57 protein-coding genes and 2 pseudogenes (2 of these 59 only partly in view) are annotated in these 57277 nt (G+C 54.9%); 15 read left to right on the top strand and 44 right to left on the bottom strand.

From position 1 onward, the window contains the following. Nucleotides 1-1208 carry the 3' portion of a methyltransferase regulatory domain-containing protein gene (locus HS105_04995; GenBank protein ID MBE7515957.1) on the top strand. 325 nt of this gene lie to the left of the window's left edge, so the window shows 1208 of its 1533 coding nt (coding positions 326-1533); the start codon falls outside the window, past its left edge; the stop codon is at nt 1206-1208. On the opposite strand, the gene HS105_04990 is transcribed toward HS105_04995, so the two are convergent. The 8 genes from HS105_04990 to kdsB are packed head-to-tail and all read right to left on the bottom strand — an operon-like array spanning nt 1205 to nt 9354. Then, nucleotides 1205-1711: an HAD hydrolase family protein gene (locus HS105_04990; protein MBE7515956.1), complete on the bottom strand. Its 507-nt coding sequence runs from the start codon at nt 1709-1711 to the stop codon at nt 1205-1207. The two genes, HS105_04995 and HS105_04990, sit on opposite strands and share 4 nt — an antisense overlap. Continuing rightward, the gene (locus HS105_04985; protein MBE7515955.1) at nt 1701-2195 is read right to left on the bottom strand and encodes a hypothetical protein; all 495 of its coding nucleotides are present in this window, start codon (nt 2193-2195) and stop codon (nt 1701-1703) included. Before HS105_04985 ends, HS105_04990 begins: the two co-directional genes overlap by 11 nt. A 19-nt stretch (nt 2196-2214) precedes the next feature. After that, on the bottom strand, nt 2215-4476 hold the full coding sequence (locus HS105_04980) for a tetratricopeptide repeat protein (protein ID MBE7515954.1): 2262 nt from the start codon (nt 4474-4476) through the stop codon (nt 2215-2217). Beyond that, on the bottom strand, nt 4466-5290 hold the full coding sequence (gene kdsA, locus HS105_04975) for a 3-deoxy-8-phosphooctulonate synthase (GenBank protein ID MBE7515953.1): 825 nt from the start codon (nt 5288-5290) through the stop codon (nt 4466-4468). Before kdsA ends, HS105_04980 begins: the two co-directional genes overlap by 11 nt. Then, nucleotides 5283-7022: a CTP synthase gene (locus tag HS105_04970; GenBank protein MBE7515952.1), complete on the bottom strand. Its 1740-nt coding sequence runs from the start codon at nt 7020-7022 to the stop codon at nt 5283-5285. Before HS105_04970 ends, kdsA begins: the two co-directional genes overlap by 8 nt. Further along, nucleotides 7019-7291 carry a hypothetical protein gene (locus tag HS105_04965; GenBank protein MBE7515951.1) on the bottom strand — a complete coding sequence of 91 codons (273 nt, stop codon included), beginning with the start codon at nt 7289-7291 and terminating at the stop codon, nt 7019-7021. The genes HS105_04970 and HS105_04965 overlap by 4 nt, the downstream gene beginning before the upstream one ends. A gap of 23 nt (nt 7292-7314) precedes the next feature. Further along, on the bottom strand, nt 7315-8583 hold the full coding sequence (locus HS105_04960) for a hypothetical protein (GenBank protein ID MBE7515950.1): 1269 nt from the start codon (nt 8581-8583) through the stop codon (nt 7315-7317). A gap of 30 nt (nt 8584-8613) precedes the next feature. Further along, nucleotides 8614-9354, bottom strand: coding sequence for a 3-deoxy-manno-octulosonate cytidylyltransferase (gene kdsB, locus HS105_04955; GenBank protein MBE7515949.1), 741 nt, complete (start codon nt 9352-9354; stop codon nt 8614-8616). 106 nt (nt 9355-9460) lie between these two features. Between kdsB and HS105_04950 the strand changes: the two genes are divergently transcribed. Next, a complete protein-coding gene (locus HS105_04950; protein ID MBE7515948.1) occupies nt 9461-10324 on the top strand; it encodes a CPBP family intramembrane metalloprotease in 864 nt (287 codons plus the stop codon). 58 nt (nt 10325-10382) lie between these two features. Here HS105_04950 and HS105_04945 read toward each other — a convergent pair whose 3' ends face one another. Continuing rightward, complete coding sequence (locus tag HS105_04945; GenBank protein MBE7515947.1) at nt 10383-11507, bottom strand: FecR domain-containing protein; 1125 nt, start codon at nt 11505-11507, stop codon at nt 10383-10385. A 196-nt stretch (nt 11508-11703) separates the two neighbouring features. On the opposite strand from HS105_04945, the gene HS105_04940 reads away from it, so the two are divergent. After that, nucleotides 11704-11961: a hypothetical protein gene (locus tag HS105_04940; protein MBE7515946.1), complete on the top strand. Its 258-nt coding sequence runs from the start codon at nt 11704-11706 to the stop codon at nt 11959-11961. Between the two features lie 69 nt (nt 11962-12030). Here HS105_04940 and HS105_04935 read toward each other — a convergent pair whose 3' ends face one another. The 12 genes and pseudogenes from HS105_04935 to HS105_04880 all read right to left on the bottom strand — a co-directional run bounded on the left by HS105_04935 (nt 12031) and on the right by HS105_04880 (nt 22215). Beyond that, complete coding sequence (locus HS105_04935; protein MBE7515945.1) at nt 12031-13338, bottom strand: SpoIIE family protein phosphatase; 1308 nt, start codon at nt 13336-13338, stop codon at nt 12031-12033. After that, nucleotides 13338-13961, bottom strand: a complete 624-nt coding sequence (locus tag HS105_04930) for an ImmA/IrrE family metallo-endopeptidase (protein MBE7515944.1) — start codon at nt 13959-13961, stop codon at nt 13338-13340. The genes HS105_04935 and HS105_04930 overlap by 1 nt, the downstream gene beginning before the upstream one ends. A 9-nt stretch (nt 13962-13970) precedes the next feature. Further along, complete coding sequence (locus tag HS105_04925) at nt 13971-14492, bottom strand: NADH-quinone oxidoreductase subunit I (GenBank protein ID MBE7515943.1); 522 nt, start codon at nt 14490-14492, stop codon at nt 13971-13973. A gap of 19 nt (nt 14493-14511) precedes the next feature. Further along, nucleotides 14512-15462, bottom strand: a complete 951-nt coding sequence (locus tag HS105_04920) for a DUF4190 domain-containing protein (protein ID MBE7515942.1) — start codon at nt 15460-15462, stop codon at nt 14512-14514. A gap of 128 nt (nt 15463-15590) precedes the next feature. Beyond that, the gene (gene ndk, locus HS105_04915; GenBank protein ID MBE7515941.1) at nt 15591-16007 is read right to left on the bottom strand and encodes a nucleoside-diphosphate kinase; all 417 of its coding nucleotides are present in this window, start codon (nt 16005-16007) and stop codon (nt 15591-15593) included. 22 nt (nt 16008-16029) lie between these two features. Beyond that, the gene (locus HS105_04910) at nt 16030-16302 is read right to left on the bottom strand and encodes a hypothetical protein (GenBank protein MBE7515940.1); all 273 of its coding nucleotides are present in this window, start codon (nt 16300-16302) and stop codon (nt 16030-16032) included. A gap of 349 nt (nt 16303-16651) precedes the next feature. After that, a pseudogene (locus tag HS105_04905) lies at nt 16652-17008 on the bottom strand (DUF5615 family PIN-like protein). Then, nucleotides 17005-17229, bottom strand: coding sequence for a DUF433 domain-containing protein (locus HS105_04900; GenBank protein MBE7515939.1), 225 nt, complete (start codon nt 17227-17229; stop codon nt 17005-17007). Before HS105_04900 ends, HS105_04905 begins: the two are co-directional and overlap by 4 nt. 13 nt (nt 17230-17242) lie before the next feature. Then, on the bottom strand, nt 17243-18127 hold the full coding sequence (gene sucD / locus HS105_04895) for a succinate--CoA ligase subunit alpha (GenBank protein ID MBE7515938.1): 885 nt from the start codon (nt 18125-18127) through the stop codon (nt 17243-17245). A gap of 147 nt (nt 18128-18274) precedes the next feature. Then, nucleotides 18275-19084 (bottom strand): PilZ domain-containing protein, encoded by an 810-nt coding sequence (locus tag HS105_04890; GenBank protein ID MBE7515937.1) that lies wholly within the window; start codon nt 19082-19084, stop codon nt 18275-18277. A gap of 436 nt (nt 19085-19520) precedes the next feature. Beyond that, entirely contained in the window at nt 19521-20924 is a 1404-nt protein-coding gene (locus tag HS105_04885) for an MBL fold metallo-hydrolase (protein MBE7515936.1), read from the bottom strand. A 40-nt stretch (nt 20925-20964) separates the two neighbouring features. Then, on the bottom strand, nt 20965-22215 hold the full coding sequence (locus HS105_04880; GenBank protein ID MBE7515935.1) for a GGDEF domain-containing protein: 1251 nt from the start codon (nt 22213-22215) through the stop codon (nt 20965-20967). 344 nt (nt 22216-22559) lie between these two features. Here HS105_04880 and HS105_04875 point away from each other — a divergent pair, with 344 nt between their 5' ends. Together HS105_04875 and HS105_04870 are read left to right on the top strand one after the other, a co-directional pair. Next, on the top strand, nt 22560-22850 hold the full coding sequence (locus HS105_04875) for a hypothetical protein (protein ID MBE7515934.1): 291 nt from the start codon (nt 22560-22562) through the stop codon (nt 22848-22850). Nucleotides 22851-23094: 244 nt separating this feature from the next. Continuing rightward, nucleotides 23095-23388 carry a hypothetical protein gene (locus HS105_04870; GenBank protein ID MBE7515933.1) on the top strand — a complete coding sequence of 98 codons (294 nt, stop codon included), beginning with the start codon at nt 23095-23097 and terminating at the stop codon, nt 23386-23388. A gap of 73 nt (nt 23389-23461) precedes the next feature. Here the strand turns inward: HS105_04870 and HS105_04865 are convergent, their stop codons facing one another. Beyond that, complete coding sequence (locus tag HS105_04865) at nt 23462-25471, bottom strand: thioredoxin domain-containing protein (protein ID MBE7515932.1); 2010 nt, start codon at nt 25469-25471, stop codon at nt 23462-23464. A gap of 235 nt (nt 25472-25706) precedes the next feature. Here HS105_04865 and HS105_04860 point away from each other — a divergent pair, with 235 nt between their 5' ends. Next, nucleotides 25707-27065, top strand: coding sequence for an aminotransferase class III-fold pyridoxal phosphate-dependent enzyme (locus HS105_04860; protein ID MBE7515931.1), 1359 nt, complete (start codon nt 25707-25709; stop codon nt 27063-27065). 81 nt (nt 27066-27146) lie between these two features. On the opposite strand, the gene HS105_04855 is transcribed toward HS105_04860, so the two are convergent. Beyond that, a complete protein-coding gene (locus tag HS105_04855; protein MBE7515930.1) occupies nt 27147-28118 on the bottom strand; it encodes an electron transfer flavoprotein subunit alpha/FixB family protein in 972 nt (323 codons plus the stop codon). A 248-nt stretch (nt 28119-28366) separates the two neighbouring features. On the opposite strand from HS105_04855, the gene HS105_04850 reads away from it, so the two are divergent. Next, entirely contained in the window at nt 28367-29848 is a 1482-nt protein-coding gene (locus HS105_04850; protein MBE7515929.1) for a hypothetical protein, read from the top strand. A gap of 197 nt (nt 29849-30045) precedes the next feature. Here the strand turns inward: HS105_04850 and HS105_04845 are convergent, their stop codons facing one another. The 8 genes from HS105_04845 to HS105_04810 form a co-directional block, all read right to left on the bottom strand. After that, nucleotides 30046-30822, bottom strand: coding sequence for an electron transfer flavoprotein subunit beta/FixA family protein (locus HS105_04845; GenBank protein MBE7515928.1), 777 nt, complete (start codon nt 30820-30822; stop codon nt 30046-30048). Between the two features lie 26 nt (nt 30823-30848). Then, nucleotides 30849-32090, bottom strand: coding sequence for a beta-ketoacyl-ACP synthase II (fabF, locus tag HS105_04840; protein ID MBE7515927.1), 1242 nt, complete (start codon nt 32088-32090; stop codon nt 30849-30851). 65 nt (nt 32091-32155) lie between these two features. Continuing rightward, entirely contained in the window at nt 32156-32392 is a 237-nt protein-coding gene (locus HS105_04835; GenBank protein MBE7515926.1) for an acyl carrier protein, read from the bottom strand. A gap of 14 nt (nt 32393-32406) precedes the next feature. Then, nucleotides 32407-33339, bottom strand: coding sequence for an ACP S-malonyltransferase (gene fabD, locus HS105_04830; GenBank protein ID MBE7515925.1), 933 nt, complete (start codon nt 33337-33339; stop codon nt 32407-32409). Nucleotides 33340-33344: 5 nt separating this feature from the next. Beyond that, nucleotides 33345-34331 carry a ketoacyl-ACP synthase III gene (locus tag HS105_04825; GenBank protein ID MBE7515924.1) on the bottom strand — a complete coding sequence of 329 codons (987 nt, stop codon included), beginning with the start codon at nt 34329-34331 and terminating at the stop codon, nt 33345-33347. A gap of 10 nt (nt 34332-34341) precedes the next feature. Next, nucleotides 34342-34527: a 50S ribosomal protein L32 gene (gene rpmF, locus HS105_04820; protein ID MBE7515923.1), complete on the bottom strand. Its 186-nt coding sequence runs from the start codon at nt 34525-34527 to the stop codon at nt 34342-34344. Nucleotides 34528-34592: 65 nt separating this feature from the next. Next, a complete protein-coding gene (locus HS105_04815) occupies nt 34593-35102 on the bottom strand; it encodes a DUF177 domain-containing protein (protein MBE7515922.1) in 510 nt (169 codons plus the stop codon). A gap of 80 nt (nt 35103-35182) precedes the next feature. Further along, nucleotides 35183-36244 carry a quinone-dependent dihydroorotate dehydrogenase gene (locus tag HS105_04810; protein ID MBE7515921.1) on the bottom strand — a complete coding sequence of 354 codons (1062 nt, stop codon included), beginning with the start codon at nt 36242-36244 and terminating at the stop codon, nt 35183-35185. Between the two features lie 68 nt (nt 36245-36312). Between HS105_04810 and pyrR the strand changes: the two genes are divergently transcribed. From pyrR to HS105_04780, 6 genes are all read left to right on the top strand, one after another. Then, nucleotides 36313-36861, top strand: a complete 549-nt coding sequence (gene pyrR, locus HS105_04805) for a bifunctional pyr operon transcriptional regulator/uracil phosphoribosyltransferase PyrR (protein ID MBE7515920.1) — start codon at nt 36313-36315, stop codon at nt 36859-36861. 41 nt (nt 36862-36902) lie between these two features. After that, nucleotides 36903-37910 (top strand): aspartate carbamoyltransferase catalytic subunit, encoded by a 1008-nt coding sequence (locus HS105_04800; protein MBE7515919.1) that lies wholly within the window; start codon nt 36903-36905, stop codon nt 37908-37910. A gap of 25 nt (nt 37911-37935) precedes the next feature. Next, nucleotides 37936-39252, top strand: coding sequence for a dihydroorotase (locus HS105_04795; protein ID MBE7515918.1), 1317 nt, complete (start codon nt 37936-37938; stop codon nt 39250-39252). 364 nt (nt 39253-39616) lie between these two features. Continuing rightward, on the top strand, nt 39617-39757 hold the full coding sequence (locus HS105_04790; GenBank protein MBE7515917.1) for a hypothetical protein: 141 nt from the start codon (nt 39617-39619) through the stop codon (nt 39755-39757). Between the two features lie 264 nt (nt 39758-40021). After that, nucleotides 40022-40543 carry a hypothetical protein gene (locus tag HS105_04785; protein MBE7515916.1) on the top strand — a complete coding sequence of 174 codons (522 nt, stop codon included), beginning with the start codon at nt 40022-40024 and terminating at the stop codon, nt 40541-40543. A 5-nt stretch (nt 40544-40548) separates the two neighbouring features. Further along, a complete protein-coding gene (locus HS105_04780) occupies nt 40549-41304 on the top strand; it encodes a TerC family protein (GenBank protein ID MBE7515915.1) in 756 nt (251 codons plus the stop codon). 18 nt (nt 41305-41322) lie between these two features. Here the strand turns inward: HS105_04780 and HS105_04775 are convergent, their stop codons facing one another. After that, nucleotides 41323-42180: an RluA family pseudouridine synthase gene (locus HS105_04775; GenBank protein MBE7515914.1), complete on the bottom strand. Its 858-nt coding sequence runs from the start codon at nt 42178-42180 to the stop codon at nt 41323-41325. Between the two features lie 148 nt (nt 42181-42328). Here HS105_04775 and HS105_04770 point away from each other — a divergent pair, with 148 nt between their 5' ends. Continuing rightward, nucleotides 42329-45073 carry a hypothetical protein gene (locus HS105_04770; protein ID MBE7515913.1) on the top strand — a complete coding sequence of 915 codons (2745 nt, stop codon included), beginning with the start codon at nt 42329-42331 and terminating at the stop codon, nt 45071-45073. Here HS105_04770 and HS105_04765 read toward each other — a convergent pair. From HS105_04765 to HS105_04725, 9 genes and pseudogenes are all read right to left on the bottom strand, one after another. Next, nucleotides 45045-45995 (bottom strand): ABC transporter ATP-binding protein, encoded by a 951-nt coding sequence (locus HS105_04765; GenBank protein MBE7515912.1) that lies wholly within the window; start codon nt 45993-45995, stop codon nt 45045-45047. The genes HS105_04770 and HS105_04765 overlap by 29 nt on opposite strands. 19 nt (nt 45996-46014) lie before the next feature. After that, complete coding sequence (locus HS105_04760) at nt 46015-46962, bottom strand: hypothetical protein (GenBank protein ID MBE7515911.1); 948 nt, start codon at nt 46960-46962, stop codon at nt 46015-46017. After that, a complete protein-coding gene (locus tag HS105_04755; protein ID MBE7515910.1) occupies nt 46959-47753 on the bottom strand; it encodes an ABC transporter permease subunit in 795 nt (264 codons plus the stop codon). Before HS105_04755 ends, HS105_04760 begins: the two co-directional genes overlap by 4 nt. Before the next feature lie 50 nt (nt 47754-47803). Next, nucleotides 47804-49723: an O-antigen ligase family protein gene (locus HS105_04750; GenBank protein ID MBE7515909.1), complete on the bottom strand. Its 1920-nt coding sequence runs from the start codon at nt 49721-49723 to the stop codon at nt 47804-47806. Nucleotides 49724-49931: 208 nt separating this feature from the next. Next, nucleotides 49932-50450 (bottom strand): prepilin-type N-terminal cleavage/methylation domain-containing protein, encoded by a 519-nt coding sequence (locus HS105_04745; GenBank protein MBE7515908.1) that lies wholly within the window; start codon nt 50448-50450, stop codon nt 49932-49934. Between the two features lie 487 nt (nt 50451-50937). Then, nucleotides 50938-51021, bottom strand: a pseudogene (locus HS105_04740) (prepilin-type N-terminal cleavage/methylation domain-containing protein). A gap of 392 nt (nt 51022-51413) precedes the next feature. After that, nucleotides 51414-51809, bottom strand: coding sequence for a four helix bundle protein (locus HS105_04735; GenBank protein MBE7515907.1), 396 nt, complete (start codon nt 51807-51809; stop codon nt 51414-51416). A gap of 37 nt (nt 51810-51846) precedes the next feature. Beyond that, nucleotides 51847-53241, bottom strand: a complete 1395-nt coding sequence (locus HS105_04730) for a sigma-54-dependent Fis family transcriptional regulator (protein ID MBE7515906.1) — start codon at nt 53239-53241, stop codon at nt 51847-51849. Between the two features lie 112 nt (nt 53242-53353). Further along, a complete protein-coding gene (locus tag HS105_04725) occupies nt 53354-55039 on the bottom strand; it encodes a PAS domain S-box protein (protein ID MBE7515905.1) in 1686 nt (561 codons plus the stop codon). 59 nt (nt 55040-55098) lie between these two features. Here HS105_04725 and HS105_04720 point away from each other — a divergent pair, with 59 nt between their 5' ends. Then, on the top strand, nt 55099-55473 hold the full coding sequence (locus tag HS105_04720) for a phosphomannose isomerase type II C-terminal cupin domain (protein MBE7515904.1): 375 nt from the start codon (nt 55099-55101) through the stop codon (nt 55471-55473). Here HS105_04720 and HS105_04715 read toward each other — a convergent pair. The 3 genes in view from HS105_04715 to HS105_04705 are tightly spaced (at most 2 nt apart) and all read right to left on the bottom strand, a layout consistent with a single transcriptional unit that may run on beyond the window. Further along, nucleotides 55468-56007 carry an HAD family hydrolase gene (locus HS105_04715; GenBank protein ID MBE7515903.1) on the bottom strand — a complete coding sequence of 180 codons (540 nt, stop codon included), beginning with the start codon at nt 56005-56007 and terminating at the stop codon, nt 55468-55470. The two genes, HS105_04720 and HS105_04715, sit on opposite strands and share 6 nt — an antisense overlap. 2 nt (nt 56008-56009) lie before the next feature. Continuing rightward, complete coding sequence (gene waaF / locus HS105_04710) at nt 56010-57065, bottom strand: lipopolysaccharide heptosyltransferase II (GenBank protein ID MBE7515902.1); 1056 nt, start codon at nt 57063-57065, stop codon at nt 56010-56012. Beyond that, nucleotides 57065-57277, bottom strand: partial view of an NAD-dependent epimerase/dehydratase family protein gene (locus tag HS105_04705; protein ID MBE7515901.1) — the end only. The gene runs 645 nt beyond the window's last position; the window shows 213 of its 858 coding nt (coding positions 646-858); its start codon lies off the right edge, out of view; its stop codon occupies nt 57065-57067. The genes waaF and HS105_04705 overlap by 1 nt, the downstream gene beginning before the upstream one ends.

The raw sequence follows: 57277 nt of genomic DNA, 5'->3' as shown, positions 1-57277 counted from the left end.
GACGATTTGATTTCATCACTGCCCACGGACTCTATTCCTGGGTTCCGGACCACGTACGTCGAACCGTGCTCGACCTATATGCAAATTGCCTGGCGGAGAACGGCATCGGCTACATAAGCTACAACACATATCCGGGCTGCCATATCCGCCAAATGGTTGCCGGCATGATGAAATTCGCGGCTCGCGACGCCGCCGAACCGTTCGATGCCGTCGAGGACGCACTTGCAGCACTCGAATTTGTTGAACGAGCCTCCGAAAATGACAGCCTCTATCAGATGACGATCCGTCTCGAATTGCAGCAGACCGAAGAACGCTCGGCGGAGAACGTCTTTCACGATGATCTCGCTGAGATCAATCAGCCGTTCTATTTCTATGAGTTCGCAGCGGACATTGTCCGGCACGGGCTGCGTTACATTACCGACGCCGATCCGAGAATAAATGACCTTACGATGCTGCCTCAAGATGTTCGCAGCGAGCTGGACGCGGCATCATCAGACAGGATAGAACGTGAGCAATATATCGACTTTATCAAGGGCAGACGTTTTAGAAAATCGCTTGTAACTCATGCTGTATCGAAGGTTCTGGATGAGTCCGACGCAGAACGGATAAATTCGCTTTTCATCGCGTCGCAATTACGGCCAGATGATCCGTCGTCAGCACTGGACGATCAGACGCCGCTGAAATTCCACGCGCCGCAAGGCGGAATTGTCGAGCTTGATCATCCGCTGACAAAGTCACTGTTGGCGGGCCTGGCGGGCGAATGGGCAAGACCGAGGCTTGTCGAAAAAGAGCTTCGGCGGGCAGCGGAGCGTATTCACTCACAAGAGACGGGCACCGCTGATGCCCTGTCATTCATTTTGCGCCTTTATGAGTCGGGAACTGTTACGCTTTGCAGTTACGCAAATCAGATCGCCGTTACCGAGGTCAGCTCGGCTCCGAGGCTGAGCGCCTTTGCTCGGCATCAGATAGAAAATGATTCACGTGCTGTCATGACACTCTATAATTTGAATATCGACCCGGAACCGGAAACGATAAAGGTGTTGCTTTCGCTGCTTGACGGCAAGCGTACGGAAAATGAACTCTGTACCGCGATCAAAGAGATCTTTGAGGTCCCGGAAGATGAAAAAGACGCATTCGAGAGAGAGTTGCCGCAAATGATCCGTGCGAATCTTGAAAAGTTTGCCGCGCTGGGCCTTCTCGTCGGCTAGGCCTCGGCCTTGCAGCGAAAGATAAGGTCGATCACTTCCCGAACAGCTCCCTTCCCGCCTTTCTTTTGCGTTATGAAGTGAGCTCGTTCCTTCACAGGATCGACGGCATCATTAACGGCAACGGCAAAGCCGACCTTTTCGAAGACACAAAGGTCCGGCGTGTCATCGCCGATATATGCGGCATCTGCCGCATCGACAGCGGCGGCGGAAAGGATCCTAATAAGAGCTTCTGCTTTGTCGGATTGGCCTTGCTCGACAAAAGTGATGCCAAGCTGCTTTGCGCGAAGCTCAACGATCGGCGAGTTCCGGCCTGAAATAATACCCGAACGTGATCCGGTACGATGCCAATCGACGATCCCCTGTCCGTCGTGGACGTTAAATACCTTCAACGCCTCGCCGGCAGTATCAAAGTAAAGCCGGCCGTCGGTAAGGACGCCGTCGCAATCCATCAGCAGCAATTTGATACGTCGAGCACGCTGCTTGACCTTCTCATCAAGTGCCATTGATGATCGCCCTCATACGCCTAATTTTCGCATTCGGAAACTTGCCGGTCGCCTTAACTTGCTTGAGAAATGTGTTGGCGGCCGCTCGCGTCTTTCCCGCATATACACCGATGAAGGCAACGTGGTCGGGCATTCCGGCGTAATAATTCATGACCGGCTGAACGCAGCTCAGCGTAAAGACCTTGTTCTTCGGGAATAACGCCTGTGTCTCCAACCGTTCTGATGATCCGAAGATCGGATGCTCGCAATCGCCCCAATCGGCAGCCATCTTCTCCGTCTTTAGGATGATGCCGTAGAACCATGCAGATTCGAAAAATATGGGCCTCTTGCCTGTCTCGAACGGAAGCTCGAACGGCTCAAAATTCCCGCGCGACGCACATCGCGCCGTCGGATCGCCGCACACACGCTGAGCGAAAGCCTGAACGGACAGCATACCGAGGGCGGCAATTATTACAGTAACCGTTATGATCATTGATCTCTTCATATACGCGTCTCCGCCGTTACTATCTGGATTCGTACATATCGACCGACACGATCTTCCATGATGAGCCGATACGTTTTAGCCGATATACGATGAATTTACTTTCAGGGTCGCGAGTGAGCAGTTGAAGATCGACCAGAGTTTCGGCCAAAATCTCGCCATTCCCAAGCTCATCGACCTGCTTCAATTGGGTTGCCCATTTAACCGTTGAGCCGGCCATGCCGTTTGCGAATTTCACAGCATCGCCGGGAGCAAAAAGGGCGTCAAGATCGGCCTTCCGATTGCTGACGGCAACTCGGTCAAATTCGGTAAAGAATGCCTTGACCGCCGGATCGACAGGCGTATTAACACCAAGCTTATTGCGAAGATTTCTTGCCGCAAGCGATGCTCCATAATCCGCATCATCCATTATAGCGGCGGTCGCATAGGCTGCGGCTTGATCCTTCCTGCCTGCGGCAGCGGCAACCTCGCCCAGCCCGACGCTAGCCCAAGCAAGGCTTCTCGCCGTTGGAAGCTTTTCGTCCAAGATCATTTGAAATGTCTTCTCGGCATCAGCCATGCGGCCCATTGCGAGCTGCGCGCGACCGAGCAATGTACGCACGTCATCATTTTGGGGAAACTCGCGCAGGGCCGCAACGGCCGCGGCTTCCGCTCCGGGGTTATCTTTTTTATCGAACGCCCTCTTTACGGCAGCGATCGGATCACTGTCGCCGGATTCGCGCGGAGCGATATCATCAGAATAGTCGGTCTGCGGATAGATCTTTTCCGTATCGACCTCAACACGCTCTATCTTGCCCGCGGTCTTGAAGACGACCTGTCCGAAGTTTCCCGCCGGTATCGCAGCCTTTTCATCGAGCGTCTGTCCGTTCGCGAGCGTCGCCCGGACATTGACATTGACATCGAACGGCCCCGTATTACGCAATGCGCTCCGCACTTCGCCTCCCGATGCCTGCGGAAGTCCGATCAAAAGATTTGTTGTCGTAACGTCGTCGAGCAGAGCGTCCAATATTGCCTTATCGCTGCTGAACGCAAGCCTGAGATCGGCAAGGTCAAGCGTGCCGTTCTGCGAATTCGCCTTTAGCTGTCGTTCAAATTCCGCTTTTCCAATCTTGTTCGCGATCAAACGCCAGATAATCGCACCTTTATTCGCGACCGCCGAATAATAGAAATCGTCGAGCGGCGAGATACGCGTAAGAGGCCCGTCGCGTTTGGATATTGCCGCATAGGCGACACGCTGACGCAACCGCTCAACATCGGCCACATCCTTCCCGAACTTACTCTCCAAGAATTCATTCGCGAGATAGCGTGTCAAGCCTTCCTTTACAACACCGTAACCGTCGCCGCTCGTTGTCAGCGAGCCGCCGATCCATGTCCGCACTGCGGACTCGATGATGTTCATCGCCGTCAGCGCATCGACCTTCGGCCGCCGAAACACCGATTCATCTACCAAAACGACGCCGCCGCCTTGATAGCCGGCACCGCGTCTTACCGCAACGATCTTCAGCGGCACATCTGCGGGCTTGCCCAGATACCCGGAGGCGAATGTCAACGCCTCACGATAAAGCGCCGCAAGTTCGGCCGCTCGCTTTTGAGAATTAGGATAGCCTTTGGGGGCGTAAACCGTTACGCCGCTGCTTTCGGATACGTCCCAGCTTCCGACCGTGAAGAACGGCTGGCCGCTGATATTGAGCGAGTAAGCTCCGTTTGCGTATGCTCCTGCGGCAACCGCTGTGTAGCCGCCGATGCCGTTGACCTTGACCGTGACCGGAGCCGTATCCGGCCCGCGCCCAAGAAACCAACTGTTCGGCGTCGGATACCAATAACCCGTCGGCAGGAACTGCACGGTGCCGGGCGAGAGCGTTGATGAGGCAGTATTTTCCTTTACGGTGAGCTTATAGTTGACGGCCACCGTTACGATCCCGCCTGCGGGAACAGACGGCAGCCTTGTCAGATCGCGGTTCAGGCTGAAGCCCGGGCCGATCTTCTCTTCACTGCGTGTTGATTCGACCGTCGAACCGTTGATCGACATCGACGTGACCTCGACATTCGCACCGCTGCGGAGCGTGAGCTGCGAGGCCTGCCTGCCCGAAATATTCTTCAAAGTAAGCGTCGCTTTGACATTCATCGTCCTGTCGCGTTCGCCGGACGGCAGAGTCGGTTCGATCTCGTATTTTTGCACCTGCCACGTGATAAGAGTCCGCACTTCATTCTGTGCATAAATGGACAATGGCACCGTCAAAATCAGCGTAGCCGCGGCCGCGTAGAACAATGATCTAATCTGCATTTATTAACTCGTTGATCGCCTTTAATTTCGTAAGCAGCTTTTCGAGCCGTTCGAGCGGCAACTGGTTCGGTCCGTCGCTCGGCGCGCGTGCAGGGTCATCGTGTACTTCCATAAAGACCGCATCGACACCGCATGCTACGCCCGCACGTGCGAAGTATTCGATGTATTCTGATTGCCCGCCGGTTGCTTTGCCGAGACCGCCGGGAAGCTGCAGGCTGTGCGTTACATCAAAGCACACGGGTACGCTGAAGGAACGCATTACGGGAAATGAGCGCATATCGACGACGAGGTTATTATAGCCGAAGCTCGCACCGCGCTCGGTCATCATACTTCGCTGACAGCCCGCCGACCTGAGTTTTTCAACGATATTCCCCGCGTCCCAGGGCGACAAGAACTGTCCCTTCTTGACGTTGACCGCCTTTCCGGTATTTGCGGTGGCGACCAGGAGATCGGTCTGGCGGCACAGGAACGCCGGTATTTGAAGAATATCTGCAACCTCGGCGACCGTCTCTGCCTGCCAAGGCTCGTGTATATCAGTAACGATCGGCACGCCGAACTCATTCTTTACACTTTTTAGGACCGAAAGCCCCGCCTGCATACCGCCGCCGCGAAAACTCTCGATCGAACTGCGGTTTGCCTTATCGAACGACGATTTATAAACGAACTTAACGCCGGCATTATCGCACGCCTTTTTGATCCCGCGAGCCATAAGGAACGCGTGATCCTCCGATTCGACCACGCAGGGGCCGAGCAGGAAAACAAGTTCGCCGGTGCCGAACGGCACATTACCGACTTTGAATGAATTTTCAGCCATCAAAACGATCCTTAGGGCCTTCGAACTCTTCTTCGACCGCTGCCCTCTCGGGTAATTCTATCCGGTTATCAGCCGCAACATCGTGTTCGAGGTTCTCACTTCGAAGCTTGTTCCGCCAAGCTGCCTTTACGAACGCATCAAAGAGCCGATGCGGGGCAAGCGGCTTTGATCTGTATTCGGGATGAAATTGGCACGCAATAAAGAAAGGATGAGCGTCACGCGAAAGTTCGACGATCTCGACGAACCTTCCGTCGGGCGAAATGCCGCTGAAGATCATCCCTTCGCTTTCAAGCACACCGCGATATTCGGGGTTGAATTCGTACCGATGGCGGTGCCGTTCGTTGATCTCAGCCTCACCTCCATAGACCTCTCGAGCGAGTGAGCCTTCCTTCAAAGAGCAAGGCCAGCTTCCAAGCCGCATCGTGCCGCCAAGCTCATCGACGTCCACGAGATCTCGCAGCTTGAAGATGATGGGGAACGGCGTTTCTTCGTTGAACTCGGTCGAGTCAGCATCCTTCAAACCGCAGATGTTTCGTGCGAACTCGATACACGCGGTCTGCATTCCGAGGCAGATACCGAAATACGGTGTCCCCGAGCGCCGCGCATACTTGATGGCACGGAGCATTCCCGCAATGCCGCGTTTGCCAAAGCCGCCCGGCACAAGGATCGCATCAAAATCCTGAAGCTCGTTCTCATAGCCGTCCTTCATAAGCTCTTCAGATTCGATCCAACGCACATTCACCCGAAGATCGTTTGCTACGCCGGCATGCGTCAGGGCCTCGCGTAGCGATTTATAGCTATCCTCAAGTTCTACGTATTTTCCGACGATCGCGATGCGCACGCTGCCGCTGCTCGGGTCTTTTATGGTTGAAACAAGTTCACGCCATCGCGTGAGGTCAACATGCGGGAACCGCTCTTCCAAGTGCAGTGTGCTGACGATGAGGTCATCAAGGCCCTGCTCGTGAAATGCCAGCGGAACTTCATAGATCGTACCGACATCAAGTGCCGAGATCACCGCGTTCTCGTGAACATTGCAGAAAAGTGCGATCTTCTTCCGCAGATCGACCGAGAGCGGACGATCGCTTCGGCAAAGCAGAATGTCGGGTGCAATACCGATCTCACGCAGTTCACGTACACTGTGCTGTGTCGGCTTCGTCTTCAGTTCGCCCGCCGCCGCGATGTATGGTACGAGGGTTACATGCACGAATATCGCATTATTCCTGCCTTCCTCGTTGCCCATTTGCCTGATCGCTTCCATGAACGGCAGCGATTCGATATCGCCGACAGTTCCGCCGATCTCGACGATCAGGACATCGGGTTCGTGTTTGTCGGCAATGGTGCGAACCGCCGATTTGATCTCATCGGTAATATGCGGGATCACTTGGATGGTCTTGCCGAGATAATCGCCGCGGCGTTCCTTTTCGATCACCGAGAGGTAGATGCGGCCGCTTGTCCAGTTGTTGGCCTGCGAGAGCTTCGCATTGGTGAATCTTTCGTAGTGCCCGAGATCAAGATCGGTCTCCGCACCGTCGTCCGTAACATAAACTTCGCCGTGTTGGAACGGCGACATCGTCCCCGGATCGACGTTTATGTACGGGTCGAGTTTCATCATCTGCACGTGCAGTCCGCGCGACTCAAGCAGGCAGCCAATGGAACTTGCCGCCAGCCCTTTCCCCAAACTCGACACGACACCGCCGGTTACAAAGATGTATTTTGTCTTTTTTTCGATCATAACGGCTCCTTTGCTCCGTCGCCTTCGTCCTTCTTTTTCTGATAGCGGCCGTCCTTCATTTCCATGACCGCCTCCTTTGCTCTCGCGGCTGCCGGATCGACCGCATCTTGAAGCGCATTCACAAACACGCCTATCGTTCCCGGCCCGTCGGCTGCCCGACGCTCGAATTCATCAGCCGTGCTGACCCTCGGCTTTGACAAGACGCGCAAGCCGATAACAAGGCCGATAATTAGCAACCCGATAAAAACAGCACCAAACCACTCACCCATACTCGATCCCCGCGATCAGTCCATCAATTGACCGCATATCCGACAACGTAAGGCCTCGATGCGGCAAACAATATCCCGCGGTCGTCAAACGCCATACCGAACGCCTGCTGCGCGTCGAACGATCCCATCAATTCGCCATTCGTTTGATACGCCCATATCTTGCTCGTTTCGCTGAGGAATACTCTGCCTTTCGGGTCAACCGCGATCGAATTGACCGATGTCGGCTTGACCTTGAAACGATCAACGAACTTACCGTCGGCGGAAAATTTTGCCACATCGCCGCCGCTGCGCCCGACGGCGTATATCTCTTCGATACCGTTTACGGCAACAAAATCGAACCCGCTCTTTATGCCGGCTTTATCGGAAATACCTTTGAAAATCGCAAGGCGTTTAAGATCTTGGTCATAGATCGAGATGGTGTCGCTATCGACTGTTACGACCTTGCCATTCGGCATAACGGCGATATCCGAAACATTGCCCGAGCCGGCCTGCTTGAGTGCCTTGCCGGTCATTCCGTCAAATGATGCCAGGCCTCCGGCCAACGCGAGATAGACTCGGCCGTTCCTGCTCACGCCAAGCGCTCCGATGTAAGGGCTCTTATTGCCCGCCATCCATTGCGTAAGGAATTTTCCGGAACGGTCAAAGACCTGAACCCTGCCGCCTGAGTAGTCTGCCGAGTAAAGCTTGCCGTCGGCATCGACGCCGACTACACGATTATCATCAAAATATCCGGGCCCGACGCCTTGTCCGCCGATCCGCAAGATCTCATTCGCCATCGTCGTGCCGCCTGTGCTGAACGGCCCGCCGGTGACGCCCGAAAACTTTCCGACCGCCTTGTAAACCGTCCAAATAGCAGTGCCGACCCCGCCGATCGCCGCAAAGCTGCCGATAAGGAAAGGCAAAAGAGCGAGAATACCGACGAGACGTGCTCCCTTTCGAACGGCACGTTCATGATCACCGAGCTGCACAACGTGAATATCAGAAGTTTGAAACGCGACCGCTTGTCCGGCAGCCAACTTTTCAACGGCATCTTTCGCCGTACCAAGGTCTCCGCCAAGGGCTTCACGATAAAGCTTGATCGCATCCAGCTTCTGCCCGTTCCGTGCTAAACGAAGTATCTCCTTCAGCTTTTGAGCCTGCTCGACAAGGCCGTCAAAGCCGGCCATATCTTCGGTTACCATTCCCGGCGTATCAGAGGAGAGCTTGTTTCCGCAAAACTCGCACTCCTTGATGTGGCTCTCGTCAAACTTCAAGGGAGCTCCGCACGAAGGGCATTTAACTACATGGATCATGATACTTCGGTCTTTCGGATCTACCTCTGCTTATCCTAATATCTCACAAACGCGCTGAAGGTCCTGCTCGGTATCAACCGAAATGCTTGTTCCGGCAGCCTCGACAGCCTTGATGAACGCTCCGGTCTCAAGCGCCCTAAGTTGTTCGAGCATCTCGGCCTCTTCGAGCCGTGTCGGCGGCATCTTGGTGAATTCGAGTAAATATTCGCGGCGATAAACGTACAGCCCGCAGTGCTTATAAAGTCCGGCGATGCTACTGCCGCGGTTGCGCCTGAAAGGGATCGGCGAACGCGAAAAATACAAAGCACGGCCGCTCTGATCCATTACGAGCTTGACGACGTTCGGATCGACAAACTCGGCTTCGCTGCTTATAGGTTCAAACGCGGTGACGATATCCGGCCTGTCGTCGCCGAGCATTGCCGCAACTGCCCTATCAATGGTTTCGGGGGAGATCAGCGGTTCATCGCCCTGAATGTTAACCACAACAGCATTCGCCGGCAGCGATTCCGCAACCTCGGCGATCCGATCGCTGCCCGAACGATGCCGTTCGTCGGTCATGACCGCAGTACCGCCTGCCGCTTCAATAACGTCAAATATCTCTCTGCTGTCGGTAGCAACAATGGTTCGGGTAACGCTTTTCGCCTGCAGAGCCCTTTCAAGGGTGCGAATGATCAACGGCTTGCCAACGACATCGCGCAGCATTTTACCCGAAAGCCTCGTCGAAGCGAGCCGTGCCGGTATCACTGCATATACATTTTTTTGCGGATCGATGCCGTGTTGCTTCACGGGATTCTAGGTTATCGTTACTGACCCGAAAAGACAATTCGAGCAGGCGGAAAACTTGGCACGGGCGCCTCAATTAGCTACACTTTTTGGCGTGGATAATTCACTTCAGGCATCGCCCGATCTCGCGGAGCGGCAGTCGAATACACGTGCGGGGGCATCACCGCCGCACGGGCCGAACGATCCGCCGTGGGGCAGCGGTATCGCTCTGGCGGTTTGGATAGTGAGCGTATTGCTCATCGTCATCGTTCCAAGCATTTTTCTTGCGCCGTACGCGCTTATGCAGAATCCGCCGCTGCTCGACAATGCGCAGCTCGTAGAATTCGCAAAAAGCGACAAAACGGCCATTCTGCTGCAAGTGCTTGCCGTAATTCCGGCCCACGTCATTACACTTTTATTGGGCTGGATCGTAGTTACCCAATTTCGAAAGTATCCGTTTCGCGAGATGCTCGGCTGGAACTCCGGCGGGATGAAGTGGTGGCATCATATCGTCATCCTTGTTTTTTTCGGCGTAGTTGCCGCGGTCGTCAGTTCGTATTTCCCTGAGCAGGAAAACGACTTGACGCGAATGCTGAGAAGCTCGCAAGCGGTCGTCTTTGTCGTTGCATTTTTGGCGACATTTACCGCGCCGCTTGTTGAGGAACTTGTCTATCGCGGAATACTTTTCTCGGCTTTTCAGCGAACCATGGGTGTTTTTGCCGCGTTCATTGCGGTAACGTCGCTCTTCGCCATCATTCACGTACCTCAATATTATCCGAGTTGGTCAACCATCGGGCTGCTCTTTTTATTGAGCTTTATCCTTACGGGAATACGCATATACACCAAAAATCTTTGGCCGTGCATTGTGCTTCACACGCTTTTCAACGGCATCCAGTCGGTCGGGCTTGTCATCGCCGCGATCTACCCGAATGCTGAGAATACGGCCGCTCCGGCCTTTCTGCTGCACATTTTCAAATAAAAATAGAGGCGTACGGTAATGCACGCCTCCAGAATAATGCCTTGCTGATGCGATGCCGCTACGGCCGCTGTCGTGCTCCCGTATCATCGCTCTTGATAACAATGATCGGCGGCGGAATAAAGATCGGCGGGGCGCTTTGCCTTGTTCCGTTTCGGTCTTCGACAGGCAGATTGCGTATCGGATTATTCTGCCGTCCCGTCTCCTCAAGCCGAACGTACGGCGGTGCCGCATCATCCATGCCGCCTTGCCTTCCGGTTCGCGATCTTGTCCCGTAAGGATCGGGCGTGGTGCCGGGATTCGGATTCGGTATCGTTGGAGTTGTCGGCGTCGGCTGATAATAGATCGGCGGCAGGTTGTACCACCAAATGCTCGAGCCGTAGCCGTAACCATAAGGCGAATACCAATAGCGCCCGAACGGCAAGAAGCAGTTGCCGCCGAAGAACGGGTCAAATACCCAAACCCCGAACGAGTTCCACATTCCCCACCTGCCGCTGTCAAAAGCACTGATAAGCGAGGCGCGTACCGACTGATTCTTGAGCTTCGAGGTATTCTTCGCTATCAGTTTGCCCCGCTGTTTGCTCCACACCGCCAACTCATCCTTCTGATCGCGGTCAAACTTGGTAACTGATACCAGCGCACGGTCAATCGGGGTCATTCGGCCGCTTTTGACCTCAAGGCCGCTGACCATGGCGAGGCCGTCCCATACCTTCAACGATCCGGAGCCGTTCGCAGCCACATCAATGCGGTAGATGCCTGATTCAATGATCTTCGCTTGCCCCTTGGGCGTAAAGATCGTTACGGTAAAGTCTCTCGTTGCAAAGACCTCAAGCATCGCACTGCCGCGATCGACGTTGAGTTTAAGGTCATCGAGCGACGTGGTTCTGAAACTGAATCTTGAGTCAGCACCGAGCCGCAGATACGATCCGGGATTGAGCAAGACCTCTACACGGCCGTCGGCACCCGTTGCAACGCGGTCACCGACCTGAATACGGTCGCCTTTGAGCAGGCGGCCGCTCGTATGATCTTGCCGAACGATGGTTGCCGCACCCTCGGCAAAGTTCACTCCGCCGGCCTCGGCCGAGATCAAATAGTTATCACGGGTGCTGCTTTGTCCGAATGCGGCGATCGACAAGGTCGCAACCGCGACTGCCGCGAACAAACCACGAATTGTACTCTCAAACATATTGATCAGCCTCCTTTGCTGCGGTCGGGTTCTACACTCATGTTATGCACTTTACCGCAAAAACACAACCGATTTCCCGCTTTCTCTTTTGACGCAGGAAATGGCCGGACGGTTGGTAAATTTCTCGAACAACCCGAACCGCCCAACCGTACTCTAACAAGTGTCGCGGCAATTGCTGCGGCTGCCGGTGGGAATTATGGCGACGTTTCGCGATCCCGATAAATGTTTTGCCCCGCTCGAGGTGGTCGAGCGGCTGCTTGAGATACGCGTGGAGTCAGGCTATTGCGAATCGCTGTATCTTGACCGAACGGGTGAGTTGACCGATTTCTTTGACGCGTACGGCTTTGATATCTATGCGTTCTCGACGGGGAACAATAAATTTAAGTACGGCGACTACAGGACTCCGGTCGTTCCGGGCGGCGATACCGTCCATTGTTCACACACGGCGCATTAGTTCACTTTTCCTGACAACTGAAGACGCACGGAAGGTGTGGTGCCTAGTGCACTGCACCTTTCGGCTTTCTTAGACGGCTTTTACGACGAACAGCGTCGCATCATCGGGCAAAACCAACTGTTCCGAAAAATCTGCCACGCCTTTCCTCACATGATCGATAAGCCGGCGTGACGGCAGGTCGATGCCCTCCAGAATTCGGCTGACGAGCCGATCCCGACCGTATTCCTCACCGTTCGGGTTCATTGCTTCGGTAATGCCGTCGGTGTAAATGACCATTACCTGCCCGATCTCGAACCGTATGAAATGCTGGTGATATTTTGCATTCGGGAACATCCCGAGCGGCGTATCGCCGTACTCGACAAAGCGATATTCACCGTCAGGCTTTATCAGGAGCGGAGGATTGTGACCCGCGTTCGAGAATACGAAGGTGCGGTTGGTCGAGTCCAAAAGGCCGTAGATGGCTGTTATGAATTGATTGTCTTCGATCGAGTCCCAAAGAAGCTCGCTGACCTTAGATAACGCGATATGCGGAGCGTAACCGATCTGAACGCACGACCGGAGCGAAGCACGCAGGAACGCTATCAGCAAGGCGGCAGGTATCCCCTTGCCCACTGCATCCGCAACGATGATACCGAACTGATCGGTAAATACCTGTACCCAGTCGTAATAATCTCCTGAGACCTCATCGGTAGGAAAGATGTAAGCGCTCACATCAAAGCCCTTTACAACAGGGTCATTCGCGGGCAGCAGTTCAAGCTGAACCTGGCGTGCGACCTCGAGCTGGGCCTGCAAGCGTTTCTTTTCGACGACCTCGTCATGCAGCCTTACCTTTTCTATGATGATAGCTACCTGCGAACTTAGCATCTGCAAGACTTGAAGGTCGTCATCGTCATAGGCATTCAACCGATCGCTTTCGAGGTCGAACACACCGATTACCCTGTCATTTGAAATGATCGGTGCGAGCATTTCCGATCGCGTCAATTCCCTCGCGGCGAAATATCGCGTATCTTCGGCAACGTTCGGTGATATCAGCGGTTTGCCCGTTTGCGCAACCGTGCCGAGAAAGCCTTCGCCGAGCCTTAGCCGCGGTTCGATCAGGTCGAAACTGAGCTGATAGCCTCTAATAGCCTTTGATTTGAAGATGTAAGGGCTTGCCGGGTCGGTGCTGATATCGATCAGATAAATTCCCGCAGCATCGTACGGCAGGAGCGATCCGAGCGTATCCATCACGAGATTCAGCACCTCATCGAGGTCGAGCGAGCGGCTGATCGTCTTTGTGATATCAAGCAGCATCCGCAGCTTATCAATAGGCGAAAGCCGCTCATCGTCATAGAAATTGTTGTCAGATCCTTCCATCCGCGTAAGGGAAAGCGGCATTATACACCTTGCGGACTGTCGCCGCTGAATACGTTCTCAGAATATTCCTTCCAAAGGCGTGATATCTTAATGCGAAACTCGACGAGAGCGGAGCTTACGCCATAATGCCTTGCGATCTGACGTATCGTTTTGCCCTCAAATACCATGCGTCGAAGTCCGGTGTAGGGCACGAGCGCCGCAGCACCGGTGGAATACGCCTCTTCTTCGATCGCGTGATCATAGTCGCGGGTTTTTGCTGTCGAGCCGTCCGATGCTTTTACTGCGAGTTCATTCGGCTTATGGCCGAGGAACACATGGCTGATCTCTTCCATAAGCGTTGCCGCGTGGCGGTTGGAACCGTGCGTCGGGTTGAGTATTATCAGTTTGCGCCCGTCGGGCAGCACCTTTGACGCGGCTCCGCCCGACCAATCGTCCTTTCCGGCACCCAGAAGCTGCTCTCTCGCTGCTTCACTCAACCCTTTGATCTGATCCAGCGACACAATAAGCAGGTTCGCGTAGCGTGCCAATTCGAACGGATCGAGCCGCTCGGCATCGCTGCGGAGTCCCGCAAATTCACGAAGGCCGCGGGCACGTAATTCGTACCTGCGGCCTTTATCGGTTGGCGGATAGCTGTCGAAATTCACATCCCTCGGCTAAACGACCTTATACTCAGAATCGACCTCTTCATCGGAAAGAGCAACGCGATAACTGTCCTGCTGCTTCTGCTTGGTAATGAGCAGATCATCCTTGGTCTTCAAAAGGTCGGCGCGGCTGTAAACCGAGATCTCGAAATTATAGCCGTGCGTGATCGCATCCTTTGGGCAAGCCTCGACACAGTAGCCGCAAAAAATGCAGCGGCCGTAGTCGATGTTATAGACCTTAGCATAGCGCTCGTCGCGGCCGATCCGCTCCTCGTAAGGACGCGGATCCTCTTCGGCCTCGATGTAAATACAGTTGGAAGGACAGGCCGCCGCGCATAGATAACAGGCAACGCACTTTTCCTTGCCGTTCTCATCGACGTGAAGGAGATGCTGACCGCGATAACGCGGCTGGACAGTAACGGGTACATCCGGATACTGCACCGTCCATTTCTTTCGCGGGATCTCCTCAAGCGTACGTTTCATACCCTTGATGACCGCGATCGTCGAGCCGATAACATCCGAGACTAAAGCCATAACCAAACAACCACCTTCCCTAGAACTTGACGGCGAGAATGCCTGCTATGTACAGGATAACAACAATAATGTTGCCGATAAACCCGAGAACGCCCGTTATCATTCCGACAAGCGCAAGCCCGGCACCGCCATAGTTAACCGGATCATTCTTTGCTTTTCCGCGGGCCATAAAGCCCATTATCACACCGGCCGGCCCGGTCAGTATCGAAACGCAGCAAAGACAACTCAAGATACCGCAGATCATTGAGGCTAAAGCCAGGCCTTTGCTCTGAACCGCACCCGTATCTGACGTCGGCGTCATCATCTGACCGGCATCCGGAACCGGATCCTTTTGCGGATACGGGAAAGGCGGCGGCGCCGCTTCGACATGCGGCTGCGGCTGTTCATTCACGATCATCGGCGGAGCGACATCCTCCACAAAGGGCGGAGCAGGCGGCTCTACGGCCACTGACTGAACCGGCGAAGTACCAAGGCTTTCTGCCGTTTCAAAATTATCGCCGGGAGCCTGTATCGGTGTGCTGCTTTGCGGGGCAAAAGGCGACGGCGGCGGCGGCGGACTGGTCGGGACCGAACTTTCTATGAAAGGAGGCGGAGCCGGAACGGCATCAGGCACCTCCATTTGTACATCATCGTTCGCCGCAGCATCCATACTCTGACGGATCTCGGACTCGGAGATGTACATCGTCCTGAGCGGATCTGCCGCTTCAGGCATTTCAAGCATCTCCTCAGGCTCGGCAATCGGCTTCTCGACCTCAGGAAAAGGCGCGATCGCAGTTGCGGCCTCAAGCGGATCGATCGCCGGTGTCTCCGGCTCGACCGTATCTTTAGGCTCCACGGGAATGCCCGCAGGGGCGACGATAGTCGCGTACGGATCGAACACCGGAGCATCATCAACAAGCGAAGTGCCGTCAACTTGGCAGAACCGCATCGAGTCTTCGAAGGTCTTATCGCACGTAGGGCATCGTTTCATAGATTTACACGTTCACGGACAAAATTGGTTTGGAAAATCGAATGTATTCTACACCCATTTGCCCGCCGAAAAAAGGCCGCCGATCCGCCATCGATGCTGTTTCGGAACCGGAACCACGTTCATTCAGCCTAAACCAACTCAAGTTTACTGAAAAAATACGCGATCTCGATCGCCGCATTCTCATCGGAGTCGGAACCGTGCACGGCATTCTCGCCGATCGAGGTCGCAAAATCCTTGCGGATGGTGCCCTCAGCAGCCTCAGCCGGATTTGTCGCACCCATGAGTTCACGCCATGCCGGCACTGCATTATCCTTCTCAAGCGCCATCACAATGCAGGGCCCTGACGACATAAAGTCGCAAAGTTCATCAAAAAAACCTTTGCCCGCGTGCACGGCATAGAAACCCTCGGCCTGCTTTCGCGTCTGATGTATCAATTTCATTCCGCGGATACCAAAACCCGCACCGAGAATGCGTGAAATTATCTGCCCTTGTTTCCCGGCCCGAACGGCATCGGGCTTAATTATTCCAAATGTTAAGTTGTTCATTTAATCTTCTAGTCTTCCAAATTTATGTGATCGGATGCGGCGGGATCGCCGACCTTAATTTAACTTCGATACACTGTTGTGAAGCAAACGGCACCCGTTGATCTTTCAGTATCACCTTTTTGTAACTATCAGCCTTGATCCTTATCTTATAGACCCCGTTCACCATCTCGGTATCAACCCTGCCTTCGTCATTTGCAATAAGTTCGACCATACCTTGCGATGCAGACCTTGAAATAGGAATAAAGGCAACCTTAGACTTTGGGATCGAGGCTCCGTATTCGTCTAGTACAACCACACAGATCTGCGATCGTTCTTGAGCAGACGCCACCAGAGCGAATAAAAAAACATCGCAGCCAAAAGAATACCCTTTACGATGTTATGGACCCCGCCCAAATCAAATCCAGCTCCCTAAACAATTGTTCGCAAACTTGCACTCTCCAGCCCGTTACGTCCCGGCGGTGATACAAGTTTTTTATTTCCGTCGCCAGGTTTCCTCACCTCAACAGTTATGTCTGGTATTACAGCCCCATTAGAATCATAAATCGTCCCTGTCAATTTCGATGTATTGACCGACTATGCATTCACACAAAAAGCAAGGACAATCAAACAACCGATCGATACAATAATTTCATAGCTCACCTCGACTAAACAATCCGTCGAAATCTATGCCTTCCGGCTTCGATGACAACAAACGCGTTTCGCAGTTCGTCCTCGGTATAGCTATTTAGAACTCGGTCAAGTTCACTATGTACTTCATTACGGTTCGACGGAAGCATCCGTAGATAAACAACCCCAACACGAATTTTACGAATATATACCAAATTACCGTAATCTCTATCTCAGGTTACAAAAATACGCCCCAATTCTGCGGCTTTGCGAAGGTTTTCTTCATCTTCGGCGGTGGCCATTCCCAGTTCTGAGACCTTTAGAACATCATGACCAAACTCACTGAGGAAGCAAATAGTCACATCATAAACATCCTGGTCGAGAAGAAGTTTCATGCACTGATTCTGATGTCCTCCGCTGAAATAAGCGAGATCGCATAATCAACGCAAGCCCGTATATCGTCATCGGTCAGATCAGGATAAAAATCTCGCTTGATCTCATCGAACGAAAGCCCTTCGTTGATGAGTTCCAACACATTCTGGACTGTTATTCTTGTGCCAGCAACCGTTGGTTTTGCAAAATGTATTTTGGCATCAACGGTTATTCGCTCGTTCATAGATCAAACCTCACTATGCTGCTGCCCCCGAGCCTAAAACCTCGACAATCGCCCGGCCGATATCTGCAGGCGAATTCACTACACGAATGCCGGCGGCGGTCAATGCATTCATCTTTTCGGCTGCGGTTCCTTTGCCGCCCGAAATGATCGCACCGGCGTGGCCCATGCGGCGGCCGGGCGGGGCGGTTTGGCCTGCAATAAATGCAACGATCGGCTTTGTAACGTTGTCTTTTGCGTACGCCGCCGCATCTTCCTCAGCGGTTCCGCCGATCTCGCCGATCATAACGATAGCATCGGTCTCGTCATCTGCCTGAAACAGTTTCAGTGCGTCTGTATGCGTCGTGCCGATTATAGGATCACCGCCGATGCCGATCGCACTCGATTGTCCGAGGCCGAGGGCGGTCAATTGGCCGACAGCTTCGTAAGTGAGCGTACCGGAACGCGAAACGACGCCGATGTTGCCTTCCTTATGGATGTGCCCGGGCATAATGCCGATCTTGCATTTTCCCGGCGAGATGATTCCGGGGCAGTTCGGGCCGATAAGCCTCGTCGAACGCGAGCCGAGATATTCTTTAGCCTTGACCATATCCGCGACGGGAATGCCTTCCGTGATGCACACAACGAGCGGCAGCCCCGCGTCGGCGGCCTCCATGATCGCGTCGGCGGCAAATGCCGGCGGCACATAGATCACCGATGCGTTCGCTCCGGTTTCCTTTACAGCGTCGGCGACCGTATTGAATACCGGCACGCCTTCATGCGTCGTTCCGCCCTTTGCCGGCGTAACACCGCCGACGACGTTCGTTCCGTAATCCCGCATCTGAAGCATATGGAATGTGCCTTCCTTGCCGGTGATGCCCTGTACTATCAAGCGCGTATCTTTATTGACCAGAATTGCCAAGCTATCCTCTCCTAAAAACCGAGATCGTTAAAACAAGCAAGAGTATAACAGAGAGCTATTCGGTGTCGAAGACGCGCGCGAAATTTCTGGCCACGGCCGCATCATCAAAAGTGCGTCTCTATGAAATGCTGAATTGCGGTTCCGCAGCTAGAATTTAACGAATTCATCCACGGCGTGATCGCCCGACGAAGCGTCGGTTTGACCGTGTTCTTCGGGTTCTTTCGCTTCGATGATGGGGACAGGGGCCTTTATTTTGATCTCAGGACTATCTTCTTTAGGCATTGAGTTAGGCACATCGAACTTAGTAACCGGAAACTCATAACCGTCAAATTGCAAATGTATCAACGGCGGGTCGCCTTCCCTGCGTCCTTCACTGCGCCCCTTTACAACAGCCATTGAGTAGAAATCATGATCCTTACTGCTGATCTTCACGCGGTCTCCGACCGCTACGTCAAGCGGCCCCCAGACGGCCAGGCCTCCGCGGCTGATGTCACGCGTGAAAAGCTCCGCCTTATGGGATGTCCGTGTTGCCTCATCACGGACCGCAATCGTAACCGGGACACGCCGCCAAAATCTCGCGTGCTTCCTGGCGTGAAAGGCATTCTCCGATTCTTTGATCCGCCACAGGCCGGTCTCATCAAGACCCGTTATGTAATAACACTGCGTCGGGTCCGCCTTAAAACTCTCGGGCTGTATCTTGCCGATGAACGCGACACCGGTGTGGAAGACAGGAGTTCCGTCGAGATCGGACTCGATGCAGTTCTGCACGATCGCCATAACGGGATAGACATCCGCTCCGTGATCGTAAACACGGAGCTCGTCCGGCATCTGCATTACAAGCGAAAGAAGTCTTCCAATGGGCCATCGTCTTGACAGGATCAGTGAAGCTCCGTTCTTTGAGACAATGGAAACATCCGTCATTTCACGGGTTATTTCCGTATCGTTTTCGCGATACATCACTATGGTTGCCACCTGTTTGGAGGAACGCTCGTGCTGTCTCGCTTCAACACCGGATGGCGTCATACGAATCGGGGCCTTCGGCCCGTCGAAGTCCCGGTCAGTAGAAGTTGACGCATCAATCATATTTTCTTTGTTATCAACCGCATCTGAGCCGGCAGAACGTGGGGTATTCTTCCTATTTTTCATCAATTATAAGTTATGGTTTTATATATCGGCTCCGCCGGACGCAAAGCATGATACACAGCGAAACACCCGAACGATGATCACTGTCGGCTCCGGTGCGGAGAAATCTCTTTACTACAAGAAACGAGGCTGATTACGGGAAAGCCACCATTCAAATTAGATAATGATTGAGAGCGGAAACTCAAGCTTGTTTGGCGCCCGGTCCGGACCAGATCGGGCAGCGTTATCAAGACTTTGATCGAATCGCCGCTTACGCCAACTGTATCGTCTGATCATATTGAGGAACGACTACCGTCCAACCGAAGGTATCGCGTATATGCTGCGCCATTGCTTCCGCAGCTTCCGGCTCGCCATGCGTCGTAAAGATCGTTTTCGGTGCAGTTTTCAGTCCGCTTAGCCAACGCAGCACGCCCTTCCAGTCGGCATGAGCCGAAAAGCCGTCGATACGCTCGACGTGACAGTTCACCGGAACCCAATTCTTCATTATCTTGACCTCACGCTCGCCGTTAACGACACGACGCCCCGTTGTGCCGGCAGCTTGATAGCCGACAAAAATGATCGTCGCATTTTCATTCGGCAGGATCCGCATTGCATGGTGCAGAACGCGGCCGCCGGTAAGCATGCCCGAGGCTGAAATGATAATGCGCGCGCCCTTCATATCATTGAGATGCTTTGACTCCTCTCTGGTCGAGGCGGTTGACATCGCAGCGGTCCTAAGCGGATGCTTCTTCCGAGCGAGGATCGACGCGTATTCCAGATCGTGTTCCTCGTGCCAGCGGTTATAAACCTGCGTTGCTTGCGAGGCCATCGGCGAGTCCACGATCACCGGAAGGATCGGGATGGCACCCTTTTCTTCCAATTCGCGGATCATATAAAGCACCTCTTGTGTACGCCCAACGGCAAATGCCGGGATCAAGATCGGGGCTTGCCGCCTTGCGGCCTCGCGTATTATCTCCGCAAATCTTGTCTCGCTGTTCGTATCCTCGTGCAAGCGGTCCCCATAGGTTGACTCGCACATCATATAGTCGCAAACCGGCGGCGGCGCGGGGTCTTTAATGATCGGCTGATCGTAGTGGCCGAGATCGCCCGAGAAGAGAAATCGTATGGGTGACCCGTCGGGCCGTGCGTTCGCCATCTCGACGAGCACTTCGCTTGCACCCATTATGTGCCCGGCAACGCTGAAACTTGCCGTAAAGCCTTCGCAAAGGTCCCAGGCGATACCGTCATTCGGCACCGTATCAAGCAATTCCAACGCAGCCCGCGCATCTGCTTCATCGTATAGCGGCAGCGCCGGATCGTGCCGAGTCAATGCGTGACGGTTACGATAGTCTGCCTCTTCCTCTTGAAGCCGTGCAGAATCGGGAAGAAGTATCTTCAGGAGGTCGCCCGTCGCTCTTGAGGTCACAACGCGCCCTTTGTAGCCTAGTTTCACAAGCCGCGGCAGCCATCCCGTATGATCGATGTGAGCGTGCGTGAGTACGACGGCGTCGATCTCGCTCGCGGCGAACGGAGGATCATTCCAATTCCTTTCGCGCAGTTCTCTTTCGCCCTGAAAGAGTCCGCAGTCGATAAGAACCTTCTTACCGTTGCATTCAAGCAGATATTTTGACCCCGTAACCGAACCCGCTGCTCCGTAGAATGTAACACTCGCCATACATCACGAATGTACCACAGAGCCGGCCGCTTCGCTGCTGTCAACGAATAGAATCTCTCGGGAACCAAATGACCTTTGATGTCAGGTCCGCCTTTGAACCGTCCTTTCGACTCCGCGCGACCGCAAGGAGCTTCGAGGCATCTTCGCCGTCGATGCCAAAGGTCGCCTGTCCGAAATTCAACGGAACCGTGATGCTTTGCTCACTATCTATATCAAATCTAAGTCCGGCAAAGGCCGCTTTTAATCGTTCGACGACCTCGCTTACAACCGACTCGGTCGCCGTCGGCAGCGTAACCAAGAACTCATCATCGACCGACCTGGTCAGAAGATCCATCTGTCGCAATTGACGTTTCAATTCTCCGGCAACGAAGCTAAGCAAACGATCACCGGAAGTATGGCCGAAGCGTTCGTTCACATCGCTGAAATACTTTATGTCGATAGCGAGGATCGATACGGTTCGTTCATTTCGATTCCTGTGTGCCTCGGCGACCTGTGTCTCAAGCACTGTGTAGAATGCCCGCTCGTTTGGCAGATTCGTAAGGCGGTCAGTCAAAGCCGCCGCCGTATTGAGCTCAGCGGCTTTTGATCTTCCGGCGATGGGAGCGACGCGAGCAGCGATCGCTTCAAGCATTGGTACTGACCATTGGCCTAAATGGTTCGGATCCGTTGAGAAGAGCTGTACGACCGCGACGACCTCGCCTGCCTGCTTCAGCGGAAAGGCCGCGGTCGAGCAGAAGCGAGATCCTGAACCGCCAATCCCTGTCTCGGCATTTGACCCCGATGAACTCGACTGACGAACCGCACCGCTCGCGGCGCAAACCGCTGCCAGGCTTGCTCCGAACTCAACTTCGAAATTATCCGTTTGTGCGAGCGATTCGCCTTCCCAGCATACGCGGCTCAGGTTATCCGAGCCGGTATCTACGCTGAGTAGCAAAGCCGCATCGAACGATACAAGGTCTTTCATCCGAGCGGCAACGAGGCGAAATATCTCCGACACTTCCAGCGAACTGCCGAAATATGCGACAGCATCCTCGAGAACAGACAATCTTTCTTCTGTTTCATCGGGCGACAGATCGTCAGGCTGCAGCGACGGATGTACTCGCTGGTTTATCGTCAGGAAGACGATGTAGCCGGCGAGCACTGCAAAGAACAACAGCCCTTTGATCGTCGTATCGACAGTCGCGTTACCGAGGGCAAATACTCCAACGACAACTATCGCCGAAACGGCAATTGAAAGTCGGTGCTTACATTGATCTTGGGCCGCACTGCGCGGTATCGGGAAGTTGCTCATTTGAACGTGACTGCGGGCAGGAAGGAAGCGAAGGGGGGGGAAGCAACACCTTCAACTTCGATGATAGCTTTTTGCCGTGCAATGGGTCAACGATTTTCTCTTGTCTCGTGCACACATTAGGAGATATCGCAAGGGCTCAAAACCGGCCATTTTAGCCCCGAAAAATAGTTTGAAAATTTTGCATTTTTTGGTGCATTTTAGGTTGACAAATGGTTTCGTAATACCTATTCTCCAATTTGCCCTGAAAAAGAAAGAGTTCAGGGCAAAACGGCTGTGTTCGATCAGCCGGGCGGCCTGGAAACAGGTTACCGAAATTCTTTGAGAAAATAGGAGTCTTAAATAAAATGACAAAGGTTATTGTTCTTGCAACTGTTTTGGGCGTAAGCGCCCTTGGATTGGCCTGTGGCGAAGCACCCGCGAACAACGCAAATGCGAAGCCCGCGAATGCTAAACCGGCAACCCCCGCGACGACAACTCCGGCAACCCCGACGACGACGTCACCTGCCTCGCCTGCAACGGCTGCTCCTGCGAGCAACGCTACCGGCAGCAAGGCTGACGACGCGAAGAAGGAAGAGTCGAAGGCCGGTGAGACCAAGAAAGAGGAAGCGAATAAGACCGCTCCGGAAAAGAAATAGTCGATCTTTCGATATTTCGATAGGAAAGGCACCTTGTCGAAAGGCAAGGTGCCTTTTTTCCTGTATCTGAATCTGTCGGAAATATCAAATTTTTGCACCGTGCGGGGTTGACTTGTACCGTGAAGATAAATATATTGTCGAATGTTCCCAAAAATACTTAGGAACGCCGGAATGATGCTTGCATATTTCCGGTTGAGGAAGAGTCAGAAAGAATTCTTTGAGAAGAACAGGAGAACTAATTGTTATGAAAAAGATCATTGCTCTGTCAGCCTTGTTGGCTGTTGGGGCTCTCGGAATGGCCTGCGGCGAAGCACCTGCTAACAACGCAAATGCGAAGCCCGCGAATGCAGCACCGGCAACCCCGGCGGCAACTCACCCAGCAACCCCGACGACGACGTCACCTGCCTCGCCTGCAACGGCTGCTCCTGCGAGTAGCGTTACCGGCAGCAAGGCTGACGAAGCGAAGAAGGACGAGTCGAAGGCCGGTGAGACCAAGAAAGAAGAGAAGAAAGAAGAGAAGAAAGAAGAGAAGAAGTAGCCTCTCGTTCGTCCTTACCACATGACCAGCAGGCCCGGGCATTTCAAAATGTTCGGGCCTCTTTGCATTTCGGTTACCTTCCAAGCAGGCTCTTGAATTCATCAATATCCGTTACCGGCCTCTCGCAAACGAAATTCTCGCAAACATAGGCTGTCGCTTTACCGTCGATCATTTTGCGACCGCTCAGCAGCGGTATCTCATCAACAGAAGCTTCAGCAAAAATGCGTACGCTGTTCGGCAGGTAGAGGCTCATTGCGGCAGTTCGAAGTTCATTCGCCGGCGGGCCGATCACAACGACCTCCTTAGTGCCGGCCAAGCGGAACTCGATAGCGGAGAGAAAGCGGCCGAATGCCTGCGGATATTTTTGGATCTGCGGCGAGGCGATCCGCAGCGTTGTTACGGCATAACGATCGTAACGCTCATCACCGGTGAGTTTTGCGAGCCGCAGCATCACATCAGCGGCAGCAGAATTCCCGGAAGGCGTCGCGTTGTCATAAAGGTCTTTGTTCCGAACGATCAGCTCTTCATGATCGTCCGATGTGAAAAAGAAGCCGCCCGAGTCCCTGTCCCAAAATTCCGTCAGCATCACCTCTGCCAACTCCTTTGCCGCATTCACTTTGCTTAGGTCGCCCGTCGCTTCGGATAGTGCGAGCAAGCCGTCAGCAACATTCGCATAGTCCTCGATATAGCCGTTAAGCTTCGCCTTTCCGCCCTTCCATGTGCGGAGCAATCTGCCGTCACGTTTCAATCGGCCAAGTATGAATTCCGCATTGCGCTCTGCGACCTGAAGGTAATCACTTCTTCCCAACACACCGCCCGCATCCGCAAAGGCGGCCAATGCAAGGCCGTTCCACGCGGTCAGCACCTTTTCATCGCGGCCCGGCTTTACACGCTTTTCGCGCAGATCAAAAAGTCTGAGCCGCGCTGTACCGAGTTCCGACACCTCACGTTCACTGCTTTCTTCGCCGGGCAAGTTCAAAATATTCTTGCCTTCGAAGTTACCTTCCGCCGAAACGCCGTACACTCGGCAAAATCTTTCTGCTTCAGCGCCGAGTTCATATTCGATCTCTTCTTTAGTCCAGACAAAGAATTTCCCTTCTTCACCCTCGCTGTCCGCATCCTGCGATGAATAAAAGCCGCCGCTCTCATCCAGCATCTCACGGACCAGATAATCGAGCGTCTCGACCGCAACACGCTTGTAAAGGCCCTTGCCCGTAACCTGAAAAGCATGCAGATAGAGACGTGCAAGCAAGGCGTTATCGTAAAGCATCTTTTCAAAATGCGGCACCAGCCAAACCGTATCGACCGAATAGCGATGAAATCCGCCGCCGAGCTGATCATAAATGCCGCCGCGTGCCATCTTGTCGAGTGTTCGCGTAACCATCTCAAGCGCGTGCCTGTCGCCCGTGCGGTGATGATAACGCAGCAAGAACTCGAGCGACATCGCTTGCGGAAATTTCGGTACGCCGCCAAAACCGCCGTTCTTTTGATCAAAACTCTTCGAGAAAGATGCGAATGCCCGTTCGAGCAGTTCGTTCGACACGCTGCCGCTTGGCCCGGTAGCGGCAAGAGCTTGCAGCTCGCTTACGATCCGTTCGACCGACTCGTCAAGTTCGCCGCGTTTTTCGTGCCAGGCATCAGCAATGCTCAGCAGTATCTGCTTCCATGACGGCATTCCGTATTGCGGGCTTGGCGGAAAATAGGTGCCGCCAAAGAAAGGCTTCTTGTCGGGCCGCACAAATACATTCATAGGCCAGCCGCCTCGTCCCGTTGTCAGTTGGACGAAGTTCATATAGATCTGATCGATATCCGGCCGCTCTTCCATATCGACCTTGATGTTGACGAAATGCTCGTTCATTATTGCGGCGGTCGCCTTATCCTCGAACGACTCATGCTCCATCACATGACACCAATGGCACGCCGAGTAACCGATAGATACGAGCACCGGCTTATCTTCGGCGCGCGCCTTCTCGAACGCCTCCTCGCCCCACGGATACCAGTCAACCGGATTGTGCGCGTGTTGAAGCAGATAAGGCGACGTTTCGCCCGCCAGATGATTGCTGAAGGTCTGTTCATTTGACATAAAGCTATTGTTTCACGGCGGGCCGAATCTTTGAAACACTGCTGAGGTCTGCTAAACTTGGCATACCATTATGACACCGCGTTGCCTCTCAAAGTTGCGCCCCATCAAACAACGCGCGGATCTTTTCGCGGGTGATTAACTCCTCCGAGTCTGCGATCGGGACGCTGATCGCGGCATCCGAGCCTTTTTGACACGCGGCGCACGTCCGCCATTGACCATTTTAGGAGATATCACAATGACACCATCAACAGAACTTCGGCGTCCGGTCATAAAGACCGCACTGCCGGGCCCGAAAGCCCTTGAGATCGTAAATGCGGATGAACAATATGTTACACCGAGTTACCCTCGGCCTGATTATAAACTCGTTGCCGACCATGGCTCCGGCGTTTGGATAACGGACGCCGACGGCAATACGTTCCTCGACTGCAACGCCGGCGTGGCCGTCTGCTCGACAGGACACTGCCATCCGGAGATCGTCGCAGCAATAACAAAACAGGCGAATGAACTGCTGCATTTTTGCGGCACCGACTTTTATTACCGCCATATGCCCGCTCTCGGAAAAAAGCTTGATGAGATCGTACCGATCGACGGACCTACAAAAACCCATTTTGCGAACTCGGGTGCCGAGGCGATCGAGACGGCTCTAAAGCTTGCGATGTACCATACACGCAGGCAGAAGTTCATCGCGTTCCAACGTTCGTTCCACGGCAGAACGCTCGGAGCGCTCTCACTTACGTCTTCGAAGAAGGCGCAGAGGCTCGGCTTTATGCGTCAGGCCCTCGATGTGGTGCACATTCCGTATCCAAACAAGTTTCGCCACTTCGTCACCGATCGCCCCGCCGATGAAGCAGCCGTTACACGAGACGTCCTTAATTGGCTCAACAAGGTCTTCGAAACAACAACGCCGGCCGCCGAGGTCGCGGGCATCGTCCTCGAGGTGGTCCAGGGCGAAGGCGGATACGTGCCGGCACCTAAGGAATTCGTAAAGGAACTTCGCCGCATCTGCACCGAGAACGGCATCATGCTGATCGTTGACGAAGTACAGTCAGGAATGGGCCGCACAGGCAAGATGTTCGCTCTCGATCATCACGAAGGCGTCAAGGCCGACATAATCTGCATCGCGAAGGCACTAGGCTCGGGCCTGCCGGTTGCGGCGTGTACCGCTCGTGCGGATATTATGGACTGGCACAAAGGTGCTCACGCATCAACATTCGGAGGCAACCCTGTCGCAATAGCGTCCGCGTTAAAGACCATCGAACTGCTCGAAGACGGGCTTGTCGATAATGCCCGCGAGGTCGGGGCGTATCTCGAAGCAGGGCTCAATAAAATTAAGGAGAAATACAGCGTTGTCGGCGATGTTCGCGGCCTGGGTATGATGCTCGGTGTCGAGTTTGTCAGTGGTTCCGGTGATGATCCGCTGGCTGCGGATGCAGCGCTTCGCGACCGTGTCGAAATGGCATGTTTCGAGCGCGGGCTGATAATACTTGGCTGCGGAACCAACACGATCCGCTTCTCGCCTCCGCTTATCCTTACCAAGGAGAACGCCGACGTCGCGCTTGAGATCTTTGATGAGGCCATCGCCGCCTCGATCTGAAAGGGCCGCAGATGCAATAGAGGCATGGGAGACGCTCAGTTTCCCATGCCTTTTAATTTGTTCGGGGCCGAACAGCGATCCCTACGCTTTTGCCTTCTTGATCTCCTCGATCATTACCGGAACCGCCTCGAACAGGTCGCCGACGATGCCGTAATCAGCAATATCGAAGATCGGTGCCTCCGAGTCCTTATTGATCGCGACTATCGTGCCGGAATTCTTCATTCCGACGATATGCTGGATGGCACCGGAAATACCGAGAGCGATATAGACCTTCGGCGAGACGGTCTGTCCGCTCGATCCGATCTGGCGGTCGATCGGGAGCCAATCGCTGTCGCATATCGGGCGTGATGCCGCAAGGTCGGCACCGAGAACATCGGCGAGTTCCTGTGCCAGTGCGATGTTCTCTTGCGATTTGATACCGCGGCCTATCGCAACGATCGCCTCGCTCTTTGTAAGATCGACAGCGGCTTTAGCCTCTTGGAACGGCGCTTCAGGCGTCATCCGAACATCGCCAACGGCAACGTCCATTTCCTCGACAGCGGCATTTCCCTTTTCCGCAGCGTCACCGCGGAACGCTCCCGATTGGAAGGTAATGAAGTAAGGAGCGTCGCCGCCGATCGTAACATCTGCATCAAGTTTACCCAAAAATATCCGTCGGGTGAGAACGAGAGTACCGCCGTCGTTGCGATAGCGGATGCAATCGCCCACCAGTTCTCTGCCAAAGCGCGTTGCAACCATCGGAGCGAAATCACGCACTTGATATGTGTGCGCCATAACGACGAATTGCGGCGATTCGGCCTTGATCACGGCTTCCCACGCATCCGCGTAAGCATCAGGCGTGTAGGTCGCAAGCTTGTCGTTCTTTGCAACAAGGACCTTTTCCAGTGCGTACTGAGCGATTTCCTGCGTCGGTGCATCGCCGCCGCAGGGGATCACCGCCGCAACGCTAAGCCCGAGCTCGCGGCCGATCGCCTGAGCAGCAGTGATGGCCTCAAGCGATGTCTTGTTAAGAACTCCGTTGTTATGCTCGATAAAAACTAATATCCGGCTCATAAATGTAAGTAAGCATTATCGCAAAAAGGCCGGTTATTGCCAACTGCGAACGCCCAACCCAAGCAGCACCTCATGCCCACGGAATAAACGTGCAAATCCAGTTGTAAAAGCCCGCAAATAGGAGTATTTTCAGACTGATATTGCGCGTTTGAACAGGCTAATGTCAGAGGCTGTACGCCGGCTGAACAACGGAATTTTAACTACTATACCCATCAGGAGACGATCCTGAGTCATTTGGAGGAGAGATCATGAACTTTAGAGATCTTGCCAAACGAGCGACGGCTCTGCTTGGCTTTGTAACGATGCTTTTCGGCGGCAGCCAGTCGGCATTAGGTCAATATGTCTGCCAGCCGAACGGATCGCCGGTCGTTGTTACAGGTTCGATCACCGCAGGCGATGCTACGATGTCGGGCCGTATCAACCGCGACGGCGTGCCTTCCAGTTGTACCGGCGGAGCGCCGACGGCAGCTCCCATTTCAGGTACATTCAGTTATGACGCGTACAACTATACGAATCCGACCGGCCAGGATGTATGCGTGACGGTTGAGTACGATATGACCCAGTGCGGCGGTACAACGAACAACTCGACGCAGGTCGATGCATATTCGTCATTTAACCCAGCCAGCACAAACACTAACGTTATCGGTAAGCCGGGTTTCAGTACTGTCGGAACCGGCACCCTCAGCTTTAGGGTCGCGGCAGGAGCGTCGTTCGTGATCGTCGTTCACGGCGTCGCGTCCGCAGGTACGGGGGTATGCAGCTCGTACACATATAAGCTCACGTATCGAACGGGATGCCGTGAGGCAGGTTACGATCACACGAACGACGGAAAGGCCGACCCGACGTTCTTCCGCTCGTCCGATACGACATGGAACGTTTTGAATTCCGCAGGCGGCACGAATTCGCTGCTTTTCGGCCTCAGCAATGACATCATCACTGCGGGCGATTACACGGGCGACGGCCGCACCGATGTCAGTACGTATCGCCCGACAACAGGCCAATGGTTCTACTCGACAAGCCAGACCTCACCACAGACGAATGTTACTTATCAGCCGTGGGGAATGAACGGCGATATTGCGATCCCGGGCGACTACGATAAGGACGGCAAAAGCGATGTTGCTGTCTGGCGTCCGTCGGATGCAACGGTCTATATTCTGCTGAGTTCGACGAATACGATGCTCTACGGACAATGGGGTGCGAACGGCGACGTTCCCGTAACGGGCGATTTCGACGGCGACCTGTCATCAGACCTTGCTGTCGTCCGCAATGTCGGCGGAACGTATCGCTGGTTCATCCGTAACAGCAATTTCGGGTATGGCTTTGAATACGGCTGCGGAACTTCCACGCCGATCTGTGCGATGGGCGTTCCGTTCGGCAGTTCGACCGACAGGATCGTGTCAGGCGACTTTGACGGTGACGCAAGAAGCGACATCGCCGTTTATCGCCCGTCAACAGGCTTCTGGTATTACCTTGCAAGCTCACTGAATGTTCAAAATGCACCGGGAGCAACTGCCGTACGTTCATTCCAGTGGGGACTCAACGGCGATATTCCGCAGCCTGCTGATTATGACGGTGACAAGATGACTGATTTTGCGGTGTTCCGCCCGTCAACCGGTGTTTGGTATCTCAGCAACAGCGGCGGCGGAGCGTATTCGACGTACAGTTCGCCGACCTGGGGTACGGCGACAGATCAGCCCGCAACCGCTGCGTATCGGCAAACAAATCCGTAAACGCGGCAGCGGCAATGAAACAGGGGCCGTCTGAAAAGGCGGCCTCTTTTTTTGAACGGCATAATAGGGCGGATAACTCAGGCCGCGATCGGCTTACAGACCCTCGACTAAGTAGCTCACGCCGAAGATCACAAGAAAAAGGCTGCCGGAATGACACTTTCCGACAGCCTCTTCTCATTTTAGAGCAAGGTCCGTGCTCAGATGACGCGAGCTTCATTTCGAAGCTTTTCGATCAGCTCGACGGCGCCTGCTTTTGCGTCGCCGTTGCCGAGGATCTGCGTTTGCTTGGTTTTGAGCGGCATATAAACCCTATTTACCGCCGCAGCCGACGCGAACGCCTCGATCTGCGGTGTTACCTCGCGAACTTCTTTACTTTTTGCCGCCATGATGCCCTTTAGCGATGCATAACGGATCTGCGAGATGCCGGATTGAATGGTCAGAAGTGCGGGCAGCTTGTAGGTGAACCACTGATACCAGCCGCTTTCGAGTTCACGCTTCAGCCTGAGCGTGTCGCCGAGGCTTGTGCGGTCAAGCTCAATGACGATCGTCGCGTGCGGAATGCCGAGCAGTTCCGCAAGGATCACGCCCGTCTGGCCGTGACTCGCATCATCGGATTGAAGACCCGAAAAGATCAGATCGGCATTCTCATCACGGATCGCATCCGCGATGGCCTTTGCGATCTGATAGGACGACAGTTCACGGCTGTTCTCAGCAACGATATGTATCGCGCGGTTCGCACCGCGCGCAAGAGCGTCTTTGATAACTGTTTTTGCACTCTGCGGGCCGAGCGTGCATACGACGACCTCGCCTTCGCCCTTCGCCTCGATCGTTCGCAAGGCTTCTTCGAGTGCATAGCCGTCAGACTCATTTGTCTGCATGGCAATGTCCGTCTCGTTTATCCACTTTTCGTCGCCCGAGATGCGAAGGACCGCATCCTTATTGGCGACCTGCTTCATTAGAACGATGATCTTCATAGAACTTAATTGCTCAGCCGCTAACGCTACTCGTCAAACCGCTTGAATATCAAACAAGCATTGGTACCGCCGAACCCGAAATTATTCGAGAGCACATACTCGACCTCGGCTTCGCGGGCCGTATTCGGCACATAATCGAGATCGCAGTCAGGATCGGGGAATTCGTAATTGATCGTCGGCGGAAGTTTCTTTTCGATGATCGACTTGACGGAAAACACAGCTTCAAGGCCGCCGGCCGCTCCAAGTGCATGCCCCGTCATTGACTTTGTCGAACTAACCGGTATCTTGTATGCGTGTTCGCCGAAGACCTTCTTGATAGCAAGCGTCTCGAACTTATCATTGTACGGCGTTGATGTACCGTGTGCATTAATGTAGCCGATCTGCTGCGGCTCGATACCCGCATCGCTCAAGGCACGCTGCATCACGCGAACGGCTCCCGAGCCCGTCTCGTCAGGCATCGTAACGTGAAACGCATCGCCGCTCATACCATAACCGACGATCTCGGCAAGGATGTTCGCCCCACGCCGTTTTGCGAATTCCAGTTCCTCGAGCACCATCAAGCCGGCGCCTTCGCCGATGACGAAGCCGTCACGCTCGAGGTCAAACGGCCTTGATGCGTGCTGCGGATCCTCGTTCCGCGTCGAGAGAGCCCGCATTGACGCAAAGCCCGCAACCGACATCGGAGTGATCGCACTCTCCGTCCCGCCGCAGATCATCGCATCAGCATCACCGCGCTCAATGAGGCGAAAACTGTCGCCGATAGCGTGTGCTCCCGCAGAACACGCGGTTGCCGTCGCCGAATTCGGACCCTTTGCGCCATGCCTGATCGAAACATTTCCGGAAGCAAGATTTACGATCGCAGAAACAATAAAGAACGGCGAAACTCGATCAGGCCCCGAAGTAAGCAGCTTCTCGTGCTCACGCTCGATCGCCCAGAAATCGCCGATACCGGAACTGATATAGGTTCCGACCATCCCGGCATTCGTCTCGTCGATCTTTAAGCCGCTGCACTTTACTGCCTCATCTGAGGCGGCAAGTGCGAAATGCGTAAAGGCCCCCATCCGGCGCGCCTCTTTCTTGTCGAGAAAATCCAACGCGTCAAAGCCCTTCACTTCGCACGCAAAGCGCACGGGAAAGTTCGATGCGTCAAATTTAGTAATGTAATCGGCTCCGCTGGCACCGCGCATTAAGCCATCCCACGCCTGTCCGACGCTGTTGCCGATCGCGGTAACCAACCCGAGCCCTGTTACGACCACCCGACGTTTCATAGTAAATGCAGACCTTAGCGGAGACAATAATTGATGAATTAAGGCCCGCTGTGGTCAGAGGCGGATCACGCCTTATGCTGCTCGACGTACGCGTAAGCGTCCCGTACGCTCTGGATCTTCTCAGACTCTTCGTCCGGTATCTCGATATCGAACTCCTCTTCGAAACGCATCACAAGTTCCACAAGATCAAGCGAGTCTGCCCCAAGGTCTTCAATGAACCGAGCATTTTCGGTAACTTCGGCTTCATCTACACCCAATTCATCAACGATGATCTCTTTGATCTTATCTTGTATTTCCGACATAATTTCTCCTCTTTCTAATTATTATCCAACGCAGAATTCAACCCTTCGGTATTTTCGATATTTGCGTATCTTACTTCGCGGTCGATCTGTCGTACAAGCCCGGTAAGCACCTTTCCCGGCCCGATCTCGACAAAATTATCAACGCCGGAAGCTATCAACCCTTTGACCGACTCGAGCCATCTGACCGGCGACGACACCTGCCGAATCAGTTTATCGGCTGCCGCCGCCCCTCGCGAATTCGGCCCGGCATCGACATTGTGGACGACCGGATACGCTCCGTCCCTAAAATTCACTTTTGCGAGATCTGCCGCAAGCCTCTCTTGCGCAGGCATCATCAGCGCACAGTGGAACGGTGCGGAAACATTCAGCATAATGGCCCTTTTCGCACCTTTTTCCTTTAATATCACGCACGCGCGTTCTACGGCTTCGGCATTTCCCGCGATAACGATCTGCGACGGCGAATTGATATTTGCAGCACTGCAAACCATGCCTTCAGCCGCCTCGCTGCATCCGGCATCAACCTCCTCAATGCCGAGTCCGAGGATGGCGGCCATTGCGCCGACGCCGACAGGCACCGCTTCCTGCATATACGTGCCTCGGAGCCGTACAGTACGGACCGCATCCGAAAATTCCATCATACCGGCGGCAACAAGCGCCGAATATTCGCCGAGGCTGTGTCCTGCCGCAACCGCCGGTACGGCCAAACCTTCAGCGATCGCCGCACGATACGCGGCAACCGACACTGTCAATATCGCCGGCTGGGTATTCGCCGTTAGCTGAAGTTCCGACTCATCACCTGAAAAGCACAGGTCGGACAAGCTGAAGCCTAACGCATCATCAGCTTCCTCAAAAACACTTCGTGCTGCGGGGAATGTGTCGTAAAGGTCTTTCCCCATTCCGACCGACTGGCTGCCTTGGCCGGGAAAAATATACGCGGTCTTGGACATTCGGTCTAAAATCTGATCACGGTACCGCCCCAAGTGACACCGCCGCCAAAGGCTGTGAGAAGCACGATCGTGCCCTCTTTGATCCTTCCGGCCTCGATGCACTCATCCATCGCGATCGGTATGGATGCCGATGAAGTGTTGCCGTGCTCCGCAATATTCGAATATACCTTTTCATCAGGAACACCCAAACGCGAAGCAACCGCGTCGGTGATGCGCTGATTGGCCTGATGCGGTATCACAAGGTCGATATCATCAATGGTCAACCCGGCCTTTTCGATCATTTCGGCCGAAATATCTGCCATTGAACGAACCGCGACCTTGAACAGCTCATTTCCCTTCATTTTGAAGAAATGATCGCGATTATCGATCGTCTCATGGGTCGTCCCCAGCTTCGTTCCGCCGCCGGGCGAGTAAAGCTGCTCTTCGTAGCGGCCGTCCGACTTGATCTTTGTTGCCAGAATGCCCTTACCGCCCGTCACAGGCCCAAGGACAGCGGCACCCGCGCCATCGCCGAAGATGACGCACGTTGTGCGGTCGGTGTAATCGACGTACTTCGTCAAGACCTCAGCACCGATGACCAACGCATACTTGATCGCACCGGTACGGATCATCGATTCAACCATCGTTATACCGTACAAAAACCCGGAACACGCCGCAAAAACGTCCATGCCGGCCGCATTGACAGCCCCGATCTTTGCTTGAATGAGAGCTCCCGTCGAAGGCAATATCTGATCCGGCGTTGTCGTCGCACAAACTATAACGTCGATATCCTCGGGCTTAAGGCCTGAACGCTCGATCGCCTGAAGCGCCGCTTTGACGCCGAACTGCGACGTATATTCGTCCGGAGCAGCCTTATGGCGCTGCTTGATCCCGGTACGCGTAGTTATCCATTCATCGTTGGTATCGACAAGCTTTTCCAGATCGGCATTGGTAAGAATGCCGTCGGGATAAGAATGTCCCATGCCGATGATGCCCGCACGTAGGTCAGTCATGAACTAAATATTATTCGCTTTCTTTGACGTTGATGATCTTGCGGCCCTTATAGGTACCCGTCTTTGTGTCAATGCGATGCGGCACCTTTGCCTCACCCGAGTCCTTATCAATATAGAACTGGGGCGTGCTCAGAGCATCGTGCGCTCGGCGCGTACGGGTGCGTGCATGTGAATGTCGTCGTTTCGGATTTGGCATCTTTACCTCAAAAAAACTGCCGCGGGGCCTATTATCGCTCTGTTTAATGCACTGCTTTCATTCCGTCAGCGGATCTGCTTAAGAGCGGCCCAGCGAGGGTCCGTATCAGATGTAATACAATTACATTTTATCAAATTAAGGTCCGTTCCACACTTCGGACACAAACCTTTACAATCTTCGCCGCACAGCGGCCGGTCGGGCAAAGCGAGAATGATCTGCTCACGTACGGCCTCGGCAATGTCAATTCTGCCATCAAGCGCGTAGCTTTCATCAAGTTCTTCCGCTTCGAGCGAAACATCCGTTTCGCCTTCGGCATCCGGCTCGATAAAAACATCATCGAACTCCGCATCTATCTTAAACAATGTCGTCTGCAAGCAGCGCACACAGGCGAATTCAACATTCGCGGTCAATCGGCCCGAAATGTGAGCTTTCCCTTCGATGCGTTGAGCAACGCCGTGAAGATCGGTTCGGCCCACCGCCTTTGCATCCTCGAGGTCAAGGTCGATCTCGCCTTCGGTAAAGGCCCGCTCGATCACCTTCGGCCTTTCGGTAACGCTTGCAAGTTCAATGATCATCTTCTTGCGATCTCACGGGACCGCCCGCTAAAAGCAAAAGTTTAATTATAGCGGCTCAGCAATTCGTGTCAAACAAATGCTTAGCGTTTAACGGCGGCTCCGACCGCGTCAGTGAGACGTGCATATCCGTGCTCCTTCAGCAATTCCGCAAGCCCGCCCGCGACGTGCCGCGCAAAGCTCGGTCCGTTATAGACAAAGCCCGTGTACGCCTGAATCAGCGAAGCGCCGGACGTTATCTTCTCGAGCGCGTCTGCCGCATTAAAGATGCCGCCGACGCCGACGATCGGCAACTTCCCATCGGTGTACCGAAAAATCTCCGCGATCACAGCGTTCGACCGTTCACGCAGCGGCCGCCCCGAAAGCCCGCCCTCACCGAGCTGTGCAGGATCGCGTGTCCTCAGCCCTTCACGCGAAATGGTCGTGTTCGTTGCGATAATGGCGTCGATCTCGTGCTTGAGACAGGCGGCGGCGGCGGCTCGTATCTGGTCACCTGTCAGGTCAGGAGCGATCTTCACTAACAGAGGCTTGCGGCCAAGCTCCGCGTTCCTGCGCTGCAAAGCCGCAAGCAGTTCATCAAGGCTCTCTGCCTGCTGAAGTTCACGTAATTTCGGCGTATTCGGCGACGAGATATTCACGGCAATATAGTCGGCGGCAGGATGAACCATCTCAAAGGCGGCAAGATAGTTCTCGGCGGCCTCTTCGTTCGGCACATCGCGGTTTTTGCCGATATTTACGCCGATAACGCAATTGCGGGCCGATCTTTTGATATTTGCGGCAACCGCTTCGGCTCCCGCATTGTTAAAACCAAGGCGATTGATAAGTGCTTCGTCATCCGGCAAGCGAAACAGCCGCGGCTTGGCGTTGCCGTCCTGCGGGCGGAAGGTCACGGTTCCGGCCTCGACAAAGCCAAAGCCGAGAGCGGCGAGTGCATCGATCAGCACGCCGTTCTTATCGAAGCCCGCGGCGATGCCGAGCGGCGTTTTGAACGACAGCCCGAACGCGTCGGTCCGCAAGATCTCGTCCGGCTCGAACGCACCTGCGAGAGCGCCGGCGACACCGCTGCGCAATGCCAGCGCACCAAGCTCGTGTGCCCGTTCCGCATCGAGCGAGAACATCGCACGACGTATTATTTTCTCCCAGATCGATCCCACCGTTTGTCGATTCTAGTAGGCTTTGTTACGATTTGCATCGAATGGGAGACGAATTTACTCTGGTCGAAAAGACCCGCATCATGGATTCTACGGCGATCAAGCGAGCTCTTCGGCGTCTTGCGACAGAGATCGTCGAGAAAACTAACGGTGCTCCCGACCTTTATCTTGTCGGGATCCGCCGCCGCGGAGTGCCGCTCGCCGAGCGTTTACGCGACAACATCGAAGCTCTCGAAGGCCATCGCCCCGCATACGGCATACTCGACATAACATTGTACCGCGACGACCTTTCGACGGTCGGGGCCAATCCGGTCGTGAACCGGACCGAGCTTGCCGAGGATATCGAAGGCAAGAATATCATCCTCGTCGATGACGTACTTTATACGGGCCGGACGATCCGAGCCGCGCTCGATCAGCTTATGGATTTCGGCAGGCCGCGCAAAGTACAGCTTGCCGTGCTTGTTGATCGCGGCCGCGAACATCGCGAGCTGCCGATCCAAGCTGATTTTGTCGGCACGCATGTCTCGACAAAGCAAAGCGAGATCATAAAGGTGATGCTCAAGGAGTTCGACGAGGTCGAGGCAGTTGGTATCTTCGAAAGGCCGGCTTGAATACGAAGCAAGGTTAAATGCCTTGCTTTTTTTCTTGTGCGATGAGTGCTGATTTTCACACAAAGGACGAAAAACCATTCCGCAGACGCGATCTGCTTGGCATACGCAGCCTAACGCCCGAGGCGATCGTGGGCATTCTCGACACAGCGGAAACATTCAGCGAAATTTCCGAACGCGAGGTCAAGAAGGTGCCGGCGCTTCGCGGCAAGACGGTGATAAACCTTTTCTTTGAGAATTCCACGCGAACACGCACCTCGTTCGAGCTTGCGGCGAAGCGGCTCTCGGCGGATGCAGTGAACATCAGCGTCGCCTCATCCAGCGTAACGAAAGGCGAAACGCTGCTCGACACGGCGTTGAACCTCGACGCGATGGCGCCTGACTGCATCGTCGTACGTCATTCTTCGGCGGGCGTGCCGCATCAGCTTGCAAAGGTGAGCCGCGCGGCGATAGTCAACGCGGGCGACGGTGCCAACGAACATCCGACACAGGCTTTGCTCGATGCGATGACGATCCGCGAACGCAAAGGCGGTTTCGGCGGGCTTGAGGTCGCGATCATCGGCGACATTCTTCACAGCCGCGTCGCGCGATCCAACATCCATTTGCTTACAAAGCTCGGCTCGCGTGTGCGTGTCGCAGGCCCGGGCACGCTGGTCCCGAAGAACTTTGCTTCACTCACGGACAACCGGATGCATGACGCGGAAGGTCGAAGCGCGGAGCCGCCGCTCACGGTTTGCGGCAGTATCGAGCAGGCGATAGATGGGGCCGACGTCGTTATGATCCTTCGCATACAGCGCGAACGCCAGGACGCCGCGTTCTTCCCGAGCCTGAGCGAGTATTCGATCCATTACGGCTTGACGAATGAGCGTTTGAGCCTTGCAAAGCGTGACGCTATCGTCCTGCATCCCGGGCCGATGAACCGCGGCATCGAGATAGCATCGGAGGTTGCCGACAGTTCCCGTTCGCTGATCCTCGACCAAGTAAAATACGGCGTCGCGGTACGCATGGCGGTGCTTTACCTTGCGACAGGAGGCAGCCCGACCGCACCTTAGCCGCGTTCAACGGCAGCACGACACGATGAAACTACTGATAACGAACGGCCATGTCATTGATCCTTCCGCACAAGTGAACGGCGGCCGCAGCCTGCTGATCGAGGACGGACGCATCGCGGCGCTGCTCTCGCCCGGCGAAGCAGCGCCCGAGGGCTGCGAAGTTTTTGACGCAGGCGGCCTTGTCGTTGCTCCGGGTTTTATCGATATGCACGTACATTTGCGTGAGCCGGGCCACGAGCACAAGGAGACGATCGCGTCGGGCTGCGCCGCGGCCGTCGCCGGCGGATGGACAAGCGTTTGTCCGATGCCGAATACCGATCCCGTCAACGACAACGCGGCGATCACGCGATATATGATCGAGCAGGCCGAGCGTGCGGGCCTCGCCAACGTCTTCCCCATCGGCGCCGTTACAAAGGATTCCGCGGGCAGTGAACTTGCAGAAATGGGCGAGATGAAGGCGGCCGGAGCCGTTGCGGTTTCGGATGACGGCCGGCCTGTGGCGAGCGCGGGCATTATGCGGCGGGCTATGCAGTACGCGGCGGATTTCTCGCTGCCGGTGATAGATCATTGCGAGGACAAGTCCCTCTCCGCGGGCGGCGTTATGCACGAAGGCCGCATCTCGCTGCTGCTCGGACTAAAAGGAATGCCCGCCTTGGCGGAGGAAGTCGATGTCGTACGCGACCTTTTGCTTGCGAAGGAAACAGGTGCGCATATTCACATCGCACACGTTTCGACAAAGGGTGCGGTCGAAGCGGTCAGACGTGCGAAGCAGGAAGGCATTCGCGTTACGTGCGAGGTAACGCCGCATCACTTTACGCTGACTGACGAGGCTGTCGCGGGCCTGGGCGACGGGCATTCGCCTGATTCCGCGTACGATACGAACACAAAAATGGCACCGCCGCTTCGCAGCGAACAGCACCGTCAAGCCGTCGTCGAAGCGATAGCCGACGGCACCATCGACGCGATCGCGACCGACCACGCACCGCACCACGCCGACGAAAAGGCGCTCGAATACGATCGTGCGCCGTTCGGCATCACGGGGCTTGAGACCGCGGTCGGCCTCGCGTTCGAAAGGCTCGTCCACACCGGCGTCATCGGCATTGAAAGGCTTGTCGAACTCTGCTCAACGAATCCCGCACGCATCTTCGGCCTCGAAGGCCGCGGGTCGCTCGCTCCCGGTTCCATCGCCGACATCACGATCCTCGACCCCGATCACGCGTGGAAATTCAGCGTCGCCGACTCGCGTTCGAAGTCGAAGAACACGCCGTTTGACGGCCGTGCCTTCACCGGCAAAGCCGTCGCGACGATCATCTCCGGCCGGATCGCGTTCAGACTGCCTTGAACCGGCAGCAAGATAAACCAAAGACTCGCGCCCTGACTTGCCGGCAGCTTTTTGCTTTTTGAATTGCCGCTGGCTTTAGCTTTTGCTTTTAGAATTGCCACTAGCTTTAGCTAGTGGAGGACAAAGGCAGGAAAGGGCTTGGGCTTAAGCCCAACAGACTGTTTGGATCATTGGGCTAAAGCCCGAAAGTTTGAAGGCAGCCTATCCACTAGCTAAAGCTAGTGGAAATTCAAACCGCTTTATGCCGCGATCGCCCTCAATCGAGTGAAAGAGCTTACCACGGCCTAGAGGCCGTAGCTAAGCGACGGAATGCGCCATCGAACGGCCCTGGCCGAGCGAGTTAGCGAATTACCACACGCAACTTATGGAATGGATATTTGACCCGAATATTTGGATCGCGTTTGTGACGTTGCCGCCGTTCGAGCCGATGCTTTGGTTGGGCAACATCATCGTTATCACGACACTTTCGGGCTGTGCCGGCCGATGTGCGAAGCACATCAAATAACATTAGCTGCATATGCAGCGTAACGGAATGTGTAGAATGTAAACGACGAACAACCAAGCTTGTGAAACACGCGGCACGTCCGGGCTTAGCCACGCCATTTATGGCGTGGCCGAGATTCAACCGCTAAGTTTGATAATTCGGCACGAGCGGGCGGCAAATTCGCCGAGATTCGTGCAGATCGTGCGAATCATCGCAAGTACACCGCGGCCGATACAGCTTTTGCGGCAATTTTGCTAACATCTACCAAGCCACAGAGGCGATCGTATGAAACAAATAACCATTGCGGCATTCATATTCCTGCTTGCCGGGCTTGCCTCGGCACAGGTTCGGAGCATTTACACGAGCACATCTGAAAAGGCCTGCAAGGAGCGCGATGCGGGCGACAGCGACGGCGGTGAGTACATCGGAACGTGTCCCGGCGTCAGCGGCTACAAGCTCGAACTTATCGAAGGCGACCTGCGGCAGACATTGAACGTCATAACACCGGCAAAAAAGACGCTCCGCTTGAGGTTGAACGAGTTTTTCAGCGCATTTTCGGCGATCGGTGAAAAGATAGAATGGCGCGTCAGGCGCGGTGTTCCGTTCGCCTTGATCGCACGCTTTAACGTCGCGGGCGATGTCGATGATACGAAACGAATTTCTTACCTTATGGTCGCAAAGGTCGGGCCGAAAGAGTCGTGCATTACCGACATCGTAAAGCCTGCGGCAAAGCAGAACGAAACGGCACGAAAGCTTGCAGATGAAGCTCCGTCAAAACCCTGCAAAGCGGTCGGCACTGAAGATTGAACTGTATGGAGTGGATAACTGATCCCCAGATCTGGCTCGCGTTCATCACGCTTTCGGTGCTCGAACTCGTCCTCGGCATCGACAATATCATCTTTATCTCGATACTTTCGGGCAAACTGCCCGAAGCGGATCAGCCGCGAGCTCGCTTTATAGGCCTTGCGCTCGCACTCGTGATGCGCGTCCTGCTGCTGCTCTCGCTTACGTGGATGATGGGCCTTGTCGCGCCGCTTTTCACGGTCGCGGGTGTTGAATTCTCGGGCCGCAGCATAATACTTCTCGTCGGCGGCCTTTTCCTTATCTTTAAGAGTACGCACGAGATACACGGTTCGCTCGAAGCCTCGGAAGGCGAACAGCGGCGCTCGTTCTATTCGGGTTTTGCCGCGGTCATCATTCAAATAATGCTGCTCGACATCGTATTCTCGCTCGATTCGGTCATTACGGCCATCGGTATGTCGAACAACATTTGGGTAATGATCGCAGCGGTCGTTGTCGCGATCATCGCGATGATGCTCTTTGCAGGGCCGATCGGCGCCTTTGTTCTGCGCCATCCGTCCGTCAAGATGCTTGCCCTCGCCTTTCTGCTGATGATCGGCCTTACGCTAATCGCTGACGGCCTCGGCTTTCATATTCCAAAAGGCTACGTCTATTTCGCGATGGCTTTCTCGGTCTTTGTCGAGATGCTGAACCTTCGCATCAGAAAGACGACCGATGCCGTACAGCTCCATACGTCGTACACGCCGGATCGCGAACCCTCGGCATAGGATGTGCGGCCGCGGGCTTCAGAACTCGGCCGCGCGTTCGAATTCCATCATCTCGCCGGTTGCCGGATGCTTGAAGCAAAGACGAAAAGCATGCAGGAAAAGGCGTTCGGCACGCCGGCCGCCGCGTTCAATGTCGCCTACGATCGGATGGCCGATCAATTCGCAGTGGATACGCAGCTGATTGGTGCGGCCCGTAACGGGTTCAAGCTCAAGAAGCGTCGTGTCATAGCGGCGTTCACGCACAAGAAAGCGCGATTCCGAATGTTTGCCGTCGTCCTTTACGCTCCAATGTTTCAATTCCGCGTACCTGCCGATCGGAGCAAAGATCGTGTCCGAATCAGCCGTTACGATGCCTTCCACAACCGCGAGGTAACGCTTCTCGACCAGCTTGCGCATAAAGCCGGCCGACAGCCTGCGGTGGGCTTTCGGCGTTTTTGCGATCACAACAAGCCCTGAGGTCTGTTTATCAAGGCGATGCGGAAGTCCCGGACGAATGATCCGTTCACGGCCGTCATTAAGATGGTGGACGACGCCGTTGAGCAGCGTCCGTGTGTTCTCGCGGTGCGACGGATGCATCAGCATACCCGCAGGTTTGTTCACGACAAGTATGTGCGCGTCCTCGAACACGATGTCCAGCGCCATCACCTCGGGCCGCATCGCCGTACCGCGAGCCGCATCAACATCGATCTCGATCAGATCACCCGCCCGAAGCCGCCGGCCGATGTTCTCTTCGCGTCCGTTCACCTCGCAACGGCCGCCGCGTACAAGCTCGCGTATGTACATCTTGCTCACGCGCGGAAAAAGAGTGAGAAGCGCGTCCTCAAGCCGCATCTTTCGCAGTTCGTCGGGCACAACTATCAAATGACGCTCTTCCATCGCTCGCCATTATAGCAAGTGGCCGCACATACACCGCCGCATCGCGTGCGAACAGGTGAAAAAGCCGTACGATGAAACCGGATGCGGAAACAATTCTGGTCGGACAAAAGGCTTTTCGGTACAATATTTAACCGACACGCCGCAGCGTATGACGAATGAGCAGCATCTGATCGACGGCCTTCCCGACAAGGAAGCCGCGCAAAGCTTTATCAAACGCCTCGAAGAGCGTCATCCCTCCGCGCTCGCGAAGCTGCGGCGAAAGGAAGCGTTGCTCGCGGACGTGCTTACGATCGTTTCTTACAGCCCGCTTCTCGCAACAACGCTGCTCCGGCATCCCGAATACTTCTGGTGGCTCGAACGCCGCCGCCTCGACAGCGGCGTGCGCGGCAGGCAGGAAATGTCCGAGTCGCTCGCACGTTTCGCCCTCACGAATTCGCAGCTTGATACGCCGGCGATGTATGCGCGGTTCCGCCGCCGCGAACTCCTGCGCATTTATCTGCGCGACATCCGCTCGCTCGCTACGATCGCCGAGATCACCGAAGAGATATCTAACCTTGCCGATGCGATCCTAGGATCGGCACTTGAACAAGCCCGCCGCGAGGCCGATAACCGTTATGGAGCACCGCAGGAAACGAACGAAAAAGGCCGCGCCGCGCGCTCCGATATCTGCATCGTTGCCTTGGGCAAGCTCGGTTCGCGCGAGCTTAACTATTCTTCTGACATCGACCTGCTTTTCATTTACTCGAACGAGGGCAAGACGGCAGGCAACGGAACAAAGGGGCAGATCACCAATCGCGAATACTTCATAAAGCTCGCCGAGATCGTCATTAAACTCGTCGGACGCGACACGACCGAAGCAGCTTACCGGGTCGATATGCGGCTGCGGCCCTACGGCACGCTCGGTTCGCTTGCAATGTCGCTGACCGACACCATCGCGTATTACAAGAACGAAGCACGTCCGTGGGAGCGGCAAGTGCTTGTGCGTTCGCGTCCCGCCGCAGGTGATGCGAAGGTGTTTTCGCGGTTCTACGCGGCTGCCGAGCCGCTTATCTATCCGCTGGATGAAGATGTCGCCGCTGCACTCGATAATGTGCGGCGTTCAAAGGAAAAGATAGATATATCACGGCTTGATCGCCGCGGATTCGACGTAAAACTCGGCCGCGGAGGCATACGGGAGATCGAATTCATCGCACAGGCCCTCCAGCGTGCACACGGCGGACGCGACGCTTGGCTTCGTATGCCCCACACGCTCATTAGCCTCGATCGCCTTGCCGACCGCCGCTTGATCTCAAGCGAAGAGCTTACCGGCCTTGCTGCGGCGTACGCATTCCTGCGAAAGACCGAACACGTCCTTCAGATGGAGAACGGCCTGCAAACTCACGAACTCCCGACCGATAACGAAAAGCTTAACCTTCTTGCACGGCGTCTCGGCTTTGCCGCAAGCAGCGAGTTCGACGCTGCGTTGACGCGCCACTGCGGCCGTGTGTCGGCTGTATTCATACGGATCTTCGGCACAGAGGACGCGCCTGCCGTGCCGCTGATGCCGACACGCGGCGAAGGCCGCTTGGATCGCACACAAGACCGTCGAACACCGATCCGAGAGGCGATCGACGCCGCCCAACTCGACCTTGATGACGAACAGGCCGCTGTTATTGCAAAGATCGAGGCGTCTTCGCTGTTCCTCTCCGAAATGATCGCGGCCTTGCCCGCCCTGGCCGAAGCCATACCGAGCCGTACCGAGATGGCGGAAACACCTGACTTCGAGGCCGAATTGCTGGACGCGGTCGAGGAAGCCCGCGATTTCGGCACTCGGCTGACGGCTCTTCGCACACGTTGGCCGCAGCTGCTCATCGGCATCGCAGCCGCTGATCTTTTGGGCGAGATCGATATAAAGGAAGCCAAACGCCGACAGACCCTGCTTGCGGAAGCAAGCATCAAAGCCGCACTTTTTGCCGTCGAACGCGAACTTGCACACCGTTCGATGCCCGTGCCGATCGAGTTCGAACTCGCCGTACTCGCACTCGGCAAACTCGGCGGCGGCGGCCTCGATTACGGCTCCGACCTCGATCTGGTGCTCGTCTATTTCGACCCGAGCCGGCAGATCGGTGAGCTGTCGCCGCCCGAATTCTATTCACGCGCGGTCGAACTTTTTACGAACGCACTCTCGTCGATGACAAGAAACGGCAATCTTTATCGCGTCGATCTGCGGCTGCGGCCATTCGGCACGAATGGGCCGAGCGCCATCTCGATCGATGCGTTTCTCGATTATATGAGAGAAACTGCCGCTGTCTGGGAAATGCTTGCCTTCGTCAAGCTCCGAAGTGTCGGCGGCGACCCAAGCCTGAGCGACAACGTCGAACGCGAGATGCGCGGCATTCTGCACGAGCGCGCACGCAGTATCGACGCAGATGCGTTCCGCACCGAATCACGCCGTATGCGGATCGCTCTCGAAGAACGAAAGCAGTTCGGCCGCCGCTCCTCTGATATTGATATCAAATACGCAGCAGGCGGAATGCTGGACGTCTATTTCGCGATGCGATACCTTCAGCTTCGCGACAACGTTCCGGACGAGGCACTCGACCGCTCGACGATCGCTATGCTTGAGCGTCTGAGATCGGCAGGCTCGCTTTCAACTCAGCAGTATTCGGACCTGAGTTCGGGATACAGTTTCCTTTCCGAGCTTGACCACGCCTTGAGGCTGACGCTTGGACGTCGAACGGTTTTGCCGTCCGCCGATGCGGCGACACTCGGCTTGATATGTGCCGGAATGCGGATCGCTTCGCCGCCCGAGCTTCTCGAACAGCTTACGCTTCATCGATTGGCCATCAGAAGTGCTTTTGACGAGATACTTCCGGCCGAAGCGGTTACTTCACTTCCGAATGAGCCTGCGTAACGAACAGTTCTTCGAGCGACTGCTTTACAGGATGTATGGAGATCAGCCTGCCGCCTGCTTCTCGGGTAATGGCGAGCACGGCGTCGATATCCGATTCGTCGAGGATGGTGATCGTAACACCTTTCGGCTTCGAGACAAGCACGGCTCCGGCAACGAACTCTATACGCTCACGGATCGCATCAGCCGTAACTCCTTTAACAATGATCTCAAGCCCGCGCTCATCGCCCGCTCCGATCAGCAGCTCGTTTAGGTCGCCGAACGCCGCAAGCCTACCGCCGCGAAGGATCGCAACTTCGTCGCAAAGGGCCTCGATGTCTGTAAGAATGTGCGTTGACATAAAGACCGTCTTGCCCTTGTCACGCAGGCCTGCGATAAGTTCCCGGATCTCACGGCGTCCCACAGGGTCGAGGCCGCTCATCGGCTCATCCATAAAGATGACCTCAGGATCGTTGATCAACGCCTGCGCAAGCCCTACGCGCTGGAGCATTCCCTTCGAGAATTTTCGAAGCTGGCGGTGCCAATCCTTTTCCTGCAGGCCTACTGCGTAAAGCAGTTCCTCTGCTCTCGCCTGTCGCTGCTGTTTTGTAGATCCGAATAGTTCTGCAAAGTAATTCAGCAGCTCGAACGCGGTCAAATAGTCGTAAAAATACGGATTCTCGGGACAATAGCCGATGCGGCGATGCATAGCGACATCACCGATATCGCGGCCGAGTATCTTTGCAGAACCGGCCGTCGGGAACTGCAGCCGCATCAATGTCTTGATCGTTGTGGTCTTGCCTGCGCCGTTTCCGCCAAGAAATCCGAAGATCTGCCCGGCGCGGACGTTCAACGTGAGGCCATCGAGGGCAAGCACACGCTTTTTCCGCCAAAAGCCCGTCTCATACTGCTTCGAAAGTCCGTTTATCTCGACTGCGTATTCCATATCGTAGTAACTATTCCGATCACTGACCGCCATTTGAAGCTGTTCCCGAACGCCGATCATCGACTGCCGCCGCGCATTTTTCGCGGTCAAGCACAAATGGGGTGCCGGCGGGCGAGACGATCCGGTTCTGTGCATCAATTTTAAAGTCGCGGCGGCCGGGAAGCTGCACATTCATCAGGCTCGCATTTATTTCGCGAAGATCGGTGACACAATGGCCGGTCCGCTGTTTGTATTCGGCAAGGGCGTTGTTCATAGCGTCGGTGTCATCAAGCGCGTCCAACTGGTCGAGCCGCCTCTGTGCCGTGATGCGTGTCTGTTCATCAGCAGCATCGGCGAGCATTTGGGTGTATATCACGCGAGCTGTCGCACGGCTCGCGCCCTCGGTCTTCATCGATGCGGCCATCAGTTTCATGAACGGAGCGGCCCCTGCGACCTCAGAACCTTTTTCATAGGTCGCGGCGGCATCATCGTAACGTTTGAGTCGCCAATAGATGTAGCCCAGATGTTGATAGAGCCTCCACTGATCGGGATTGTTCGCAATGCCCTTCTCGGCTATCGCAATTGCCTTGTCGGGATCGATCGCCGGCAGAACGATCGCGCCGTAGGCGTACGGAGCGATGAAATGCGGATCGAGCGTTGTCGCGGCATCAAGATACGGATAAAGAAGCCTCGGGTTCAGCGACCGCAGATCACCGAGGTCGATATCCTCATCCTGTTTTTCGACGAGTTTGCCGCCAATATATTGAAGCGCCCGCATCCAATACCAATCAGCGATCAAGCCTTCAAAGCCTAATGCAAAACCCTTCAGATGCGAGACGTCGAACATCAGATCGGAATCCTCATAACCCGCAGGAAGCGTCGGACGCCTGAGATCAAGGAACGGCCGTGCCCATGCCACCGCCGCTACGCCCGCAATAGCAATGACGGCCGTGATCGCAGCCGAACGTATGCGACCCGCAGTGTTCATTTGAAATTCCGCCTTCTAAAAACCAACACGGTTATTACGAGAACGACCGCGTCGTAGCCGACCGCATAAACAGTCGCTCCGCCGAGGAATGCGGCCGTCGGCACTTGGCCGTTCGCCGCGTTCACGATGAAGCTGAAATTCGATAGATTCGGCAGGATGTAATAGAGCGCCGAAAAGAACCATACGGCTGCGTTCGAGCCGAGGCTTGTCGCAAGATCGAGCAGAGAGGCAGAGAAATGCCCAATAATGAATACAAAGAATGTCAGCAGAGCCGACAACGCCGGCGTCGAGAATGACGAGAACATTATCGCAACGGCCGTCAATATCGTAAGTTCCAGGAAAATAAGCACTACGGCTCCCCAAACCGAAGGTATGAGCGACGAGCCGCCTACATATAACAGGGCGAGCGATACGCCGACTCCCATGACGGCGATGTTGAGCAGGAGCGTCAGGCAAAGACCGAGATATTTTCCGACGATGAATTCAGCACGCGTTACGGGCTTTGCAAATACGGAATAGACCGTACGCTTTTCGATCTCTTTCCACACAAGTCCGACGCCGACAAATATCGCGATGAACGCCCCGAAAAGCAGCACCGCGCTCAGCCCGAGATCGACTATTACGCGCTCGTCCTGGCCCGCGGTCAGTTCGCCGAGGAATATCGCACTCGCCGTTATCAACAGCACAAAAACGATCAAATTGTATAAGATCCGATCGCGTATCGCCTCGCGAAAAGCATTTTTCGCGATGGCCATGATCCGGGGCAGGGATCGTGTTCCTTCGTTCTGCATTATCTGAGGTAAAGGTGCGTGCACGTCACGCAACGCGGTATTTTATCATATTAAGGGGTTGCTTCGGGCGTATCGCCGGGGCCGTTATCCGAATACTGTATGGTCGCATTCGTTGGCGGGAGTTCAGCCGGCGGCATGATGGACGGGTCAGCCTGCGAGAGTTGAAACGCCTTAAGCCCGCCGTCCTTTATCAAATGATACCAGCCCTTTGCCTGCCGCGGCTCGATCGATCTGGCGATGTCGAGATGTTCTGCGGCCGCATCCGTCTTCCCTATCGACTCCAAAAAGAGTGCGAACTCGGTCTGCATATAGACCGAACGCGGATAAACAAGCACGCCTTCGCGGTACGCATCTTCGGCTCCTGCGGCGTCGCCGGCGGCCATTCGCTGCTTTGCAAGCTCTGAATACGTCAGCGACATCGCGATGCCGTGCTCAATACCCTTTTGCGTCATCTTGGCGGCATCCGCAAAGTCTCCCATCGAACGGAAACGAGCGGCGTATGAGAGATACGCTCCCGAATATTCCGGGTCGATCGCAAGTGCCTTTTTGTAATCGGCGATCGCGCGTTCGTTATCAACGGTACTCTCGGCATCACGGACGAAATACTCCGCCGCGGCTTTTGACGCTCCGTAGCCGAGCATAAGGATGGTCGATAATATGCCGAACGCGAAAAGCGCCTTTTTGAGCCGCCCGTTGCCGGCGTCGTTCGGTGCCGGTCGAAGTACCGAAACAGCCGCCGCAAAAACAAAGAAAAATGCTGCACCGTTCTGCGCCGATCGGAACGAAAATGAGCTGACCATCGAACTCACCGCGAACGCCGCCATTCCGCCTATCGCCGCCCATAAGATCAGCTTGTCTGCGTCAGTTTCGGCACCACGCTTAAAAACAGCCCAACCGAAGATCACGAACGGCGCAAAGAATAACGCCAGCCCTATAACACCAAGTTCGCTTAACACCTGCAGCGGCTCCGAATGTGCCCTTTCGACCAAAATATCCTCGGCGACCTCCGGCTGTTGAAAAAACGTGTCATGCCGGCGGAACGCAATTCTTGTATTATTGAACTCACGTCCGAAATTGTCGGCGCCGACGCCTAATAGCCAGTGATCTTCAAACATTTGCGATCCAACGGCCCAGATAAATACTCGAAGCTTTGTTGAACTTCGCTCCGGATCGCTCGTGCCGGAGAGGTAATTTGATGTTGACGGAACATCTGATAAATAACTGAAATAACCTTGAAAGGCCAAAGTGAATGCCACGGCCAGTACGGCCGCCACTGCCAACTGACGCCAGAGCCTCCTGCCTGTCGATAGGACACATCCAACAAAAAATACAGCAAAACCAATAAGCCCCGCCAGAAATGCCCCCTTACTGAGTGCGAACATGGACGCCTGCCAGGACAGAATCGCCGAGGCGACAATTGCGTATCGCCAAACGCCCTTTGACACAATGGCGGCTCCCAGCAACAAGGGTGAGATCGTGGAGAGCAACTCTCCAAATTTCCCATAGCGAACGCGAAGAAACGCCTCACTGTCCGAAAAATTCGTGATCGAAAGATAATCCAACAGACACAGGATTCCAATGATGCCGCCTGCAATGCTGAGTATTCCAAAAATGAGGCCGAGATCGTTCTGCAGCCGGACTATCGCAAGAACGGTTAAGAACACGGCAAGGTAAAGGCCCCAAAGCAAAGTATGGTGTAGGATCGATTCGATGGAGTTAGCCCATACCGATGACAGACAGCTCCAGACGGCGAAAGCGGCAATAGCACAAAGGATCTGGGTATCGTTTCTCCTTAGTACGGCGATCAGCAACCGTACCCTGACCCCTGAAATTCGAACGAGCAGTAAAACCAACAGCTCTGCGATCGCGACCGCTGATTCCGCGCGATACGGATGAGCTACCGGAATGACCGGGGTAGGCAGATAAAACAGCACCAACAACAATGACGCTGCGAATAGTACCGACGCCACAACGATTGGCGTTCGGCCGAGTCGAGCGGTGTTGGTTTGATCAGGGACTGCGACAGTCATTCGGTAGGCCGGCATAGCCGCTAAATCATTACTCAAAATTCTAACATCGCAACCGGCGGAAACAATATCTCGAGCGCGGTATATGGCGCAAAGGACAAAAAAGGCGCATTAAAGGCGCCGGTCAGTAAACATCCGGAATGTCGGCAACTTATAACGGCGGAGCTGACCGCACGGCAGCAATGGTCGTAAAATGTGTGAGCATCGTGTCTGTCCGTACCACTCCGTCGGTCGAAACACCAAAGCGGCGAGCTCCTGTCTGGGTTAAGCCCGAAGTATTTGTCGGAACGGCCGAAAAGGCGAATTGCGGAAGATCGGTAGGTGTCTGGCTGGTCTTCGCCCCGACAAAGGAGTACCCGTCCTTTTGACCGGAGGCCAGAATGCCGTCGATGATCGCATCAGCCGCGAGTGCGGGAAAGACCGCGGTATCAAAGGCAGTGTTCCCTGCAAAGTTGCCATTGCCGCGCGTTGCGGCGTAAACATTCTGTGCGCCGTGGAACACACGCATCGTGGCGATCGCACTTGCCTCGTTGGCACTTCGCCGTGCCGCCAAGAAATTTGGAACTGCGATGGCGGCCAATCCGCCAATTATCACGACCACGATCAATAGTTCGATGAGCGAGAATCCTGTTTGGTGTGTTCGCATGGCGCTGCCTTCCGTAAGTACCATTACCAATCAAAATGACGGCGGAAAACACTCTCGTGTCTCCCGCCGTGCAAAGTTTAGGTCGAGTTAGCTGTTAGTTGCTCATCGGCGATGCGCCTTCAACTGCTGCAACGGTCGCATACTGTGAAGCGACGGTCGTGTCAGCCTTGAGCACACCATCGGTCGAGACACCGAAGCGGCGGGCACCCGTAGCGGTCACACCGCTCGTGGTTGACGGGATCGCACTGAACGCGAATGTTGCAGGAGCCGTTGCCGACGAAGCGACACGCGCGCCGACGAAGTTATAGCCGCTCTTCGTACCCGTTGCGAGAACGCTGTCGATAAGGCCCGGCGTTCCGAGAGCCGAAAGAGCCGTACCGTCAAATGACGTTGCACCGGCGTAGTTGCCGCTGCCATACGTCGAAGCGTAGGTCATCTGAGCACCATGAAGTGTGCGCATTGCTGAAACTGCTGAACCTTCGTTCGCGCTGCGGCGTGCAGCAAGCAGGTTAGGGATGGCGATCGCGGCGATGATGCCGATGATTACGACGACGATCAAGAGTTCGATAAGCGAGAAGCCCTTTTGGTTTTTCATTTGTAGTTCACAATCTCCTAAAGATTTTTGAGTCGGTTTTATACCTTTCCCAGGCACCCTTTCGTTAACAAGCAGCGTGCCAAAGACGACAAACAAGACCGGAGACAAGAGATAGGGAGCCAGAACATCATTGTTTTCAGTATATTAGCAACATCGATGGCAAGAGGTGTAAAGCCCGAATTTGAGAGAGCACTCTGGATTTATAGGTCGGATTAACAGAATTTGGCAAGAATATGGTGACACTTTTTGTCAGACGGCTGAAGAAAAAGGCCGACCGGAGAAAACAGACAGAACGGCTGAGAAAACAGAAGGCATGCTATCGAATGAGGTGGCCAAGAGAATGGATGGGGCGTGAGGGTCTTCGCCATTACTGTCTATTTTATTTGCGTTCTCTACTTTTGCGATTTGAAGAGCGTCCCTTTGACGGGATTATTTTGCATTGACACTAGCATCGCCAATATTTCGTCGTATTGATTGTAAATATCGACAGCGGCCGTTCGATCGATGTAGCCGCACCTAACGGCAAGTTCGATCCACGTTTGGGTTTCAGCGGCCTCGCCTTCCGAGTCGTTCAATTTGGCGATAAAAGCAGCTTCATAACGGCGTTTACGCCACGCCTCCGCAATGTTTGCGGCAACTGAGCGAGATGAGCGGCGTACCTGGTCGGTAAGCGAATAGGTCTCCTGCTTTGGAAAGGACCGGCTCAGGTCAAAGATCATCATTGCCGCTTCAAGAGCTTTTTGATAGACCACCAGGTCTTGATGACGCAGAATCTTCTTATTATCCATCCACTTTGTCCCTCGTCTGCTGTCGCTGGTCTCTCGTCTATTCCGCAGACCGCATACGTGCTGACAGTTCGCGGATGTCGTGTTTATCGAGCAGGTGGCGGAGCGAGCGGACGGGCATTTCGAGGAGTTCGGCGGCTTTTGTCTGGTTGCCGCCGGTCTTTCGCAGAGCCTCGACGACGTAGGTGCGTTCCAGATTATCGAGATGCTTTGAGAGGTTGATCCCGTCCTCGGGAAGTTCGAATTCTGACTTGATCCGGGAAGGATTGTAGTTGGTTATGTGGTCGGGCAGGCGCTCGGGCTGTATCTCGTCGCCGCGTTCCAAGGCAACGGCTCGCTCGATCGTATGCTCAAGCTCGCGGACGTTGCCGTGCCACGCGTAATTTTCGAGCATTTGCATCGCCTTTGGCGAGATCGTTACGCTGCGGCCGCTTTGGTCGCAGAATTTGCGTACAAAATGTTCGACGAGATCGGGAATGTCCTCAGAACGGTCGCGCAGCGGCGGCAGGTCGATCGGTATCACCGAAATGCGGTAGAAAAGGTCCTCACGGAACGTGCCGTCGTCGGCCATCTGCCGCAGGTCGCGGTTCGTCGCCGCGATCACGCGGGCATCGACCGCCATTTCATTATGAGCGCCGACAGGGCGAACGCGCCGCTCCTGCAGCACGCGCAGCAGTTTGACCTGCATCGACGGCGACATCTCACCGATCTCGTCCAGAAAGATCGTTCCTTTGTCCGCAGCTTCAAAAAGGCCCTTTCGGTTGGCATTGGCACCCGTGAACGCGCCTTTCACATAGCCGAAAAGCTCCGATTCAAGCAGCGTCTCAGTAAATGCGCCGCAGTTTATCGATATGAACGGCCGGTCGCCGCGCGGGCCGCGGTCATGTATAGCACGCGCGACAAGTTCCTTTCCGGTGCCGCTCTCGCCGCTTATAAGTACGGTGGACTGGACCTCGGCAACCGTCTCGATCATTTGAAAGACGGCATCCATCTTTGCTGAATGCCCTACAATGTTCTTTACGCTGCCCCGCTCGCGCTGTGCGCGTTTGAACGCGCGGTTCTCGCTAATGAGTTCCTGTTTTTCAAGCGTCTTGCGGACGACGAGTTTTAGCTCTTCGACATCGAACGGCTTTGAAACGAAATCATCCGCGCCGAGCTTGAAAGCCTCGCGTGCCGTATCGACCGAGGCAAATGCCGTCATAAAAATGATGCCGATATCGGGAAACGTCCCGCGGAGTTCGCGCAGCATCTCGATGCCGCCCATATCCGGCATTTTCACATCCGAGACGATGACGTCGGCAGGCGCATCGCGAAGAGCCTCGATGCCCTGCCGGCCGTTCATTGCCGTCCGAACCGTGTGCCCCTCGCCCTCAAAGACAAGAGTAAGGATCTGCCTGTAACTTTGTTCGTCATCGACGACGAGGATATTTGCCATTTCAGCAGGAAGTTCGGCATCGAACGCTCCGATCAGCGGAAGGCCCGGCCGGTCTAGCTATTTTCACAGAAATGCAGTAAGCACTTCAAGTAATATTCAGTTCATTCCCGATTCAGCCTTCAATATTCAGGAGCTTTTGAAGCCCGCTTGCCGGCGGCTGCTCCTCGGGTTTTGACGGCAATGAACGATTCTCGCCGGGCAGCTCGACGGTTATTGTCGTACCCGAACCTTCCCGGCTGCGCACGTTTATCGTTCCGTTATGGTCTCTTACTATTTGATAAACGATAGAAAGTCCCAGCCCTGTGCCGCCCGTTGTCGAGTTAGCGAACGGCTCAAAGAGCTGTTCGACCTGTTCCTGAGACATACCGCAGCCCGTGTCTGCAAATGTGATACGTACACGCTTGCTCGGGATCGTTTCCAGCGCGATCGACAGCGTACCGCCGTCAGGCATCGCCTGGATCGCATTGCGTGCAAGGTTCCAAAATATCTGTTTAAGTTGTGCCGCATCGGCCGCAACGATGACAGGTTCCGTCCCTGCGTTCTCGATCAGAGTGTGTTCAGGCTTGATATCGGGGCTGTGGCGAAGCAGTTTTACGGTCTCACGTATCGCCTCGGCTATATCGACCTCGACGAACTCGCTTGCGGCCGGCCTCGCGTAGCTCAAAAAGTTGGTAATGATGCGGTTCAGCCTGTCGGATTCTTTCAGGATGATATCCATAAGGCTTGCCTGCGTCGAGCCTTCCGGCATTGACGATTCCAAAACCTGGATCGCGCCGCGCATCGCACCCAGCGGATTTCGTATCTCGTGTGCCAGGCCGGCCGCGACACGCCCGACGGCGGCCAAACGATCCTTTCGCCTGATGCTGTCCTCCATCGAGCGGATCTCGGTAAGGTCTTGGAACGTAAGGATCAGCCCCGTCGATTCGCCCGATTCGGAAAAAAGCGGTGAGATCGAATAGCCCACACGCACTGCAAAGCCCTCAGGCGTCAAAAGGTCTGTCTCAAAACGCGGAGCCTGTCCGCCGTCCTCCGCTGCATCCATCGAGAGCCTAATGGGTTCGTAAATATCGCCGAACAGTTTGTAAACCGATGCGCCCTGCATCACTTCCGCACGAAATCCCGTTATCTCGGTCGCGGCAGCATTGAACGTGTAAATATTCCCTTCAAGATCGGTCGTGATCAACCCTGAACGTATCGACTCGATAGTGCGCTCATGCAGGAGGCGAAGATTTGCAAGCGTTTTGGTCGTTTCCTGGAGCTGCTCACTCGCAACACGCCTGTCGGAAAGCCGCGAGGCAAGAAGCCCGACGACCAAACACGCAACCACATTGAAGCTGACGATCTGGAGGAACTTTCCTGCGGCAAGCCCGGAACTTCCCAACTCAAGCACCCCAAGCGACGCCATCATTGAGATCGCGATCAACTGAAGCGAGCAGAACGAGGCGAGCAGCAGCGTCGGCAGCGGCCGCAGGAACGCGCTTCCTACGCTTATCAGGACGATATATAGCGTGAGGTACGGCGACGAAAGGTCGCCTGAGCGCCACATCAGCCACGTTATAAGCAGTGAATCAAGGACGAATTGGACGCCGATCTGGAACGAGAAGTTCTTCCAGAGCCGAAGTAGAAAGAAGTAAACGATCGTCAGTCCGACACTTATCAAAAAGACGATGAACAGGACCTGCGGAAACTGATCCCATGCAAGCCGCAAATGCCCGCTGTTCCATATCCAGATCGTAATCAGCAGGACAAAGATCGTCATCAAACGCCCGATTATGAGCGTCTGGATGCGCTGCATCATTTTTGAACTTGCGGGTTCGGCGTTTTCGTTTAAACTGAACATGTCCCTTGTCTCAAAATATGGCGAACGACAGCACTCTCAGTAACTCGCCGACCTACGATGAACGACCGTGGGGCAGTTTCACCGTTCTCGACGACAGCGAACATTTTAAGGTCAAAAGGATCGAGGTTCTGCCGGGAAAACGCCTCAGCTACCAGCACCACTCAAAGCGCTCTGAGCATTGGTTCATCATCCGCGGCACGGCTAAGGTAACATTAAATGGCGAGGAATTGTTAGTCAATGCAGGCGGATCGGTAGATATTCCGGCCGGAACCGCACACCGTGTCGAAAACCCTTCCGAAATTGAACTGCTCGTCTTTATCGAAACACAGACCGGCACATACTTCGGTGAGGATGATATCGTACGGCTCGAAGATGATTTTGGAAGGCTATGACCGCCCGATAAGCCGCAAAACGGCTTCCGCGGCGTCGCCGAGACCGTCTGCGGTAACCGTCGGCTCAGCATCCAGCCGCTTCCGGTCTTCCGCACCATAACCTGTTAAAACCAATGCGGTCCGAATATTCGCGGCAAATCCGGTCTCGATGTCGGAACGTTTGTCGCCGATCATCCACGAGAGTTCAAGGTCGATCGCAAGATCCTCACAAGCCGCTTCTATCATGCCAAGCCCGGGCTTGCGGCAACGGCAGCCGGCATCCGGCAGATGCGGACAGAAATAAAAGCCGTCGATCATGCCGCTCAACGCGTCCTGCATTGCTCTGTGCACGGCGTGCATATCTTCAACAGAATATCGCCCTCTGCCGATGCCGGACTGATTTGTGAGCACAACAATCAGAAATCCCGCATCGCGCAGATCGCCGAGTGCCTTTGGCGTTTGCTCAAAGATGCGCAGATCCTCGACACGGTGGAGAAAATTCACCTCTTCGATCAGGGTCCCGTCGCGGTCAAGAAAGATGGCCGGCTTTTTCATATCTATTCAGTGGCAGCAGTTCCATCGCGCTCAAGAATGCTGACAGATCGGTCAAATACCATTTGAGGCGTTATGCGCGTCATACAGCGATGATCGATGGGGCAATCGCGCAAATGACACGGCGAGCAGTCAGCACCCGCAGTAATAATATGAGCATAACTTGAGAACGGCCTTGTGATGTTCGGGTCGGTCGGGCCGAAGATGACGAGGGTATTTGTTTGAACGGCCGCCGCCAGGTGCGCCAACCCCATGTCGTTCGACACCGTAAGATCAACAACGCTCAGTATCGCAACGCCCTCCGCAAGGCTCGTCCTGCCCGCGATATTGAAGATCGGCGACCTTGTCGCCTTTTCCACATCGGCCGCGATCTGAGCCTCATCTTTCGAACCCATTAAAACTACGTTCGCATCGCGCCGCCCGGAAAACATATCGGCAATTGCCGCGTAGCTTGCCGCAGGCCAGCGTTTCGCCGCCGAATTGGCCGAGCCGACGCCCAACACAATGGTTTCCTTTGTCGGATCGCATCCGAGATCCGCCAGATATTTGCGTGCGATCGATCTACGCTTGTCCGAGACCTCGAGCAATGCGTCCGGCACTTCGCCCCCGACCGTTTCACTGCCTAGGATAAGCCGTTCGATCTGACGCACAAGTTCGATGTAGTAGAAAGCCTCGTGCCGCCGGCCCTTCCACTCGGGCACCGCGATCGGGTCGGTCAACAGAAGGCCGCGCACATCCTTGTTGTAGCCGATCCGCCGAGGGATCTTTGATAAGAACGCGGTAAGCGCCGCCTCGAACGAGTTCGGCAGCAGGATCGCCAGGTCATAACGGTCCTCACGCAGGAACTGCGAATTGTCGAGCACATCTTTTACACGCCAACGGTGCTTTTCGTAGGTAACGATATCGTCAATAAAACTTGCTTCTTCGAAAAGCCCGTCGGCCCACGAGCGTGTATGCAGCGTAATGCGATCTTCGGGAAATATCCGCCGAAGCTCACGTAATGCCGGGATCGACATCACTGCATCACCGATCCAATTTGTACCGCGTACAAGTATCTTCATCAGGCATCGTGGGCAGAGAACAATGTCCGCAGGCCGTCCTCGACCGCGATCTGCGGTTCCCAGTCGAGTTCGAGCATTATGAGCGATGTATCGGTAACATAATTGAGCGGCACAGGCGCAGGCAGCGGATGATCAGTATCAATGACAGCCGAAAGGCCCGAGACCTCTTCCATCTTTGTGATAAGGTCGGTCAGACTCATTGCATTCGCACG

The sequence above is a fragment of the Chloracidobacterium sp. genome (assembly GCA_015075585.1).
Classification (GTDB): Bacteria; Acidobacteriota; Blastocatellia; order Pyrinomonadales; family Pyrinomonadaceae; genus OLB17.
The sequence above is the reverse complement of the archived record's forward strand: the minus strand, read 5'-3'. Positions and strand labels throughout refer to the sequence as shown.

Bases quoted from the DNA above. Each gene is read 5' to 3' on its own strand.
- HS105_04935 (MBE7515945.1), bottom strand. From the start codon at position 13,338: ATGCCGCTTTCCCTTACGCGGATGGAAGGATCTGACAACAATTTCTAT.
- HS105_04735 (MBE7515907.1), bottom strand. From the start codon at position 51,809: ATGGATAATAAGAAGATTCTGCGTCATCAAGACCTGGTGGTCTATCAA.
- fabD (MBE7515925.1), bottom strand. From the start codon at position 33,339: ATGTCCAAGACCGCGTATATTTTTCCCGGCCAAGGCAGCCAGTCGGTC.
- HS105_04855 (MBE7515930.1), bottom strand. From the start codon at position 28,118: ATGAGCCGGATATTAGTTTTTATCGAGCATAACAACGGAGTTCTTAAC.
- HS105_04850 (MBE7515929.1), top strand. From the start codon at position 28,367: ATGAACTTTAGAGATCTTGCCAAACGAGCGACGGCTCTGCTTGGCTTT.
- HS105_04925 (MBE7515943.1), bottom strand. From the start codon at position 14,492: ATGGCTTTAGTCTCGGATGTTATCGGCTCGACGATCGCGGTCATCAAG.
- HS105_04965 (MBE7515951.1), bottom strand. From the start codon at position 7,291: ATGGGTGAGTGGTTTGGTGCTGTTTTTATCGGGTTGCTAATTATCGGC.
- HS105_04885 (MBE7515936.1), bottom strand. From the start codon at position 20,924: ATGGCGAGTGTTACATTCTACGGAGCAGCGGGTTCGGTTACGGGGTCA.
- rpmF (MBE7515923.1), bottom strand. From the start codon at position 34,527: ATGCCAAATCCGAAACGACGACATTCACATGCACGCACCCGTACGCGC.
- HS105_04920 (MBE7515942.1), bottom strand. From the start codon at position 15,462: ATGAAACGATGCCCTACGTGCGATAAGACCTTCGAAGACTCGATGCGG.
- HS105_04870 (MBE7515933.1), top strand. From the start codon at position 23,095: ATGAAAAAGATCATTGCTCTGTCAGCCTTGTTGGCTGTTGGGGCTCTC.
- HS105_04790 (MBE7515917.1), top strand. From the start codon at position 39,617: ATGGAATGGATATTTGACCCGAATATTTGGATCGCGTTTGTGACGTTG.
- HS105_04715 (MBE7515903.1), bottom strand. From the start codon at position 56,007: ATGAAAAAGCCGGCCATCTTTCTTGACCGCGACGGGACCCTGATCGAA.
- HS105_04865 (MBE7515932.1), bottom strand. From the start codon at position 25,471: ATGTCAAATGAACAGACCTTCAGCAATCATCTGGCGGGCGAAACGTCG.
- HS105_04880 (MBE7515935.1), bottom strand. From the start codon at position 22,215: ATGAGCAACTTCCCGATACCGCGCAGTGCGGCCCAAGATCAATGTAAG.
- HS105_04970 (MBE7515952.1), bottom strand. From the start codon at position 7,022: ATGATCGAAAAAAAGACAAAATACATCTTTGTAACCGGCGGTGTCGTG.
- HS105_04780 (MBE7515915.1), top strand. From the start codon at position 40,549: ATGGAGTGGATAACTGATCCCCAGATCTGGCTCGCGTTCATCACGCTT.
- HS105_04845 (MBE7515928.1), bottom strand. From the start codon at position 30,822: ATGAAGATCATCGTTCTAATGAAGCAGGTCGCCAATAAGGATGCGGTC.
- HS105_04940 (MBE7515946.1), top strand. From the start codon at position 11,704: ATGGCGACGTTTCGCGATCCCGATAAATGTTTTGCCCCGCTCGAGGTG.
- fabF (MBE7515927.1), bottom strand. From the start codon at position 32,090: ATGAAACGTCGGGTGGTCGTAACAGGGCTCGGGTTGGTTACCGCGATC.
- ndk (MBE7515941.1), bottom strand. From the start codon at position 16,007: ATGAACAACTTAACATTTGGAATAATTAAGCCCGATGCCGTTCGGGCC.
- HS105_04825 (MBE7515924.1), bottom strand. From the start codon at position 34,331: ATGACTGACCTACGTGCGGGCATCATCGGCATGGGACATTCTTATCCC.
- kdsA (MBE7515953.1), bottom strand. From the start codon at position 5,290: ATGGCTGAAAATTCATTCAAAGTCGGTAATGTGCCGTTCGGCACCGGC.
- HS105_04835 (MBE7515926.1), bottom strand. From the start codon at position 32,392: ATGTCGGAAATACAAGATAAGATCAAAGAGATCATCGTTGATGAATTG.
- HS105_04775 (MBE7515914.1), bottom strand. From the start codon at position 42,180: ATGGAAGAGCGTCATTTGATAGTTGTGCCCGACGAACTGCGAAAGATG.
- HS105_04980 (MBE7515954.1), bottom strand. From the start codon at position 4,476: ATGCAGATTAGATCATTGTTCTACGCGGCCGCGGCTACGCTGATTTTG.
- HS105_04990 (MBE7515956.1), bottom strand. From the start codon at position 1,711: ATGGCACTTGATGAGAAGGTCAAGCAGCGTGCTCGACGTATCAAATTG.
- HS105_04875 (MBE7515934.1), top strand. From the start codon at position 22,560: ATGACAAAGGTTATTGTTCTTGCAACTGTTTTGGGCGTAAGCGCCCTT.
- HS105_04770 (MBE7515913.1), top strand. From the start codon at position 42,329: ATGACGAATGAGCAGCATCTGATCGACGGCCTTCCCGACAAGGAAGCC.
- HS105_04745 (MBE7515908.1), bottom strand. From the start codon at position 50,450: ATGGTACTTACGGAAGGCAGCGCCATGCGAACACACCAAACAGGATTC.
- HS105_04785 (MBE7515916.1), top strand. From the start codon at position 40,022: ATGAAACAAATAACCATTGCGGCATTCATATTCCTGCTTGCCGGGCTT.
- HS105_04860 (MBE7515931.1), top strand. From the start codon at position 25,707: ATGACACCATCAACAGAACTTCGGCGTCCGGTCATAAAGACCGCACTG.
- HS105_04720 (MBE7515904.1), top strand. From the start codon at position 55,099: ATGGCGAACGACAGCACTCTCAGTAACTCGCCGACCTACGATGAACGA.
- HS105_04815 (MBE7515922.1), bottom strand. From the start codon at position 35,102: ATGATCATTGAACTTGCAAGCGTTACCGAAAGGCCGAAGGTGATCGAG.
- HS105_04765 (MBE7515912.1), bottom strand. From the start codon at position 45,995: ATGGAATACGCAGTCGAGATAAACGGACTTTCGAAGCAGTATGAGACG.
- HS105_04890 (MBE7515937.1), bottom strand. From the start codon at position 19,084: ATGTATCGCGAAAACGATACGGAAATAACCCGTGAAATGACGGATGTT.
- HS105_04945 (MBE7515947.1), bottom strand. From the start codon at position 11,507: ATGTTTGAGAGTACAATTCGTGGTTTGTTCGCGGCAGTCGCGGTTGCG.
- HS105_04725 (MBE7515905.1), bottom strand. From the start codon at position 55,039: ATGATGCAGCGCATCCAGACGCTCATAATCGGGCGTTTGATGACGATC.
- HS105_04755 (MBE7515910.1), bottom strand. From the start codon at position 47,753: ATGCAGAACGAAGGAACACGATCCCTGCCCCGGATCATGGCCATCGCG.
- HS105_04760 (MBE7515911.1), bottom strand. From the start codon at position 46,962: ATGAACACTGCGGGTCGCATACGTTCGGCTGCGATCACGGCCGTCATT.
- HS105_04795 (MBE7515918.1), top strand. From the start codon at position 37,936: ATGAAACTACTGATAACGAACGGCCATGTCATTGATCCTTCCGCACAA.
- HS105_04985 (MBE7515955.1), bottom strand. From the start codon at position 2,195: ATGAAGAGATCAATGATCATAACGGTTACTGTAATAATTGCCGCCCTC.
- HS105_04900 (MBE7515939.1), bottom strand. From the start codon at position 17,229: ATGAACGAGCGAATAACCGTTGATGCCAAAATACATTTTGCAAAACCA.
- HS105_04800 (MBE7515919.1), top strand. From the start codon at position 36,903: ATGAGTGCTGATTTTCACACAAAGGACGAAAAACCATTCCGCAGACGC.
- HS105_04730 (MBE7515906.1), bottom strand. From the start codon at position 53,241: ATGGCAAATATCCTCGTCGTCGATGACGAACAAAGTTACAGGCAGATC.
- waaF (MBE7515902.1), bottom strand. From the start codon at position 57,065: ATGAAGATACTTGTACGCGGTACAAATTGGATCGGTGATGCAGTGATG.
- HS105_04960 (MBE7515950.1), bottom strand. From the start codon at position 8,583: ATGATCCATGTAGTTAAATGCCCTTCGTGCGGAGCTCCCTTGAAGTTT.